Genomic DNA, 56,607 nt, shown 5'->3' with positions numbered 1-56,607 from the left:
TGCGTCCCGTCGTCCCCCAACTCATTCATGCGGGCGGTCGCGTCGCGGGCGTCGGCGAGGATGTTCTCCTGTGCTGGCAGATGCGAGAAGCCGGCCTCGTCCCTCGACGCCGGCCACGCAAGTCGCCCGGAACCAGGTGGTGCCGACGGAGACGTCGGTCCCGCCCCTGCCTTCCTACGGAACAGGGGTGGGGACGAGGCCACGGGAGGGCGGACGGTGGCGCGTAGCCCCGCGTGGGGACCTCGATCCGGATCGTCAGCCCGCGTGCAGCGCGGTGTGCAGCGTGCGGGTGGCCATCGTCAGCGCGGCCTCGGCGGCGTGGGTGCCGCGCAGGGCGTTGAGCATCACGAAGTCGTGGATGATGCCCTGGAAGCGCACGGCGGTGACGGGCACTCCGGCCGTACGCAGCTTGCCCGCGTAGGCCTCGCCCTCGTCGCGCAGGACGTCGGCCTCGCCGGTGATGACCAGGGCCGGGGGCAGGCCGGTGAGCTGCTCGGTGGTGGCGCGCAGCGGGGAGGCGGTGATCTGGGCGCGGTCGGCCTCGTCGGTCGTGTACTGGTCCCAGAACCACTGCATGCCGTCGCGGCGCAGGAAGTAGCCCTCCGCGAACTGGTGGTAGGAGCCGGTGTCGAAGTTCGCGTCGGTGACCGGGTAGAACAGGACCTGCTGGAGCAGCGGGACATCGCCGCGCTCCTTGGCCATCAGGGTCAGCGCGGCGGTCATGTTGCCGCCGACGGAGTCGCCGGCCACCGCGAGGCGGCTGCCGTCCAGGCCCTTGGACGCGCCCTGCTGCACGACCCACTGGGCGACCGTGTAGTTCTGCTCGATGGCGACCGGGTAGCGGGCCTCGGGCGAGAGGTCGTACTCGGGGAAGACCACCGCGGCCTCGGCGCCCACGGCCAGTTCGCGGACCAGGCGGTCGTGGGTGTGGGCGTTGCCGAACACCCAGCCCGCACCGTGGATGTAGAGGATCACCGGGAGGGTGCCGGTGACGCCGGCGGGCTTGACGATCCGGGCCCGGACGCTGCCCGTCGGACCGCCCGGGACGGTGACCCACTCCTCGTCGATGTCCGGCATCTCGATCTCGCCGGACTGCACCTCGTCGACGGCCTTGCGACCCTCCGCCGGGGCGAGGTCGAACAGGTACGGCGGATTGGCGGTGGCCTCCACGAAGGCCTGCGCCTCCGGCTCCAGCAAGGGGGCGACTACTGACGTGTCGTCAGACATTTTCTGCTCCCTGGATGTTGTGACTGACATCGGTATCCAGGCTAGGAATCGGCGGCGTGGAGGCTTGTCCGCCCGTGCACGGCTTCCGGACCGCCAGTGCACCGCGCCGCCCAGGACGCTCGTCGCCACTCGACCGGCGACATGTCGTAGGCCTCGCGGAAGACCCGGCTGAAGTGCGCGGAGCTGGCGAAGCCCCAGCGCGCCGCTACGACGGCGATCGTGCGCCGGGCCGCGTCGGGCCGGGCCAGTTCCTCGCTCGCAGCCTCCAGGCGGCGGGCACGCACCCAGGAGTTGACGGTGGTCCCCTCCCGCTGGAAGAGCCGGTGCAGGTAGCGCAGGGAGACGCCGTTGCGGTCGGCGATGTCCTGCGGGGAGAGTCCCGGCTCGCCCAGGCGGGTCTCCATATGGGCCTTGATCCGGTCCAGAAGTTCTGCCCCGGGCCGCCGCTGCTCCGCCTCCTGAGCCCCCGCCTGGTGCAGCGCCAGGACCGCGACCAGGTCCGCCGTGGCGCGGGCGAGCCGCTCACGCAGGGCCGGCGCGGCGGCGAGGGACTCCTCGGCCAGACCGGACAGCAGCGGCAGCAACAGGCCGGCCGGGGCATCCTCGGCGTCGTCCAGGACCGTCGCGGTGAGGCGGCGCAGCTGCGCTTCCTCCAGCCGGAGCAGCGCCCGCGGCAGCATCAGGATCCGGGCGCGCTGGTCGGAGGTGATGACGAGCTTGAACGGTCGGCTCGCGTCGTGGAACGCCAGGCCACCCGGGTCCAGCCGCGTGGCCCGCCCGTCCTGCAACAACAGGACGGAGCCGTGCAGCTGCTGGCGAAGCAGCACATGCGAGCGGCTGTCGGCGGCCACGGCGGCCGAGGTGCGCACGATCGTCACCGGGGCGCCGGTCTCCTCGGTGGCGATCTGAAGGGCTCCGAACCGCTCGGCGCGCAGTGTCCCCGTCCAGGGGTCGGTGCCGGGCACCGGCGACACCTCGACCTCGACGAGGACGCGGGAGAGCGCCTCCTGCCAGGCGGCCGTCCTGTCCTCGGGGGCCAGCTTCCGGGTCGAGAACACGAGCGCATCGGCGTTTGTGGTCAGTTGGGGTTCGGCCACGGCTGCTCCCCACGTCCGCGCCGGGCGTGCTCGCGTCGGAGCCAGTCCGTCGGGGAGAGGCCGAGGGAGGAGCGGAAGACCCGTCCCAGGTGGGCGGAGCCGTTGAATCCCCAGCGGCGGGCGACTCTCCCCAGGTCGGCGGTTCCCGCGGCCGCCGTGGCGAGGTCGACGCAGCATTCCTGAAGTCGTAGGTCGCGGATCCACTGGCAGACGGTGGTGCCCTCGCCCTCGAACAGCCGGTGCAGGTAGCGGACCGAGATGCCGTGGGCACGGGCCACGACCTGCGGGGTCAGGTCGGGGTCGGACAGGTGCCAGCGGATGAAGTTCTGCACGCGCAGCAGCAACACACGCCCCGCGCCGGGAAGCTCACCGGTCTCCCGTCCCGCGCACTGGGCCGCGGTGGCCGCCATCAGGTCTACGACGTTGGCCGCGAGCCGTTCGCCGACGGGGGCGCTGTAGGAGTCGGACGCGTCGGCGAGCCGGGACAGGAATGGGGAGAGCAGCGCCGGGAGTCCCCCGGTGGGGCGCCACGCACGCGCGGTGATGTCGTGCAGCTCCGCCTCCTCCTGACAGAGCAGGGTCCGAGGAACCGCGAAGATCTTCAGCTGGAACCGCTCGGGGAAGCGGGTGCGGAACGGGCGGATCGTCTCGAAGAACGCGATGTCGCCCGGTCGCAGCTCCGTCATCCGGCCGTCCTGTTCCACCTGCGCGACGCCCCTGGCCTGTACCGCCACGAAGACCTGGCGGCCGTCGCCGGCGGCTATGAATCTCGGGGACCGGTGCACCTCGCCGGGATCACACTCGACCGTGGTGATCCGCAGCTCGGCGAGGCGATCCGTGCGCATGGTGGCGTCATAGGTCCGCCCGTCGGTGCTGATGTCCATGCCGACCAGGGTGGCGAGCACGGCGTCGTGCCAGAACTCCAGGCTCTCGTGCGGCGGAACCGAGCGGGTCGACAGCACCTGGGCCGGCGGCCTCGCGGTGAGCCCGCGTCGCCCGGTTCCCTCGTCGATGGGGCTGATCAATGCTGACATGGGAGCAGTCTGCTCCGAGGTCGGAACGCGACTGAATACGTCAGCCGACTGGTTGGCGTCCCAGTCCCCGGCCGACTCGCGTCGAACGGGCCGGGTTCAGCTCAGCTTCGCCCGCAGGAAATCGCATCCCTGCCGCACCGCGGCACGGGTGGGCGGGCTGTCGCGCAGGGCGTTCAGCGAGACGAAGTCGTGGACGGTTCCGAGGACTCGTACGGCCGTCACCTCGACATCTGCGTCGCGCAGCCGTCGTGCGTACTGCTCCCCTTCGTCCCTGGCCACGTCCGCCTCCGCGGTGACCACCAACGCGGGCGGGAGTCCCGTCAGGTCCGCACGGGTCGCCCGCAGCGGGGACGCGGTGGGCTCGGCCAGCTGCCCCGGGTCCGGCGCATATTGCTGCCAGTACCTGTGGAGGGCTTGTCGGGTGAGCAGGTAGCCAGTGGCGAAACGCTGCTGGGAGTCACTGTCGCAGCGGGAGTCGGTGAGCGGGTAGTAGAGCAGTTGAGCCCGGATCGCCGACCCGCCGCGCGCTCGGGCCAGCATGGTGAGCGCGGTGGCGAGGGTGGCCCCGGCGCAGTCCCCGGCCACGGCCAGCCGGCCGGGGTCCAGGTCCAGTTCCCCGGCGTGTTCGACGGTCCAGGCCAGCAGGTCGTAGCACTCCTCCAGCGCCACGGGATACCGAGCCTCGGGAGCGCGGCTGTACTCGGGAACGATGGCGGTGACTCCCAGGTCCCGGACGAACTCGCTGATCAGGCGGGCATGCGTCTGGGCGTCCCCGAGCATCCAGCGGCCACCGTGGACGTAGAACAGCGTCGGCAGCGGCCCGGTCACACCGACGGGACGGAAGGACCAGAAGCCGACGAGCCCCGAAGGACCGACCGGGGCCACCCGGAAGACGGCGTCCATCTCAAAGTCGTCGACTCGGTCCGCCTGCGACTCGCGCAGCGCCTGACGACCGAGCACCGGGCCCAGTTCGTCCAGGTAGGGCGGTGTGGCCGAGGCTGCCACCAGCCGTTCCACCGCCTGGTCGAGCACAACGACGGGCGGCAGGAACCCGGCTGCGCCGTCGCTGGAGTCCGACTGCATTCCACTCTCACCTCTCGCTCGGCCCCTGAAGGCTCTCTCCGACGCCCCAGCAGCCGGGAGACGAAGAAACACCGGCACCCGCATCGCACCGCTGAAATACTTCGTCAGGCGATGTCGGTCTCCGCCGCGGACAACAGATCGCGCAGTTGGTGGCGCCGACTCACACCGAGTTTGGGATAGACGTTGTACAGATGTGTGCCCACCGTACGCGGTGACAGAAACAGCTGCTCACCGATCTCACGATTCGACAGGCCACTGGCCGCCAGCCGGACGATCTGCCGCTGCTGAGCGGTCAGTTCGACCAGCGCGACATCAGGATCGGCGGCGCAGGCCGCTCCGCTGGCGCGCAGCTCGGCCCGGGCGGCCGCGGCCAGCGGATCCGCGCCGAGCTGTTCGGCCATCTCCAGGGCCGCGGTCAGCTGCTCCCGTGCCTCCAGCGGCCGGCGGCCACGCCGGAGCCAGACCGCGTAGCTGAGCCGGGCCTGGGCTCGCTCCCACGGCCATTGCTCACTCTCGGGGTTGACCACCGCCAGCTGGAAGTGCTGCTCGGGGTCACCCTCGAAGTCCACCAGTGCGGCCGCGTGGTGGAGCAGCAGCGTCATCCGCGTGGTGGGCCGCTCGCCCTGCTGCGAGCGGACCCGGGCCAGAATTCGCGCCGTCTCCTCCTCCCGCCCCGTCCGCTTGGCGGCGACGGCGAGTTCGGCGATGGCACGCGGCGACAGGAACGGGTGCAGCGGCGAACCGTCCGCGTCGAACAGCGCCCGCCACTGGCGGAAGGCCCGGGCCCAGTCACCCTGGGCGGTTGCCGCCAGGGCACGGGCCCGCAGGATGCGCGCCTGGGTCGCGCGGTTTCCCTCAAGGTCAAGGGCACGCCAACGCGCCTCGGCCGCAGACGGATCCGGGACGGTCCCGCCGCGCAGCGCGGACAGGATCAGGGCGAGCGCGTCGAGATCTGCCTGAACGCGGGACTGCCCGAGGACAGCGGAACCCTCGCTGCTTTCCTCGAGCAGCGCCTCCGCCTCCGTCCACCGGCCTGTCGCCAGGAGCGTGTCCGCCATCGGCGCCAGTGACCAGGCCCGCAGACCGAGCGCCTTGCGGGTGCACAGCTGTGCGTCGGCCTTGCGGTACTGCCGCAGGCAGGCGTCGGCTTCGTCCGCCTGGTAGGCGACCCAGGCTACGGCGAGCCGCTGGACCAGCATGCCCGGACTGTCCGGAAGGGCCCCGAGGCGCGGCTGTTCGAGCCCGCGCAGGAGCCGGGCGGCGGAGCCCGGGGGCGTCGCCACCAGGGACACGACGGCGCGCAGGGCCGACCGCACCTCGGGGTCGTCGAGCCGTGCCAGCGACCCGATGGACTCCGAGCCGGCCCGGGTCCTGCCCTCGGTCCGCGCGAGCAGTGCCGCCAATCGGTTGCGGTGCTGCGGCAGTGCGGACTGGTCGGCGACGGCTGCGGCCAGCGAGGCCAGGGCGAGCGTGAGGGAGCCGTCGCCGGGCAGGGTGCGCTCGGAGACGTCCAGCAACAGGTCGAAGGCTTCTTCCTGGAAGGAGGACAGCGAGAGGGCGGTGCTCATGGCGGTGGCGGCCAGAAAGGTCGTCTCGGCGTCCGCATCGATCCTGGTGAACTCCTGGTACAGGTCCCCCACCCAGTCCGGGTCCCCGACGAGGTGGGCGGCGGCCAGTGCCTCGGCCAGCCGTCGGGCGCGGTCGCGCACGCCGGGGCTGAGCCGGGCAGCCTGTTGCAGGGCGGCCGCCGCGGTGAAGGCGTCCTGCGCGTCCCAGGCGGCTCCTTCGAGTGCGGCGGCGATCGACTCATCGGGTCCGAGTGCGGCCGCCGCCCGGTAGCGGGCGCGGGACGCGTGCGGGCCGGCTGCCTCAGCCAGGGCCAGGTAGGCCGTGCGGCGGAGCTGGGCGGGGTGCCGCGCTCCCGCGGAACGGCGTACCAGTGCGTGCCGGAACGAGATCCCTCCGTCGGCCACGGTGACGATGCCGGCCGCCTCCGCCGGGGCCCAGACATCGAGGTCCGGCGTGTCCAGGGCGGTCATGACTGTCCACAGGTCCTCGCCGGGATCCGCGAGCGCCGCGTAGAGCAGCGCGTGCTGCGTAGCGGCAGGCAGGGCGGCGAGCCGGGACTCGAACTCGTCCTGCGCGAAACGAAGGGGGGCAGCTTCCCGCCGGGGACGGCCCGGTCTGCAACCGACCGTCCCCGTCGGCACAGCTCCAGCAACGCCTGCGGGTTTCCTCTTGCCTCCTCCAGCAGTTCCAGCCTACGGCGACCCCGGGGTGCACCAGGCTGTTCGTCCAGGAGCGCGGCGGCAGCCCTCGGCGTCAGTGGCGCCAGGTGCATCAGGCCCAATTCCGTCGGCAGCCCCGTCGGGACGGCCTCGCCGCGCGCTGCGAGGAGCACCGACACACCGCGGCCGGGCAGGTGGCGGATGACCGAGCCGATCACGTCCATTGAGGCCTGGTCGCAGTCCTGGATGTCGTCCACCGTCAGCAGCACCGGTGCTGAGGCGGCAAGGTGCTGAAGCAGCACCAGCACCGCCATCTGAACCGGCCGGGCATCGACCGGGGGCGGCCCGGGCCTCGCGGCGACCATTGTCACCAGAACCCGACGCTGGGGCTCGGGCAGACCGCCGGTCTCGTCCAGAACCAGGGTGAGCAACTGGCGTAGGCAGGCGTAGGGGCGGTCTCGCTCCACGGCCCAGCCGTGCGCCCACAACACCAGCGCGCCGTCGTGGGCGGCCTGCTCCCCGGCGGCGCGCAACAGCCGGCTCCTGCCTATGCCTTCCTCTCCGAGCAGCAGTAGACCCCGGGACGAGGTGCTCTGCCCCGGCCCGGCGCTCTGGAGGATCCGCCCGAGTTCGGCCTCTCGGCCGAACAGCCCGGTACCCGCGGGCTCCCGGTGATGTGAGCCGGCAGTCGCACCAGAGGTTGTCCTGCCTACTGTCTCGATCGTCATTCGTGTACCCCGGACATCGCACTGCACGTCTGTTCGGCCACCGACTCCGATGGAATGATCTTCGGGGCTCCGGGGGCGGTACGCATCTGTCACGTGACCAGTGGCAGTCGCCGGGCGTGGCACCGTGCGGCTGGCAGAATCCCCCCTGCAGGATCAGGCGACCGAGACGAGGACCACCGTGCACCCCCCTGACCGACCCCCGTCCGGCCCGGAGATCATGGGCAGGGATCGGGAGCTGTCCGGTCTGGCCCGGCTCCTCGATGCCGCGGACGGCGCGGGCCCGAAGGTCCTGGTGCTCACCGGCGAGCCGGGCTCGGGCAAGAGCACTCTGGTCGAGTGGGCCGCCGCCCAAGCCGGGTCGCGCCGCCTGCGGACGTTTCGCGTACGGGGCAGCGAGGGCGAGTCCGGCCTGTGCCTCGCGGGGGTGCACCAGCTGCTGCGACCGTTGCTGGGGGCCGTGGACGAGCTGCCGGAGCGGCAGCGCGACGCGCTGTCCGCCGCGTTCGGTCTCGGCGACGCGGACGGCGAAGAGCCAGTGGATCCGCTGCTGCTGCGCCTGGGCGCACTGACCCTGCTCTCCGATGCCGCCGCCCGGCAGCCGCTGCTGCTGCTCGTGGACGACGCCCAGTGGCTGGACCTCGGCTCGCTCGACCTCCTGGCCTTCCTCGCGCGCCGCCTCGACCCCGAGCGGGCCGTGCTGCTGCTCGCCTCGCGGGAGGAGGCGGTTCCGGCCCGTTTCGACCGCGACTTCCCCCATCTGGTGGTCGGCCCCCTGGAACCCATGGCCGCCGTCCGACTGCTGGACGCCCAGCCGTCCCCGCCACAGGGCCGGGCGCGCTCCGAGATCCTCCAGCAGGCCGCGGGCAACCCGCTGGCCCTGATCGAGCTGAGCCGCGCTCTCGCCCGGGACGGCAGCACCACCGCCCACGTTCGGCCCCTTCCGCTCACCAGCCGTCTGGAAAACCTTTTCGCCGCCGACCTGCCCACGCTTCCCCTGGAGGCACGGCGTGCCCTGCTGCTCGTCGCCACGGCGGGCACCGCCCGGCTGTCGGACATCCTGCTCGCCGCTCCCGACCTAGACGCGGCGAAGGCGCTGCTCCCGGCCGAGGAGGCAGGTCTGGTACGGGTCGAGGGCGGGCAGGTGACGCTCCGTCACCCGCTGGTGCGCTCCGCCGTCCTCCAGGCCGCCGCGTTCGCCGAACGACGCGAGGCGCACCTGGCGCTGGCCGCTGCGCTGGCACACGAACCCGACCGCCGGGCCTGGCACCTGGCCGCCGCCGCGCTCGGACCGGACCAGGAGGTGGCCGACGCTCTGGCCGAGACCGCCGAGCGCTCCCGCGCCCGGGGCGGACACGCCGCCGCGGCGGCGGCCCTGGAACGCGCCGCCGAGCTGACCCCCGATCCGGCACAGCACACCGAGCGTCTGCTGGCGGCGGCGGAATCCGCCATGTACGCAGGGCATCCGCAATGGGTCGGTGAGCTCACCGACCGCGTCCCCGGGCTTACCGAGGACCCCGCCCTCCGCGCCAGGGCCGCGCTCCTGGGCGGCTGGGCCCTGGGTGTCACCCTGCGCCACGACGACGCGCTGGCGGTCCTGCTCCCCGTGGCCGAGTCCATGGCCGGCCCGGCGCCGGCGCTGGCCCTCGGCGCCCTGAGCACCGCAGCCACCTCCGCCTACAACTCCGGAGACCCTTTCTACCAGGGCGAGTTCGACCGCCTCTGCACGCTGGTCGACCACGCGGACGACCCCGTCGCACAGGCATGGATTCATGCCGCGCTCCACCCGCACACCCGGCGAACGGACGCGCTCCACCGGCTCGAACGTGCGCTGGCCGGCAAGCCGGACGACTCGGTCGGCGTCCTCGCCGCCCTGGGCGCCGCCGCGTGGGTCCTGGACGAGAGCGAACTCGCGGTCCGCGTGCTCGGTCAGGCCATGGACCAGTTGCGGCGGGCCGCGACCGCCGGCACGAACGCGACCGTCGGACAGGCCCTCGCACTCGGCCTCTTCGAGACCGGCTCCTGGACGGCCGCCCTGACCGCCGCCGAGGACGCCTACCGAGCGGCCGCGGAAGCGGGGGCCGACAACGTCACCGTCGGCTCGCCTCTGCTCCAGGCCACCCTGCACGCCGTGTGCGGCGACCACGAGGCCGCTCGCGCCCAGGCGCAGGAGGCGGTCCGTGGCATCGACCTGCGCCAGTCCCGCAGCCTGCATGTGCGTTACCGACACGCTCTGGGCCTTGCCGCCGTCGTGGCAGGCGACCACGACAACGCCTATGACCTGCTGCGGGGCACTTTCACCCGCGACTTCAAGCCGCTGCCCGTTCACTACCACGCGTCCGTGTACTGCCTGGGCGACCTCGCCGCCGCGGCCGTCCGGGCCGACCGGACGGACGATGCCCGCTCCGTGCTCGAAGCCGCCGAGCAAAGCCTCGGCGCCACGCGGTCCTCCCGCGTCCACGCCGTCGTCCGGCGTGCCGCCGCCCTGCTCGGCGACTCCGAGGACGCTGAGCAGCACTTCCTCGCCGCTCTCGCCGATCCGGCATGCGCCCGCTGGCCCTTCGAACTCGCCCTCACCCGGCTGGACTTCGGCGAGTGGCTGCGCCGCCGCCGACGTGCCACGGAGGCACGCCCGATGCTGAGCGGGGCGCTGGAGATCTTCCAGCGCTTGGGCGCTCAGCCCTGGGCCGAGCGCGCGGCGGCGGAACTCCGGGCCGCCGGTGCCCCGGTGTCCCTACCGGCCGCGGGCCCTGAGGTCGAACTCACGCCGCAGGAGCGGCAGATCGCGGAACTGGCCGCGCAGGGCCTGACCAACCGCGACATCGCCGCCCGGCTCTACGTGTCGCCCCGGACCGTCGGCTACCACCTGCACAAGATCTTCCCCAAGCTCGGCATCAGCAGCCGGCACCAGCTGCGGGACCTCCTTTTCCCCGGCACCGGTCAACCTCCCGAATAGACGTCTGCCACCGCAGGGGTGCCCAGTCGGTCACGGTCGCGTTCCGCAGCTGGCACGTAGGGGAACAAAGGAGTGCACGCACGGACTACTTGGCTGGTCCAGCCCGGATCAGCTTGATCTCACCGGCGTCCCGTGATGACTGTGTCCTTTCTGACCAGCGTCGCCGACCTGAAGTCCGCGGTGTCACGTGCGCGGCCCTCCCACCGGGGGAGGACCGGGCGAACGGCACGCACTCGCACGGAACCGAACCCGGAGGCCTCGCCCCGCGCCGCGCTGCTTCGAGAGGTCGTGTGAATCATGTCGAACGTCGTTCCGCCGCACGGTCACCCTGGAAACCGGATTCCCCGGGCTCCGGCGCGGACAGGACCATCAGGTCCGTCGCCCGTTCCACCGTGCCTCAGCCTCGGGCGGCTGTGCTCCTCACCGCGTCTCTCATGCGCGCTATCGGCTTCCTCTCCTTTTACGACCGGTTCGCGACCGCACCCATGCTGGTGCTGCTCGCCGAAGAGGAGGGGGTGTCACTCGACGGCGCCGTGCAACTGGTGACCTCCTACGTACTGTCGTACGCGCTGGGCCAGCCGGTATGGGGCCTGCTCGCTGATCGCCTGGGTCGGCTGAGTGTCTTGCGGCTCGCTCTGGTCGGCACCCTTCTCGGCAGTGCGGCCAGTGTCGCCGCCCCCGGCTCTGCCGCGCTCCTGGTGATCCGAGCCATGACCGGGTTGTTCGTCGGCTCACTGTTCCCGAGCGTGCTGACCATTGTCGGCGATTCCTACACCGGTGCGGCCAGGGCCCGTGAGATATCCAGCCTCCAGACCTTCACCGCCCTGGGCACGACGGCGGCGACACTGGCAGCGGGTGGCCTGGCCGCCTGGTTGCACTGGCGTGTCGTCTTTGCCTTGACCGCTGCCGGTGCGGCACTTTCCCTGGTGCTGCTGCGCCGTGTTCGGTTCCCGACCGCGAAGCGCGGCGCACTGACGGCGCTATGTGGAAGCCGTAGGAGTTGGCGTGGTCGGTCACGACATACAGGGCCCGGGGTCCCAGTCCGGCGGCGCGGACCTGGTGGACGCGCCACCGTTGGTCCGCCAGGTCGCCTCCGTCCGGCGCCTTGGCGACGAGGTGGACCGGCGGGCCCAGCAGGCACGCCGCGCCAGTCACGCCGGCGCCGGCGGGTGTGACAGCCGGCGGCACGTCCCGGGCGCGGCGGCGCTGCACCCCCAGGGGGAAGAGCGCCTCCTGGCTGCCGGTGGTGACAACAACCGCCTCCGGATCGACCTCGATGCCTTCGTCGGCGTCAAGTTGACGGGCGATCAGCCGTTGGATGACGTAGGACAGCGGCAAGTCGCCCATCGACAAGTGCAGTCCGGCCACAGCAGGGCCTGCGGAGGGGGCACCGGGAGCGGCGGGCACCGATGCTCGCCTCCCGCATCGGCGATGGTGCCGGTGTGCTGCGGCGGCCCCGTCAGGACTGCCCGCAAGGGCGAGGAACGGGCGTGAACCGTCTTGGAGTCGGGGTTCACGGCGTGGGCGGTGGCCGTGCCCGGCCTGTCCGGCCGGCACGGAAGGAAGGCACCGCGGCTGATCTCTGCGGCGTGCAGGTCGACGTCCGCGACCGCGCCGTTCGTTCCTCCTGCGGCGGTCTCATGGTGCAGTGGCCCCGCCGGGCGCGCCGGAGTTGTGGAAGGCGACGCCGTCCTGGACGGTCATCCGGAAGGTCTTCTCGGTGCAGGTCGGATCGCTCACGGTGCCAGACCCTCAGAACAGGCCGTTCCCGTGCGGCAATTCTGCCGGGACGGGCGCGATGACGTCCCAGTGCTCGACGATCTTTCCGTCGGCGACGCGGAACAGGTCCCAATAGGCAACCGGCACGCCGAACTCGCCCTCGGACTGCAGCAGCACGAGGTCTCCCTCGGCGACGACCTTGTGGATGGTCTTGTAGACCAGGTTCTTGCCCTGCTCGGCCCACTTGGCGGCCGCGGCCCCGAAGCCGTCGAGTCCGTCGGCGGCCTCCGGGTTGTGCTGGAGGTAAGTCTCGGTGGAGATGAAGTCGGTCAGCACCGAGTAGTCGGCGCCCTTGAGAACCTTCTCCGCGAACTCTGCCACCAGCCTCCGGTTGGCCTCCGTCCGGTCCGGGTCGGAGGACGCAGCGGGGCCGTCGGTCTGTGACCGGCCGGAGGCGGTGTCCGAGACGACCGGGGTCAGCGCGTCCCAGTGCTCCGCCAGCCTGCCGTCCTCATCGACCCGGAACAGGTCGAAGGCCACCAGCGGCTCCGGTCCGAATCCGTGATACGTGCCGTGCAGAGCCACCAAATCACCGTCGGCGATCATCCGGGCGCCCTCGTAACGGAAGCTCGCCGACAGACCCTCCACCAGCTGGCGCAGCGCCTCCGGCCCGTCCGCGGCGAGGCTGCTGTGCTGACGGTAGTCAGCGGCCACCCAGCGATCCACTGCGCCGGGGTCCTTGTCACCGAACATTTCGCCAGCGGCCTTGAGGACGATTTCCTTGCTACTCACAGCACGACTCCGATCTGCGTGTTCCGGTGACGCCTTACTCACCGGCCTGCAGCCCACTCTCGCGGCACACCAGCCTGGGCACACGGTAGAGTCAGGCATGGTGATGGTCGAAAGGGGACAGACTCCGGTGGTCGAGCGGGGTTATCGCAACCCCGTGCGCCCAGATCTGAGACTGGAGGTCCTCACCTTCGCCGATCTGGTCCACCGTCTTCCGGGCACGGAGTTCAAGCGAGTGCACCGGCTGGACTTCCATCACCTCACTCTGGTCCACCGCGGCGAAGGCCTCGGCATGGTCGATTTCATCGACCGCCCTTGCCGACCGGGGACTCTGCTGCACATCCGCCCCGGGCAGGTGCAGCGGTTGCCCACGGCGCTCGACGGTGACCCCGCCGACCTGGACGCCACAGTGGTGCTGTTCACGCCGGACGTCCCGCCCCGGCTCCCCGCGACCGCGCGGGTGACCGACGACCCGTTCGGCCCCGCCTCCTGGCAGCTCGTCCCCGACGACTACGGCCGCTTCCACCGCGCACTGGCCGAACTCGCCACCGAGTACGCCGGACTCGCGGACCAGGAACCCGAGATCACCAGAGAGCTCCTGCGCCAGCTGCTGGCCGGGGTACTGCTGCGCATCGCCCGCCTCCCCGCCCCCGACGGCCACGCGCCGGCCTTCGCCGCTCTGCAGCCGTACCGCCTCTTCCAGCGGGAACTCGAACGCTCCTTCGCCGCCCTGCGCCAGGCCCACGACTACGCCGACCGGCTCGGCTACTCCCTCAAGACCCTCAACCGCTCCTGCCAACGCGCCACCGGTCACACTGCCAAGCACCTCATCGACGCGCGCGTCACCCTGGAAGCCAAACGCCTGCTGACCCATACCGACATCCCTGTTGCCGCCATCAGCCACCGCCTCGGCTTCACAGAGCCCACCAACTTCAGCAAGTTCTTCACCCGCGCGACCGGCCAGACCCCCGGCGCCTTCCGCGACGCGAAGAGCTGAGGACGGGGAAGACGAGCCAAGGCCCCGCCGCGGCTCCCCCTACCGCGCGGCCCATCCACCTCATCTCGCCGTAGTCGTACGCGATGCGCCAGCGCGGTTTCGCGGTGCGCACGAGGGTGGCCAGCGGAGTGTCGGAGGGGAGGCTGGGCAGCCGGAACTGCACGGGTTCGGCCTCGGTGGCGGCCCATTCGGCCGGCAGCCGGCGCACGGGAAGTTCGGGACTGCCGACGGCTCTGCGGATCTCCCGGCCTGCGGGCCTGATCTGCAGGATCACGAACCGCGAGTACATGCGTCTGAAGCCCCTGCGGCCGCTGCCGGGCCGGGCCCCTTCCCACCACTTCAACGGCTTCGCGGCCCGTTTGCCGGTCTCAATGACCGGCTTCTTCACCGTCCTGGCCGACTCGGGGCAGACGGGCTGAGGCCGGGGACCGCGACCGCCGTGAGGCGGGGTATGCGGGCCGTGCCGCTTCCGACAGGGCGGTGGTCGTGGTGGAGATGCCGACCACGTAGGTGAGCCGGCGTTCTTCCAGGCCCAGGCGAAGCGGGATCCCAGCTCTCCGGCAGGAACAAACGCCAGTCGAGGGCCGCCGAGGCGCCGTCGGACGTCAAGTGCAGCGACCGCCGGAAGGCCGCCGGGTTGCGTCCATGGAGATGGTGTACGGGTTCACCCTGATCCGGGGTTTGCCCTTTCTTCAGGGACTTTCAGCGCTGTCCGAGGGACTTATCGCCACCCAATGCGGCAAGCCCCTGAAGGATCGGAAAGAGCCTCCGTCGGAGCCTCCGTCGCAGATCAGAGGCCCTTTCCAAGGCAAAGCCGCAGGGAGCGGCAGACGAGTCGGGCCCTACGCCGGGTAGTTGCGGCCGCGGGTGACCGATGAGCCTTGCTGATTCCTGTGACCGGCGCCCTTCGTGGTGACAGTCAGGTCCGGTCGACGGACCTCGATTGAGGACGGCCGACGGGAGTAGATTCTGGCCCTCAATACAGGCGCGGATGAGGAGCAAGGCCAGTGACCAGTGACAATCGCATAGGACCGCCCAGTTTTGGAAGCGAACGCGACATGCTGCGGGCTTTTCTCGACTACCACCGCGCGACCCTCGCCATGAAGTGCGAAGGGCTTACCGACGAGGAGCTGCGGCAGCAGTCGATGCCGCCGTCCACGCTTTCGCTGCTCGGTCTGGTGCGGCACATGGCGGAGGTGGAGCGTGCTTGGTTCCGTCGAGTGTTCGAGGACAACGACGCTCCCATGGTCTGGTCCGACAAGATCGACTTTCAGGCGGCCTACGACGCGAGCGCGTCGACCAGGGACGAGGCGTTCGTGGCCTGGGAGGCCGAGGTGGAGAACTCGCGCCGTATCGAGCGGGAGGCCGCGTCCCTGGACCGGGCCGGGTATCAGCCGAGATGGGGCGAGGAGGTATCGCTGCGGATGGTGATGGTGCATGTGCTCCTGGAGTACGGCCGCCACAACGGGCACGCGGACCTTCTGCGTGAGGGTGTCGACGGGACAGTGGGCGCCTGAGTCCGCAGGAGCCACCGGTCTCCCAGTGCTGGTCCGTTCCAGGGAATCGTCGGCACGCTGGAAGGAGTGCTGCTCCGAGTTGGTCCGTGGAGGGGTGCTGATCAAGCGTGGTCCGGGAGGAACCACTCGGCTGCCCTGTTCCGGCGGCAGGACTTCGGCGTCGGGTGGGACTGCCGAGCAGTGCGTTCCTGGTACCGATCCCACCAGTACAACGCGTATCGGAGCAGGTCGATGGTGCCTCCGAGAGTGCCGTCATGGAGTTCTTCGAGCGGATCGGTTCGTTCGACCACCTGGTGCTCGCGTTCAGCCCGGGTGCCCTGGGTCTGGGCCCGTTGGCGGGCGTGTGCCTCGCTGATATCAAGGGGGCGTTTGACGGCAAGCTCTTCCCGTACCTGTTCGCCCTTCAGAAGGCGTCCTGAAGGTGTCGGCGGCGAGTGCGATCTCCTGCTCCGTGCCGTGTTCCGTGACGTCACCGAGGTGCGTCATGAAGGCGATGTTCGCCTCCACCCGCTCGGCGGCGAGGTAGCGGAACGTGGCGCGCGGGGGGTGCCGGGTCGGAGCTGTCGGCGTCGAAGAGGTACTGCGTGTCGGGCAGGACGGCCAGCGCGAAGCGGGGGCTCTCGGTGTCGAAGTGGGACCGGCCGCCGCTGTGGGCTGCCGTGTCGGCGTGTGCCGCGGTCGCCTCGAGTACGGTCGCCACCACGCCGGCCGCGGGTACCGTGACAGCGGCCCGCAGCAGTGCGCGTCTGTCCAGCCGGATGTGGTGCCCTGCTGTGCTCATGTGCCCTCCAGATGAGGAACGTTGGGTTCGCAAGGCACGGTCCTGAGCGGCCGTGGCCATGTGGTGGCAGGTAGCTGAACGCCGCATTCTGTTCGCCGCACGTTTGGCTTCCCTCGCTGCGGTGCGAGGCGGGGTGCGCCGTCGGAAGAACGGCTCGCGTGCGTTGTCCCGGCCGGCTCGACCTCTGCCCCCTCCTCCCTCTCCCCCGGTGCCCTGCCCTCCCTCGGGCCTCTGCGTGGCCGCTGCGGTCGGAGACGCCCGGAGCCGTTCGACGAGGCCGACGAACACGCGTAACGCTGCCGTCTGGGGGGAATCGGCTCCGCCAGCCCCGGGTCCGGTCCGGTCCTGCCACACGCCGGGGCGCGGCCCGGGGGGCGGGAGCAGCCGTAGGCAGGAGGGTCGTGGCCGTACAGCGTGAAGCGGCCGCCCCTGGCACGGGCCGCCCCTCGCACGGGCCGCCCTTCCAGAGCCGGCAGTTGTGCCCGGCCGTCCGCCCGGCTCGCGCGGGCCCTCCAGCCGAACCCCGCTCACGCGGGCCGGGCAGGCCCCGCCACCTTTCCTGGGGCCTGCCCGCGAGCGGCAGGCCCTCAGCGTCCCGTCGTCGGCCGTCGGCCGTCAGCCGGTCAGCCGGTCAGCCGGTCAGCCGGTCAGCCGGTCAGCGGGTCAGGACTCGTCGGCGGCACTGTCGTCCGGCTGCCCGGGAGGTCTCCTGGCGCGGCGCCGCGGTCCCCCGGCGATCAAAAAGCAGCCCCGCCTCCGGGAGACCGGAGGCGGGGCTGTGCGGAGCGCCGGGCAGGCCTTGCACCTGCATCTCCCCGCAGGAAGCGGGGCGTCTTTCCTTGGACCACCAACGCGAGGCCGACTGCCGGAAGTTCGGCGGCTTGCTCAAGATCAATGGTAGCGCAGTCCCAGTGTCCCGGATCACGCGGCGGCGCAGGAACCGGACCGGCTGCCGTGCGGGACAGCGTCCGGGTCCCCAGGCGTTCAGGTCAGCGGAATGACGACTTCGTCCTCGACCGGCGGGTCGAGTTCCTGCGCGCGGTTCCCGGTGGCCGCGAAGCAGCGCAGCCGGACCGCCTCCGGGGTGACGTCCAGGCGCAGGAAGCACTTGAAGAACGGCGGGCTGTAGGTCGCCGAGCTCGGTGAGAAGAGCTGGGTGTAGATCTTCCGCACGGGCAGGCGGAAGCGCGAGGTGCGTTCGGGGCGGCCGCCCGCGCCCAGCAGGGTCGCGATCAGGCGGGTGCGCCGGGTGACGCGGGCGGGCGGGCCCTGGGTACGGGTCGGCGGGATGCCGAGGCGCTCGGCGACGACGGCTGTCGCCTCGGCCTCGCTGAGGGTGAACAGGCGGCGCAGGCGGAGCCGGTGTCCGTAGAGCCTGCTGTAGAAGGCGAGGGAGTCGCCGCGCAGCGGGTAGCAGCGGAACTCCTGCTCGGTGACGTTCGCGACGGAGACGCGGGGGATGGTGTGGGTGGCGTGCATGAAGGCTCCGCCGCCGCCCGACACCACGTACTGGATGGTGCGGCCGTCGACCTGCACCGGGTAGCGCTGGTAGTTGTGGATGTCGCCGCCTATGGCCGCGAGGTAGCGGTGGTCCGGGTCGCGGACGAGGTCGTCGACGGTGCCGCCGCCTTCGATGGGGCAAGGGTGGTGTTCGCCGTCCACGTACAGGGGCGAGCCGGTGACGAGGATCTTGGGGAGAGGTCCCTTGGACACCTCGCGCAGCCACGCGCCCTGCTCGGCGTCGATGGTTCCCAGCAGTCCCGTGTCGATGCCTATGATCCGCACCGGACCGGCGTCGATGGCCCAGTACGGGCCCGGCTGGACGGCCTGTTGGGCTGGCGAGGAGCGCAACTTGCGCGCCTCGGTGAGGTGTTGTCCGTCGGCCGGGTGCGGCCGGTGCCACAGCAGCGACCGCAGCCAAGCCCGTGAGAGGGGGCGCGGCGCGGGCTGTGGGGCGAGTGGCGGGGCGTCGTCGCAGAAGACGCGCATGAAGCCGCCGAGGTCTTCGTACCAGTCGTGGTTGCCGGGTATCGCGTATATGGGTGCCTGGTAGTCCTGGTACGGGCGGAAGAACTTCGTGCCGTAGTCGTCCGTCCGGCCGACGGGGTAGATCACGTCGCTGGCGATGACGGCGAATTTCGTTCCCTGACTGACCTTCAGGAAGCCGGGGACGACGGCGTATTGGGGATCGTCGCCCTCGCCGGTGTCTCCGATGACCATGAAGGAGAAGTGGTCCGGGTCGTCGCGCCGGATCACCTTGGCGGCGGGAGCTCCGGCGGCCGTCCGCTGTGCCACCCAGCGGCTGCGGGTGCGGCCCGTGGGGTCCCCGAACCAGGAAGCCAGCACGCCGTTGCGTGCGGCCCACAGGGTCTTCGGGTTGAGCCATGAGAGCTTGTCGACCTGGTGCGGCATCAGGTGCTTGTATTCGCCGTGTTCCAGGGTGCCCCAGCCGGCGCCTTCGGCGGTATCGCGTGAAGAGTCAGACACCGGTGAACCGTAGCAACGATCCAGGAGTGGACGGGGGGAAGGGGTATGCCGCGACGCTGTCGTCTCTTCGCGCTCCGGGGGGGCGTGGACGTCGAGTTCGTACATGTGCAGCGGGCCGTGGTCGTGCTCGGCGGCCTCGCTCCTGGCCGACTTCCCGTCGCGGCCGAACAGCGACGTCTTGTCGTCGTCCGACGTCCGCCCGACCCGGGACAGTCCGCAGACTTCACCGGTCCCGGAGCGAATCGGGCCGTACCCGCCCTCCCCCGGATCACCAGGATCACCAGGATCACCAGGATCACCAGGATCACCAGGATCACCAGGATCACCAGGATCAGGCTGCCCTCACGCTGCATCACCTTGCGGGCAGCCTCCTCGTGGCCGGTGCGCGCCGCACAACCCGGCTGCTCGACGCCGACCACGGCTCGGGGGGGCGGGGCGGCGGTCGGAGGGCCGCTCGGGTCCATGGCGCCGGGCCGCGGCCAGACTGAGCAGTTTTGGAGAAGCATCGGCGACCCGGCTGCCCCTACCGTCGAAGACATGAACTCCATCGACTCCGTCACCCTTGAAGTGGCCGACACCACGGCCGCCGCCCGCTTCTACTCCACCGCCTTCGGACTGGACTCCTCGCGCATGCGCCTGCGCGCCTGCGAAGTCCCCACGACCGGCTTCCGCGGTTTCACCCTGTCGCTCGTGGTGTCCCAGCCGGGCAACGTCGACGCCCTCGTCGGCACGGCCCTCGACGCCGGCGCCACCGTCCTCAAGCCCACCTCGAAGTCGCTGTGGGGCTACGGCGGCGTCGTTCAGGCCCCGGACGGCACGATCTGGAAGATCGCGACGTCGACGAAGAAGGACACGGGCCCGGTCACCCGGGACTTCGACGAGCTCGTGCTCCTGCTGGGCGTCGAGGACGTGAAAGCCAGCAAGCAGTTCTACGTCGAGCAGGGCCTCACCGTGGGCAAGAGCTTCGGTGGCAAGTACGTCGAGTTCGCCACCGGGTCGGGCCCCGTCAAACTGGCCCTGTACAAGCGCCGCGCTCTCGCCAAGGACGCGGGTGTCCCCGCCGACGGCAGCGGATCGCACCGGCTCGTGCTCTCCGGCGCCGCCAGCCCGTTCAGCGACCCGGACGGGTTCGTCTGGGAAGCCACCGCCCCCCTGACTGCCACCACCTGAACCGAGCCACCTCCGACTACGGGACAGCACTTTTGGGCTGGCATCTGCGGGGCCATTCTTTCGCCGCCACCGGTCCCACCCAGGGCGCGGTCGTCCTCCCTCCTTCGCCTGGCATGGTCGGGGCTGCGCACATGCGATCTCGGTGACGAGGAACGGCTGCTGCGGATGTACCGGATCGTCTTGCTCAAGGGCAGATGCGAGGGCTACACCTGCCACCTCGACGCCACCCAACTGATCGCGCATTGGCCGATCCTGCGCAAAATGCTCGGCCGCGGTGTGCGCACCCTCTGGGAGGACCGCGTCGCACAGTATGTCGTCCGCGAGTGATCGCGGCTTGGAGACGCGGCAGTTCGGGCACCGCGCCCGGCTTGCGCTGTCCCCTGCCCTGGCGGTCAAGGCTGACGATCAGGCACACGCGGCCCGCACGGTGTGCAATCTCCCGCACGCCTGGTGGCAGATGGTGCCGAAGGAGAAGCGGACCCTGGCGAACGCGAACGCGGACCCCGCGATCCGCCGGGCCCGCAGGGACGTCGACTTCCTCGCCGTCCCTCTCGCGCAGGCCGCGCAGGCGGTGTTGAGGACGTATTGCCAGGCGTGGAAAAACCGCTGGGCCGGCCGGACGGACGCCCCGAACTTCAAGGCCCGCTTCCGCAGCACCCTGACCGTTGAGCGTGAGCGTCGACGAAACCGCGGCGGCCGACCGGTCCGCTGACGGCAGGTGAACTCGGTGGCGAGTGCGAGGGCCCGGCGGGCCGACTCGGTGGTCAGTCGGCTGGGCGGCTGCCACATGTCCGTCGGCTCTCGCGGGACCGCCAGTGTCGGTTCTCGCGGGACTCACAGTGATGCGTCCGGCTCGGCCGGCTCACCGTCCAAGAACCGGTAGACGCCCAGGCTGTAGCTCATTGCGGTGGCCCCGGTCTGCACACGAGCCCGATTGCCCTGACGTCGTTGCCGAAGGGCTCGATGCCCCCCGCCGCCCAAGAGGGGCCTCCTTCGCTGTCGTGTGCGGGGATCATCGCATCGGCGACTGACAGCGGGCGCCAGAACTCCCGAACCAGCCGAACCGCTCCGAGACCGAGTTGTTCCGGGAGGACAACCCGCCCGGGTCCGCCGGAGCCGCCCGGCGCCTGCTGTCGTCAACGCACGATCTCCTGGCTGTCCGGCTACCGCGGACTCAGCCCTCGATACGAGCGGCATTCCCTGGGGCCCAGGGGACGTCCTCAGCCCGACCGAACCACTTCACCATCGTCGGTGGCTCACCACCAGGCCGCTCCTCCACCCGGCCTCTCCTGCTCGACGCCGACCTTGTCAAGGCCGCCGCCGGTGTGCCCTTCATCTACGGCTCCCTGTACCCGCCAACCGACACCGGGGACCCCCTGAGGCTCCGCAGGCAGGGGCGGAGCCTCTCGGTGGCCTGGTTGAGGGGGCTACTGGACGAGTTCCCAGTCCTGCGAGCCGTCCGTGAGCGCGTTCTGCAAGGTGAGCGGTGCGCTGTTGGGCGGGCCGGTCAGGTACAGGTTCGTGTCCCTGACCGACTGGAACCTGTAGAACCCGTCGGTGGTCTTGACGAGGTTCCAGCTGCCGGTGGCGCTGTTGTCGACCCACTGGCCGATCCGCTGCCCGGCCGTCGCGTTGCCGGTCCAGACGGCCGCCGCGCGGCCGCCGGACTTGTTCAGCAGGGTCACGCCGCCGTTCGGCTCGGTCACCACGTGCCAGTACTGGGTGTCCGGGTTCGCCGCGGAGCCGGGGGCCTCCAGGGCGACGTCGGGGACGTCCGCGTTGCCGATGTTCGCGTCGTTGGTCTTGTTCCCGGTGCCGATCACCTGGCCGGTCCTGCGGTTCACCAACTGGTGGTAGGCGCCGCCCGATCGGCCGAGGTCGACCTCGGCGTAGGCCAGCGTCGAGGTGCCCTGGTTGTTGAGGACCGCGATACGGCCCGTGTCGTCGACGTACTGCAGGCTACGGCTGTAACCGGCCTTCGAGGTGGTCTGGTACTCCTTCCACGTACCGTCGCTGCGTCCGCTCTCGTTGACCCACACATTGCCGCTGCCGGCCGCGTTGTAGACCAGGCGTCCCCCGGGAAGCCTGATGACGACCGGGCTGCCCCCCGTCGCGAGCGGCCGGGAGCCGGTGTCGACCGGCAGTGAGGTGACGGCTTCGCCGGTCGGGGAACCGCGGTGGAACTGCAGCGGGTTGTCGGCGACCACGTACCTGGTGTTGGCTCCGCCGCCCCAGTACTCGAAGGTGAGGAGCCACTTGCCGTCCGCGGTGCGGACGACGTTCGCCATGCCCGGCCGCCCGCCGCCGATCTGCGTCCTGCCGCCTCCCACGCTCTGGGTCAGGCCCGCGATGTCGACGACGGGGGCGCTCCACTGCGCACTGCGGCCGTCCCAGGTCTTGTGGGCGAGGATCTGGCCGTGCGAGTCGGTGGCGGTGGTGTTGGCGGGGTCGAGGGTCGGGACGCCGGTGATCGCGTTGAAGCCGGTGTAGTCGTTCTCGTCCGAGTAGTAGCAGACGAGTTGGCCCTGATAGACCATCAGGTACGGCTCCCAGACGGGGTCCACCTGCTGGTGTGTGTTGGCGGCGGCGATGTTCTGGCCGATCGCGCCCGCGCTGCCGCCCTGCCAGCCGCCGGTCGCGATGACGTTGACGACCTTCCAGGACGCGCCCTCGTCGGTGCTGGAGTACAGCGCGATGGCGAGGTCGTCGCGGTCGCCGTCGTTGGAGGGTGTCCAGTTGGGGTCGGCCGCCTTGTGCTCACGGTAGTACTGGTCGTCGCCCGACACGACACTCGCCAGGAGCAGCGTGCCCTGCTTCAGGTTCCCGACGTCCTGCGGGAGCGTGTAGAGGTACGGGTTCGTCCAGTTGCTGGTGTACTTCGCGTACTGGGGGTCGCTGGAGAGGTACGCGGGAGCCTTGACCTCCGACAGCGGCTGCCAGGTCGTTCCGTGGTCGTCGCTCTTGTAGACCGGGAGGGTCTGCCTGTCGGCACTGCCCGTCGCCGCTACGACGGTGGACTTCTCGAACGACGCGACCAGGCGTCCGCTCGGCAGTTGCGCCGACTTCGGGTAGACGGCGCAGTTGCCGCGCCCCTTCAGGCACGGTTCGCTGCCGAGCTGGTAGAGGATCCCGCCCGTCGGGTTGTAGGCCTGCGCACCGGTGGTCATGGGTATGGCCAGTATCGCGGCTGCCGCGATGACCGTGCCCAGTGCCTTTGCCGCTCTTCTTCCCTGCACAGCTTGCACGGCTACTCCTTCGGGGAGACGAGTACGCGTACGTCCCACGGGCCGAGGTCCAGCACGGTGCCCGCGGGCAGGGGTGTGCCGGTCAGGGCGTCGGCGAGGTTCACCGGAGCGGGGACGCTCGTGGGCTGCCAGCTCCAGTTGTGGACGATGTGGACGCGGCGGCCGTCGGGCGCTGTGCCGGTCGTCGCGGTGACGGACGCCGGCAGGTCACGCCACGCGCTGCGGGAGGCCGGTGCCATCCAGGCGGCCAGCGCGCGGGCGAGGTCGCGGCCGGGCACGGTGCCGACGCAGGTGACGCGGCCTTCGCCGTGGCGGCGGGTGGTGATGGCGGGAAAGCGGCCGAAGTGCGGGTGCTCGTAGGTGGCGAGGACGTCGGCGTCGGTGACGGTGAGGCCGTCGGCCCAGTGCGTCGCCGTCGCGGTCTCGGGCAGTGGGAGGGGGCTGTCGGGTGCGGCGCGGACCGGGAGGGCGTGGGTGAGGTTGCTGAATTCGTCGTACGTCACTCCCGCGGCGCCGGTGAGGCGGGCGGGGGCCGCCTCGTGCCGGGCCCGGGCCTCGTGGTCGGCGTAGCCCGTGCGGGGGCCCAGGACCAGGTGGCCGCCGGCGTGGGCGTAGGCGGCGAGCCAGTCGAGGGTGGTGTCGTCGGCGAGGTACAGGGCGGGGACGACGAGGACGGGGTGGCGGTGGGCGGCCTCGTGGGGGGCCATGCCTTCCCGCCGGCCGCGCGGGTCGTGCAGCTGGCGGGCGTGGACGATGCGGACCTGCCGTCCGGCGTCGAAGGCACCGCGGTAGAAGGGGTCGAGGATGCGGTGGTAGGCGGTCGGGTCCGGTGCGCCGTCGGGGGTCGCGAGGGGCGGGTGCTTCTGCATCAGCCACTTGCTGGGGGTGGAGTAGACGATCGTGACGTCGGCATCGGGTTCGAGCCCCGCGACGAGCGGCCCTACGGCCTCGAACTCCTCGCCCAGCCGGGCCAGTTCGGCGTACGTGCGGCCCGGTCGGCCGCTGTGCGGCAGAACGCCGCCCCAGTAGGTCTCCGCGCCGAAGCGCAGGGTCTGCCACTGCCAGTACTCGATCATCCGGGCCCCGCGGCCGACGAGGGCCCAGGCGGCCTGGCGCCACTGGCCGTCGTAGGCGGGGCGGTTGTCCCACGCGTAGCCGATGGAGGAGGCGTTGGTCTCGGTGACCAGGAACGGTTCCTGGCGGGAGGAGAACATCCAGTCGGCGGTCTGGTACAGCGACCAGACGCCGGTGCTCTGCCACTTCTGCTCGTGGTCGTCCGGTGTCGCATCGGGCAGGAGCAGGCCGTCCTGCATGGCGTAGTAGGGGTTGCCGGTGGCGATGTCGAGGCGGTCGGTGAGCTCGTCGTCCTCCACGGCGGGGCGGGTGTAGGAGATGCAGGTGGTGACGAACTGCCCGGGGCGGGCGTACTCGCGGACGAGGTCGGCCTGCCAGCCGATGAACTCGGTGCACTGGCGGGCCTGGAACTCCCGCCAGGCGACGTCGTATTGGGGCTGCACGTTGCCGTCGGGCGTCCACAGGTCGGCCCAGGTGGACAGGCGGTGGGACCAGTAGACCAGGCCCCATTCGCGGTTGAGGGTCTCGACGTCGCCGTACTTGGCGCGCAGGTGGTCGGTGAAGCGCTGGAAGACGCCGTGGTTGTGGAAGAGCTCCAGGCCCGGTTCGTTGTCGACCTGGAAGCCGATGACGGCCGGGTGGCCGGCGTACCGGGCGACGATCTCGCGGATGATCCGCTCGGCGTGGAAGCGGAAGGCGGGGTGGGTGAAGTCCACTTCCTGGCGGGCGCCCCAGCCGATGCGTTCGCCGGTGCGCCGCTCGCCGGTGATCTCCGGGTACTGGCGGGCCAGCCACGGCGGTACGGCGTACGTGGGGGTGCCGAGGATGACGGAGATGCCGCGTTCGTGGGCGCCGTCCAGCACCGGCTGGAGCCAGTCGAGTGCGAAGCGGCCGTTCTCGGGTTCCCAGGTCGACCAGACCGACTCGCCGACCCGGATGACGGTGAAGTGCGCGTCGGCCATCAGGTCGAGGTCGGTCTTGAGCTGTTCGTCGGGCCGTACGTCCGGGCCGTAGGCGGGGTGGTACTCGTGGTAGTAGGCAGCGCCGAACAGCACGCGGGCGGGCAGGTCCGCCATGGACAAACCTCCAGGGAGCAGGGGGTGTTGGGGGTGCTACTGCTTGACGCCGCCGGTGGCCAGGCCGCTCTGCCAGTACCGCTGGAGCATCAGGAAGGCCAGGACGAGCGGGACGATCGAGATGAGGGAGCCGGTCACGACGAGGGCGAGCATGTCGCTGCTGGCTCCGGCGCCCCCGTTCTGCGCCTGGTCGGCCCAGCGGGACAGCCCGACGGTGATGGGGTACAGGTCCGGGTCGTTGAGCATGATCAGCGGCAGGAAGTAGTTGTTCCAGGTGGCGACGAGCGTGAAGAGGATGACGGTCACCAGGCCGGGAGCCAGCAGCCGCAGCCCGATGGTGAGGAAGATGCGGAGCTCTCCGGCGCCGTCCATGCGAGCGGCCTCGACGAGGCTGTCGGGGACGGCGTCCTCGGCGTAGATCCGCATGAGGTAGAGGCCGAAGGGGCTGATGAGGGAGGGCAGGATGACCGCCCAGGGGGTGTTGACCAGGCCTGCCTTGGCGAAGAGGAGGTAGGTGGGGATCGCCAGTGCGGTGGTCGGGATCATGATGGCGCCGAGGACCAGGTTGAAGGCCGCGCCGTGGCCGCGGAAGCGGTACTTGGCGAACCCGTATCCGGCCGCCGCCGCGAGCAGCGCGGCGCCGAGTGCGCTGGCCCCGGCGTACAGGGCCGTGTTGAGCAGCCAGCGCCCGAAGACGCCGTCGTCCTGGGTGAAGGTGGCCTTGATGTTCGACAGCAGCCGCGGGGCGTGCGAGAACCACAGGCCGAAGCTGTTGAACAGGTCCTGGGTGCTCTTGGTGGAGGCGATGAGCAGCCAGAACAGCGGGAGCAGGAAGTAGGCCAGGACGGCCAGCATGGCGATGGTGAGCGGGGTGCTGCGGCGGTGCACCGATGAACGGCGCGGCGAGCGGGTCTCGGCGGGCAGCCGTTTCGCCGTCGACGTGGTGGCGGCGGGGGGCGTCACGGTGGTCATGCGGTCCTCCTGCGGTTCGCGGTGAGCAGGAAGGCGTACGACACGATCACGATGACCAGGCCGAGGATGAAGGACACTGTGGCCGCGTAGTTGGTCTGCTGGCTGATGAAGGCGACCGAGTAGGCGTAGAGGTTGGCGGTGTACGAGCTGGTGATGACGTCCGGTGCGACCTTCATCAGCAGGTTCGGTTCGTTGAAGAGCTGGAAGCTGCCGATCACCGAGAACAGCAGGGTGAGGGTCAGCGCCGGGCGCAGCGCGGGGAGTTTGATGGACCAGGCGATGCGCCAGGCGCCTGCGCCGTCCATGGCGGCCGCCTCGTACAGCTCGGCGGGGATGGTGCGCAGGGCGGCGTACAGGATGATCATGTTGTAGCCGACGAACTCCCAGGTCACGATGTTCGCGAGGCTGCCGAGCATCCAGCTGTCGCTGAGGAAGTGCGGGGCCGGCAGGTGGAGGTCGTGGCTGATCTGGGCGAAGGGGCCGAAGTCGGGGCCGTAGAGGTAGCCCCACATGAGGGTGGCGATCACGCTGGGGACGGCGTACGGGACGAAGATGCCGAGGCGGATCACGCGGGCGAGACGCAGCAGGCCGCTGTCCAGGGCCAGTGCGAAGCACAGGGCCAGCAGCAGCATCACGGGGACCTGGATGACGAAGAACAGGGCGACGCGGCCGATGCCCTTGAGGAGGAGGGGGTCTTTGAGGGCGGTGATGTAGTTGTCGAGGCCGACGAAGGTCGAGCCGCCGATGAGTTTCTCCTGGAAGAGGCTCAGGTAGGCGGCGTAGCCGAGCGGGGCGAGGAAGAGGAGCAGGAACAGCGCCATGAACGGGGCGATGAACAGGGCTCCTGCGGTGCCGTGGCGTCGGCGGGGCGTGGGCTTCGTGCGGTTCGTGCGGGCGGGCGCCACGGGGGTGGCCGCTGTGGTGGCCATCGTCAGCCTCCCTCGACCGTGAAGCCCTGGCCCTTGGCGAAGGTCGTGATGCGCGACTGCCACGAGCCGAGGGCGCGGACGGTGTCGGTCTTGTCCGCGAGGGACTTGCCGACGGTCTCGGTCCAGTCCGTGGCGACCCGGTCGAGGAACGGCGGCCACTGGAAGGCGGGGTTGACCTGGGTGCTGATGTCCGCGAAGACCTGGTTGACCTTCTGGCCGCCGTAGAAGGCGGGCGTGTCCCCGAGGAAACTCGCCTCCGCGAGCAGGGTCTTGGTCGCCGGGAAGAAGAACTGTTCGGTGGTGAACCTCCTGGCGCTTGCGGGGTCGCTGTTGAGGAACTGGGCGAACACCGCCGCCTGGATGGGGTTCTTGGTGGAGCGGATGACCGCGGTGGTCGAGCCGCCCCAGTTGCCCGCGCTGGGCTTGGCGGCGTCCCACTGCGGCAGCGGGGCCGCGCGCCACTTGCCCGCGGTGGCCTTGGCGGAGCCGGACAGGAAGGCCGGGCCCCAGGCGCCGGTGAGCCAGGTGGCGTACTTGCCCTTGTTGAGGGCGGCGTACCAGGAGTCGGTGAAGTCCGGTTCGACGCCGATCACGCCTTCCTTGGCGAGGGCGCCCCAGTACTGGCCGAGTTTCTTCGAGACCGTGTCGTCGACGCTGATGGTGATGTCACTCTTGCCGGAGGTCACGTACGGCTTGGCGCCCGCCTGCCAGAGCAGGCCGTGCCAGGCGGCGACCTGGTTGGCGGCGAGGTTGGTGAGGTAGACGTCGGGGTCGGCCTTGTGGAGTGTGCGGGCTGCGGCGGCGAACTCGTCCCAGGTGGTGGGGACTTGGATGCCGTGCCGGTCGAAGATGTCCTTGCGGTAGAGCATGCCCATCGGGCCGGTGTCCTGGGGGATCGCCCAGATCTCGCCGCCGCTGCCGGAGACCTGCCCCCAGGTCCAGTCGACGAAGGTGGACTTGAGCGCGGAGGCGCCGTACGGGCGCAGGTCCAGCAGGCTGCCGGTGATGGTGAACGTCGGGATGGCCTGGTACTCGATCTGCACCATGTCCGGGGCGCCGCTGCCGGCCTTCAGCGCGGTGCGCAGCTTGGTGTACTCCGGTGTGCCCTGACCGGCGTTGACGACCTTGATCTTGACGGCCGGGTACTTCTTCTCGAAGAGCGCGACCTCCTTGTCGATGTTCGGGACCCAGGTCCAAAACGTCAGCTGGGTCGGGGTCTTCATGGCCTTGTCGATGTCGGCCCGACCGACCGGCTTGGCGGAGGAACCGGCGGGGGGGCCGCCGTCGCCGCCGCAGGCGGACAGGGTGGCGGCCAGCGACAGCGCGCCCGTGGCGGCGAGGAAGCCCCGGCGGCTCAGGGGTGACGGGCTGGAGGAGGGGCTGGGGAAGGGGCTGGGGAAGGGTCCGGACATGGTGAACTCCCGCGGAAGGGTGTTGAGGACCGGCACACCGGGCGACGGCGTGCTGAAGCTGGATGCGGTGGTGTCAGGCGCGGTGTGGCGTGACGGGCGGGGCCGGGAGGGCGGGCCTGTCAGAGGTTGCGCCGGGGAGGGCGCGAGAGGAAACGGCGGCCGGTGCGGGGCCTGATCGAGGCCCGGGGAGCGGCGGTGGGTGCTGCTGAGGAACTGGACTGGGCTGGGCTGGCTTGGGCTGAGCTGAGTTGGGCGGGGGCTGGGCTGAGCTGAGTTGGGCTTGGGCTGAGTTGGGCGGGATGGGGCTGGGGCAACGCCGGAAGCGTGGGAAGCGGTGGATGGCTCTGGTGGGGCGGACCTCCGTCGGTGAGGGGGACTGCGGTGCCCCGGGGGCTAGCGGGGCGGCGGGGGTGCTGACGAGGCGCGGACGACGAGTTCGACCGGTGGGTCGGTCATCGGCAGCGGGTCGGCCTGCGGGTTCTCGATGGCGTGCACGAGGAGCTTCAGGCCGTCCTGCGCCATGGCGTCGAACGGCTGACGCACCGTGGTCAGCGGCGGGGTCACGTAGGCGGCGACCGGGATGTCGTCGAAGCCGACCACACTGACGTCCTCCGGCACGCGCCGCCCGGCTTCCGTCAGCGCGCGGATCAGGCCGATGGCCATGTCGTCGTTGGCGGCGAACACCGCGGTCACACCGGGGTCGGCGAGAAGTTCACGGCCCGCCGCGTAGCCGGAGGCGGCCGACCAGTCACCCTCGGCGACCGGCGGCTCGGCCCGGCCGTGCGCGGCGAGCGCCTCGCGCCATCCGTCGAGACGGTCCCGGGCGGAGTACCAGCGCTGTGGACCCGCCAGGTGGTGGACGGTGGCGTGGCCCAGCTCCAGCAGGTGCTCGGTGGCCGCCCGCGCCATCTGGCTGGAGACGATGCCGGCCGTCACCACATGGGGGGCGGCGAAGGGCGGGGGTGCGCCGAGGACGAGGACCGGCACGTCGACCCGTGCGGAGAGATCCGCGCCGTCCGCCTCGTCGATCGGCTCGGAGATGACGATGCCGTCGACGCCCTGGTCCAGGAGCGAGTCCACGGCCCCGGCGATGCCCGCCCTCTCGCCTTCCATCGTGTTGACCACACGGAGTGCGTAGCCGGTGTCCCGCACGGCACGCTCGACACCCATGAGCAGCGAGGCCGGACCGTACAGGGCGGTGCCGAGCGTCACCACACCGATGGACCGGGTGCGTCCGGAGGCCAGGGCGCGGGCCGCGTTGTTCGAGCGGTAACCGAGTTCCTCGGCCGCCGCCAGGACGCGGCGGCGCACGTCAGCCGAGACGTACGGCTCGTCGTTCATGACCCGGGACACCGTCTTCTGCGACACACCCGCCAGGCGCGCCACGTCCACACTGCGCGGCGCGGCTCCCGCGCCGCGTCCTGCCACTGGTGTCATGGTGTCTCCCGATCTTCGGCAGTCGGATCCTAGTCCAGATCCGCTGTATGACTGCGCTGTCATGACTGCGCTGTCATATCTACGCAACGGGGCGGGGCGCGTCAAGACTTCGCGCAACATCTCTGCCGTCCGGAGGGGGCGGGGCGCGGCGTCGCCGGGGCGGCGAAAGCGTTGGAGGGTCTCAGCGCGCCTCCTGCCGCCAGGACGGTCGAGGCGGCAAGCATCACAAGGCGCTGAGTACGGGAAGTGCGGGTCATGGGAATTCTCCCCCGTGAGAAATAATCGGGGTTTCCGAACAGTTCTGACAATTCGCGGCCGTTCGATGAGGGCCAGCTCCTGTTGAACGGGCCCGCATCTCCATTGGGCACGGGCGGACGAAAGGAGTCATGCCCCTGGAATGCGTGGCGGGAGAACTCGGGAGTTGACGGACGACGGCAGCTCCACTGGGGACGCGCGGCACATCAGCGGCACATCAAGGGGCCCGGAGCCGGAGCGGAACGGGTGCGGGCTAGCCTGGCAGTTCCGGGCTGGATCATCACCGGCACCTGACCGCCCGATGCCGGCGGAGTACCCCGCCGCTGTCCACCCGGGCCGGAAGAGAACGGAGCAGCCGACGTGAGCGACACCCAAGCCAGCACCCAGGAAGGAGCCGTGGCACCGGCGGCCGATCTGCTCGAGCGCATACGCCGGCACCGGCGCCAGACGCTGGAGCTGCTCACCGTCTGCGCCCTCGGTCTTGTCCCGTGGACGGTCCTGCTGGCGATGACGCTGCCGTCCGTGTATGAGGTCCGCCAGTGGCGTGTGACATGGGTCGGATTCGACGCCCTGCTCATGGTCGCGATGGCGGCCACGGCACTGCTCGGGTGGCTGCGGCACCGCGCTGTGATCGTGTCGGCGACCGCGACGGCGGTGCTGCTGATCTGCGACGCGTGGTTCGACGTGTCACTCGCTTTCGGCACCGCGGGGGTGTGGCTGTCAGCGGTGCTCGCGGCGTGTGTCGAACTGCCGCTGGCCTTCTACCTCATCCGCCGGGTGACGGGGATGCTCTGGCTGGCGCAGTGGCCCACCGCCAGGACCGCCGCCGACGGCAGCAGGCAACCGGCCCGCCCGGACGCCTGAACTCGCCCCGCCTCCCCGCGGAGGAGACGACCGGCGACGATTCCTGACTGCCCACACCGGGCCGCACCCCAGACGCTGCCGGCGGGGCGGGCCCCCGGGAGCGCAGCGCCTCCCGCCCGCCGGACGCCCAGGCACGCCACTGGTCGACCGACTTCTCGCTCACCCGTCCGCGTGACGCACGGGACTTTTACGTCCTCCTCGAAGAGGTCAGCGGCCCGCATGCACACCTCTTCGCGGCGCTTGCGCTGCTCGGCGGTCAGGCCGCCCTCGTCCGGATACCGCATACTTCCGGGCCACCAGCCAAGACGGACCCTGCCACCAGGTCCGACAAAAGATCCAGTCGCCATGACGCCAAGGTCACTAGCAGCGCTGCGAGAATGAGCGAGGAGACTTCATGCCAGAGATCAGCAGGTTCGCCCCGGGTCTACGAGCACGGCTGGCGGGAGCGGTCCGGCAACACCCCGCCCTCTCGATCGCCCTCGCACTCAAACTGACCACAGCCGTGGCGCTGGGTGCTGTGTGGCAAACCAAGATCCGTCACTCCGGAGACCTCAACGACTACCGCGACCTTCTCGTGGACGACCCCGGCGGACCAGGTGGAGCCACGGTCAAGGTGACCTCATTGGGCACCACCATGATGCTCGTCGACGACGGCACCACCCAGATCCTCATCGACGCTTTCATCACCCCGGCCGGCCTTCTCGATGCCGCGCTCGGTCGACCGGTCTCCACCGACCCCGACGCCGTGGACACCGCACTCGACAAGGTGGGCGCGGACCGCGTACGCGCCATCTTCATCTCTCACTCCCACCACGACCACGCGCTGGACGTCGCCTACATCGCCAACCGCACGGAAGCCACCGTCTACGGCTCACCGTCCACGTTGAACATCGCCAGGGGTGGCAACGTCCCCGAGGACCGCTTGGCACTTCTGGACCCGGAGAAATCCGTCACGGTGGGCAGCTTCACGGTGCGCACCATCGCCTCCAAACACTCCCCCAACCCGATGGGCGGTGAGGGTGCGACCATTGACAAGCCGCTCCTGCAGCCCGCCCCCATCAGCGCATACAAGGAGGGGGGCACCTATGACTTCCTCGTGGCGGCACCAGAGACGAGCATGCTGTTCAAAGGTTCAGCCAACTGGATCCCCGGCGCGCTCGCCGGAGTCCACGCTGACGCCCTGTTCCTCGGCATCGGCGGTCTCGGACGCGCCGAACGACGTTTCAGCAAGGACTTCCTCGACGCGACCATCGGCACCGTTCAGCCTGCCATTGTCATCCCCACCCACTGGAACGACTTCTTCTGTCCGGTTCACGAGGGCCTTCCGCTGCAACGCAAACTGGTCGACAACACTCCCGCCGCGTTCGACACCGTACTTGCCCGCACCAAAGCTGACGGCGTCGACATAGGTCTACTGGAAGCGTTCGCCAGCATCATGATCCACTGATCGGATCCTCATGGCGAGGGTCTCAGTGAGGTCAGTGCAGTGGGTTGTACTGCGCCGACGGCGGCCGAGCCGAGCAGTAGTTCGGTCAGGTTATGCGGCTGTGCCGGTTCACTGGTCGGAGCCGCTGCTGCGATCCGGTCCAGCCGGAAACCCCGGCCGGCCCGGCGTGTGCGGCACCAGGCGATGAGGTACCAGCGGCCGTCGGCGGTGAGCAATCCGGCCGGTTCCACGACGCGGTCGCTTTCGTGTCCGGCCGCGTCGGTGTAGGACAGCCGCAGCACCAGGTTGTTGGCGAGGGCCTGCTCCACCGCGGTACGGACCTCGCAGTCGCTGCGCGTCGGCAGGGTAACGATCCGTGCGGCGAGTTCCCGCGCCGCCGCCGAGGCGGGGCCGGTCATCGAGGCCGCAATCTTCTGGGCCGCCGTGCGGGCCGCGCCGACGTAGGGGGTGGAGGCGTCGGCCGCGGCGAGCGCGGTAATCAGTGCCGAGGCTTCGTCGGCGGTGAGGCGGACCGGGGGCAGGGTCATCTCCGGGTCGATCGACCAGCCGCCGCCCCGCCCGGGTATGGAGCGCACCGGGACACCGGTCTCCAACAGGGTTTGCAGGTCACGCTGCACCGTGCGTGTGCTGATCTCGAACCGCGTGGCGAGCACCGCGACCGTCAGCGGCCGCGGCGCCACCGCGCGCAAGTCCTCCACCAGCGCGTACAGCCGGGCAGTTCGGTTCATGCCGCCGACGCTACCGTCACGCAGTGGCCAGGAAGTCCCGCTCGCGCCGCAGTTCCCGCTCGGTGATGGTCAGGGGGAACAGAGTGAAGCCGTGCATCGCGCCGGCGACGACGCCGAGCTGCACAGGCGCGCCCGCCGCCTGCCACCGTTGGGCCAGGAACAGCGAGTCGTCCAGCAGCGGATCCTCGGTGCCGACGACGATCCGGGCAGGCGGCAACCCGGTCAAGTTCGCGAACAGGGGCGACACCTCGGGAGCGCGGCGCTGCTCCTGCCCCATCCCTGGCGTGAACAGCTCATAGCTGCCCCGGATCGCGTCGGTGTTGCTCAGCAGTTGTCGGGAGCCAAACGACCGCTGGCTTGGTGTCATCGACAGGTCGTAGGGGCCGAAGAGCAGGTGGGCCGCCCGGAACGCGCCCGTGATGCCGTGCCGGTCGCGAAGGCGCAGCAGCGTCACGACGCTGAGGTGGGCACCGGCCGATTCACCGCCGATCAGCAGCCGTTCGGTACCGAACTCGGCCACGGCGTGTTTCACCAGCCATCGGGCAGCCGCTTCGCAGTCGTCGGGCCCGGCGGGGAAGGGGTGTTCCGGCGCGAGGCGGTACTCCACGCTCACCACGGCCAGCCGTGCCTGCTCGGCGAGCCGCCAGAGGCGCTCGTCCTGTCCGTCCGCGGACCCGAACGCCCAGCCACCACCGTGGAGGTGCAGGTACACGCCGTCGGCGTGGTCCGGCACGAAGACCCGTACCTTCACTCCGCCCTCAACAACGCGGTCCCGGCCGTAGGGCAGTCTCACCGGTGGCGTGTCACCGCCGAGCCGGTTGCGCCGAAGGAGCGCCAGCATGGCTGGGTTCGGCGCCTCCCCTCGAGCTGGGCGGCTCGCGGCGGCAGCCTCAAAGTGCTCGTTGAACGCCAGGGTCTCGGGGAGACAGTCCTCATCTGTGATCGTCATGCCGTCGACAGTGGCAGCTGCCCGCGACAACGCCCTGTCACCCTTTCCTTGTGAACTACGTCACCGCCTTGCCGTGCTCCTGGTGTGATCGGGCGCGAACACCGGGTCGTACGTTCGGGCGGCGAGTGGTCGTCCGCCCCAGCGGACGCATTTCTCGCTGCGGACGCGGGCGCTCTCGCACCGCTGGGCGGCCGGGACGTCGGGGTGCCGAGCGTTCCGGTTGCGCCGGCGCAGGTAGCGGTGCAACTCCCGCGTCTGGGGAACAGCGGCGGGCATCCCTCAGGCACGTCGAGGTGGTCGGCGCGGCGTCCTCGGTCTTGTCCCGTGGACGGTCCTGCCGGCGATGACGCTGCCGTCCGTGTACGAGGTCCGCCGGTGGCGTGTGACGTGGGTTCGACGCCTCGCGGGGGTGCGGCTGTCGGCGGTGCTCGCGGCGTGTGTCGAACTGCCGCCGGCCTTCTACCCCATCCGCCGGGTGACGGGGATGCTCTCGCTGGCGCAGTGGCCCACCGCCAAGACCGCCGCCGGCAGCAGCAGGCGACCGGCCCGCCCGGACGCCTGAACTCGCCCCGCCCTCCCGCGGAGGAGACGACATGATCAGGCACGACATGATCAGGCAGGCCCTGCCAGGTGTCCCGTCAGGGCCTGAGCTCCACGCGGTGACCGGTTAGCGGTAGCAGTCCAGCACCGGGTCGGTCTCGCTGTAGATCGCGGTGTCCTTCATGAATCCCAGCTGGCCGTTGTCGGCGACGGTCATCAGCCAGCGGGTCGGGTGCGGTCCGCCGACCCAGGCCTGGCCGTCCTCCTTGCAGTAGAACCAGCTCGGGTTGGAGTACATGTAGCCGACGATCTTGCCGGGGTCGGGGTAGGAGTGGTTGTTGCCGATGATGCCGTAGACGGGCGCGCCCGACACGTTGTTGCAGTACCACTTGATGCCGTCGTCGTTGGTCCAGCAGCCCGCGGCGGCATCGGCGGACGGAGCCGCCACCGCGCCGAACCCGACGGCCAGCGCCGCTGTCGCCAACATCGCGCCGATCTTCCTGTGAGCACGCATGTATTCCCCCGCGTTGTCGTGTCACCCAGCGGTGACCGGATCAAGGTGCGTCGAGGCACGGTGTGCTGCGGCCACTATGCCGAGCGCGGGCGGCCCAGGTCGATCACTTCGATCCTGATGGAAGCGTGATCCCCGTGCCGGGCGCGGCCTTGGCCGTCTTCAGGGGAAACACTCCCTGGTTGCGCGTGTGGGAGCGTGCGGTGCCGGAGGCTGGGGCGATGACAGAACCTGTTCATGGACCGGACGGACCGGACGGACCGGGAGGAGGGGCGACGCCGCCTTCATCCTCTGCTTCTGGCTTCCCATCGCGGGCGAGATCGCCGAAGCGAGGCGCCGGCGCCGACGTGGGCACCGGACGTGACCGCCGGCGGCAGCAATGCAGTGGCGGGTACGAACCGTTCGGCCGCACCCGTCTACCGGCGCTGTCGCCACCGGTTCGGGTCCTCTTCCAGGGCCGCCCGGTCCCAGTCGCCGTGTTCCGCGGCGGCCTCGTAGGTCGTGTGCAGGAAACCGGCCAGTGCCCGGTCAGGGTCGGCCGCAGTGCGCACCGCCTCGTACGGCAGAAGGAACTGACCGAAGTCAGGGTTGTAGGACGCGTCGGCCGGGGTGACCGGGTGGTCGGCGAAGCCATCCGGTTCGGGATAGGCGTACGAGTAGAAGGCTCCCTCTTCACCACCGCCGGGCCAGAATCCACAGCTGCTCAACTCGCGGGAGTAGCCCTCCACCATCACCCAGTCACCGCAGTTCGGGGCCCCGCCGGGATGCGGCGGCGCCGCCCGTCCCGAGAACCTCGTGCAGGCCAGGTCCATGGCGCCCCAGAAGAAGTGCACCGGGCTCACCTTGCCGACGAAGTACGAGCGGAACTCCCCCAGCACCCGGTTGGCCTGCAGCAACTGGCGCCAGAAGAGCTGCGCGGCCCTCGGGTCGTAGGAAGTGTGCCGGTCGTCTTCGTCGAACGGGATCGCCGGGTCCACCTCGTTGGGAGACGCCTGGATCTTTGTCTCGATTCCCAGCTCGCTCAGGGCCCGCATCGTCTCGCGGTAGAAGTCGGCCACCGGCCTCGGCTCCAGGGCCACGCCGCGGTGGGCGCCGTCGCTGCCGCGGATACGCAGCTGATGGTCGAGGAAGTCGAACTCGATGTCGAAGACCCCTGAGCGGTAGGGGATCGCCGACGTGGTGAGGCCGCGCGGGCTGACATAGAAGGTGACCTGCCACCAGTGATTGACCAGGGGCGCGTGGGCCAGCCGGATCTTGCCGACGATCTGGGTCCACATGTGCAGTGTGTCCCGGGTCTCGGTCCAGTCGGCGACGCGCAGCCGCGGCCACGCCGTCCGCGACGCCCCATCGGAGATCACGGCCACAGCACACTCCTCCCAGGACAACCGGCCGACACCGACCACGCTGCCCTCAGCCGGGGAATCAGGCAACCCGGCAGGTAGGTCGGCAGGTCCCCGGCGCGCCTCACCGGCCATCGGGCCGCGACGCTTGCATGCTCCACGAGCAGCCGTGCGCCCGCACCGCAAGGGGTGATCCAGCGGTTCGGTCCCACCCGCGGCGAGGCCCTCCGGGGCCGATCGACCGGAAGGAGCTTTCCTCATGAATGTCGACCAGTCGGTACTGGTTCTCGGGGCGACCGGGGGCCAGGGCGGCGCCGTCGTCAGCGCGTTGCTGTCCCGCGGCGCCGTCGTCCGTGGCCTGGTCCGCAACCCTCGATCCGCTGCGGCCCGGGGCCTGGCCGCGCGCGGCGTCGAGGTGGTGGGCGGGGATCTCATGGACCGCGAGTCCCTGGCCTCAGCCATGCGAGGCGTAGCCGGTGTGTTCGCGATGACCACGCCCTTCGAGTCAGGACCGGCCGCCGAGATCGCACAGGGTCGGACCATTCTCGCCGCCGCCCGTCATGCTCGTGTGCCCCACCTGGTCTTCAGTTCCGTGGCAGGTGCCGACCAGGACACGGGCGTGCCGCACTTCGAGACCAAGGCCGTCATCGAGCGGGAGCTGGCCGCGGGCGAGGTGCCCTACACGATCCTGGGGCCCACCTACTTCTTCGACAACGCCCTCGGCGGAGAGGACCGGATCCGCCAGGGGGTGCTCGATCTTCCCCTGCCACCGGACCGTCCGCTGCAGCAACTGGCACGCCCCGATCTGGGCGAGTTCACCGCCGCGGTCTTCGCCGCGCCCGACGCGTTCGCCGGGCAGCGCATCGAGCTGGCCGGCGACGCCCCCACGCCCGAGGACATGGCGGCCGCGTTGAGCACGGCAGTCGGTGGGACCGTTCGCCACCACGAGGTGCAGCTCGATGAGATCGGCAACGCCGACATGCGGGCGATGTGGGCGTTCCTGCGTGGCCCCGGCTACCGCGTCGACCTGCCGGCGCTGCGCGCCGCCCATCCCGGTGTGCGCTGGACGTCGTTCGCCGGCTGGGCCGAAAACGCCTTCTCGAGGACACCATGACGCGTTCCTCGGAAGGGCCGGCATCCGCTACCAAGTGGCGACAGCGCGGTACTGCTTCCACGGTCTGCCCGAGGCGTGCGGCCGGGTGTGCCCGGGAAGTCCGCCGTGTTGGAGGTGCGCGGTTCCGGGCGCGCACAGCGGGCCTCCCGGCCACACCGCTCTCCTGCCCCGCTCCCCCACCGCCCGCGCGTCGGCGCCGGCATCTTCACCCAAGAGTCACATGCGTGCGGGGCGGCCCCGGACGCCTGCGTCCGGGGCCGCCCCGCATCAGGGGGTGGGACTGCCGTGCGCTACCAGCGGTACCAACGGCCACGGCTGCCGCCGGTTCCGGCGGAACGCATGACGAAACCGAGCAGCCACACGGCCAGCACGATCACCGCCACGATCCACAGAGCCTTCAGCGCGAAACCCGCACCGAAGAGAACCAGGGCCAGCAGAAGAACGAGAAGCAGGGGAACCATAGTTATCAACCTCCGAAGCAGCGAGTTCCCCGGCAACACCCCGCCATGCACCCGAAGTTTATGGGTTTCTTATCCTTCGACGCGGGAATGCGCCACCGCCCCGAATCCATCACCCGGCCGACAGGCGGCCCAGTGGACCTGCGGGTCAGGCCGCGATACCGATAGCGGTGACGTATTCGTACTGGCCCCACGGGGAACCGAGGTCCACGACGGCCTCGTTTCCCGGCGCCTGCGCCGGCTTCGCCGCCTTTCGCCACGGTGATGGTGAGCGTCTGGCCCGTGCTCAGTCCGGAGAGGGTGCGGCTCGCGAGGGCGCCGCCCCCTCCTCCGCCTCGACGCGGTGACGGTGACCGAGGTGCCCACCCGGTCCGGGACGGTGAACGCGGACGTACGTGATGGTTGCAGGCCAGGGTCAATGAACCACGGCCGGAGTGGAAGCAGCTGATGCGCGCCCCGGGGAAGGCGTTGGCCCGGGCCGCTCACTTACGACGGCCGTGAGAGCCGGTCAGACGTTCGTGCGTGACAGGTGGTCCGGGAGGTCGGTGAGCCGTTCGATGCGGAGCACCGTCTCGTCTGCCGTCGGCGATGGTCCACCGGTGACGAAGTCGATGCCGCGGTCCAGCCAGATGCCGGTGAGCCCGGCGCGGGCGGCTGCGTGCACATCGCTTTCCAGCATGTCGCCCACGTTGACCGCCTGCGCGGGGTCCGTCCGCATCCACCGGCAGGCGGCGGCGTAGGCGACGGGCTTGGCCACACCGAGCTCGGCCGGGGTCAGGACGGCTTCGAAGTATTCCAGGAGGCCGAAGCGGGCGAGCTTGGCGCGCTGCTGCTCGGGGTCCCCGTTGGTGAGAACAGCCAGACGCGGCCCTCGGGAAAGCCGTTTCAGGGTCTCCAGGCAGGGCTGGACATCGGGATAACACCGCCAGGACTCCTCGAACACGGTGAGGTAGCGCTCGGCGATCCAGGCGTCCAGAAGGCCGGGACTTTCCGGAACCGGCTCACCGAGCATCGGCAGGAAGGAACGGAGCCTGCGTCGGTGGTGCTCAGCGAAGGAGCACTGACCGGCCAGGTATTCCCGCATGTGGCGCGCCTCCAGCGTCCACCACAACGGCACCAGCTCCTCCGGTGGAGCCGCCGCGTTCGGCGCAGACTGGACGATCTGGCCGATCGTTTCCAAGACCGCGCTTCGATGATCGACCAGGGTGCCGTCCAGATCGAAGAAGATCACATCCGCCATAGGGTGATCATCTCGTGGTGCCTGTCCCTGACGCCAGAAGACCGGATCGGCTTCCAGCGCGCGGCCGAAGGCCGTGATCGCCTCGGCGGCGCGCCCGAGCCCGCAGAGCAGGAAGCCGCGCTCAGCGATGACGACGAGGGCTTCGTCATCCGGACGGCCACCACCCGGCCGGTCACGCTTGGTCAGCCCTTCACCCGTTGGTCGGTCCAGAAGCTCTCCGAGCACCTGCGGCGCAACGTCGCCCGAGTACGCGCTCACCGAGCGGCCCGAGCGCACCTTCGCCTTCGACGCGTTCGGCCCGCTCGGCATCCGCCCCACCGCCGACCTGTGCGGGGCGAAGCAGGGCAAGCCCAACCGCTTGCCGGCGAGCTATCACCGCGAGGCGCACTTCGGGCCGCTGCGGCAGTTCACCCTCGCCCACTCGAACCACCCCCACCACACAGTCCAGACCCGCGCGCTGCATCACTACTTGCACTGGCGCAACCAGAACGCACGCCATCCCGGCGTCCTGGCGGCACAGCGTCGCGAACGCGCCCGCATCCGCAGCAAGAAGGGCATTCGCTGGGGCGGACGCCCCCTCGCCCGCAGCCTGACCAAGTGAGGGATCCGGCCGTGCCCGGATGTGGAGATCAGACAGCGGCCAGGCTCTTCGCCATGACCCGCTCCCTGCCGACGCCATCGGGCAGAAGATCGCCGGGCTCACCCGTGTCCGTGAAACCGTGCCGCTCATAGAGCGCGGTCGCCTTGCGGTTGTCCGGCATGACGGACAACCGCAAGGTCGTGGCGCCGCGCTCCGCCCCCCACCGCTCGACCGCCTGGATCAGGTAGTCGCCCACGCCCTTGCCCCGAGCCGTTGGGTTGACCCACATCGAGATCAACTCCACGTTCTCTGCTCCCTCGCCCGGCACTCCGCTGGCCATGCCCACTGGAAGGCCGTCGAGGAGCGCGACGAGATCGTGCGCGCCAGGAATCGACAGACGGGCACGCCAGCGTTCCTCTCGGTCGCCGGAGCCCTGCCACTGGGCCAGCGTCGATCCGAACGCGTAGGGCGCCTCAGCAAGCGCGGCCAGTCGCAACTCCCGCCAAAGGGGCCAGTCGTCTGATTCCAAAGTGCGTAGTTCAAGCATGATCCAGACCCTGCCCGCCCGCCGGGGCGGACAGCAAGTTGATTACAACCATGCGAACGAGGTCGCTCAGCCCTGCGACCAGCCGAAGCCGGGGAGCAGCGGTGACTCACGCACCCGCAGACCACGAGACCTCGGTGAACCTATCCGGTCACGGCACTAGCTACGCTAGGGGATTCGGCCATTTGCGCTGCCGGCTCCACCGCACACGCGTGGCCCAGGCGTGCCGTGAGGGAGCGGTTCCCTTGCAGGAGGGGTGCGATCCCGGAAGAAGAGCACCCCCGAAAGCATCACAGGAAGGGCGGAGCGCATGGGCACCGACCGAACCGTGCGGAGCCGACCTCACGCAGGAGCCCCACCCGAGCACTCCGGTGGGGCTTCGTCGTCTCACGCGCGCTCTCACACAGCTCTCACCAAATGTGCCGACTCCCCCGTGCTGGGATGCCCTGAGCTGGCATTACGCGGCCGTCCTGGACGCCCACGGACAGTCGTCACGACCTGTGCCATGGGGGACCGTCATAGCTCACGACGGATGGACACCACCGCACGCGGCCACGGCGAGCGGGTTATCGCTCTACGCCAGCAGCGTGCGGCTTTCGGCGTACAGGGCTGTGTCGGCCGATGGCCATGTCACACCAGAGCGCGAGCGGATGCAGTAGGGGGCACCCCCCATTTTTTCCGGCTCCGACCGCTGCGTGGCGCCGCGGGCAGCCACCCGGTCCGAGGGACCGCATCGGTCGAGATCCGGACCATTTCCGGGCCGGCGGTCCTGCCAAAGTCTCGACGGGCGCTTTTTGCGCTGGTCAGCAATGCGCTACCTCTGTGCCACCAGCAGACCGAGAAATCCGTGTACTGGGCGTGGATCCGGTATTTGGGTTCTGCCGTGGAGACCCGGGGGGACGCAGCCGCGCTCGTCCGAGGTACAGATGTGACGACATCTCCGGCTGCCGTCCGGCTGAACCGCGGGAGCCGGACCGAGCGACAACCTACGGTGGCGCACCCCGCGCCAAGGGAGGCAGTACATGATCGACGTCGTCTTTGGAGTTGACGTTGGCACCTCCAGCACCAAGGGCGTGGTGGTCGACCCTGTCGGCCGCATCCTGGGTGAGGCCGTACGCAGTCACGTGGTCGACCGTCCCCGGCCGGGGCACGTCGAGATGGACGCACATGTGTGGTGGGACGAGTTCGTCTCGCTCGCGGCCGAGTTGCTCGATCGCGACGACGTCACCGTCCGCGCCGTCGGAGTCAGCGGCATGGGCCCGTGCACCCTTCTGGTCGATGACGCGGGAGAGCCGGTGCGTCCGGCGGTGCTGTACGGGGTGGACACCCGCGCCGAGGAACAGATCGCCCGGCTGAACCGCGAGTTGGGGTCGGACACCGTCTTTCGCAGGTGCGGTTCGGCGCTGTCGTCCCAGGCCGTCGGGCCGAAACTCGCCTGGATCAGCGAGCGGGAGCCCGGGGTGTGGGCACGCGCCCGCCGCCTCCTCATGCCTGCCTCGTGGCTCGCCCACCGGCTGACCGGCGCCTACGTGCTGGACCTGCATTCGGCCAGCCAGTGCACCCCGCTGTTCGACATCCACGAGCAGCGCTGGATTCCCGAGTGGGCCGAGCACATCGCACCCGGCATCGAACTCCCCCCGCTGCGCTGGCCGGGCGAGGAGGCCGGTCGGGTGAGCACGCCCGTCGCGGGCGTCCCGGCCGGGACGCCGGTCATCGTGGGGACGATCGACGCCTGGAGCGAGGCCATCAGCGTCGGCGGCCACGGCGTCGGCGACCTCATGTTGATGTACGGCACCACCATGTTCCTGGTGAACACCGTCGACCGGCTCGTGACCAGCCCGTCGATGTGGTCCACGGTTGGCGCCCTGCCCGGCACCCGTAGCCTGGCCGGCGGTATGGCCACCTCCGGCGCCGTCACCGACTGGCTCGGGCACCTCTTCGGCGACGTCGACCTCGGCGTGCTGTTCGACGAGGCGGCCGCCTCGCCCCCGGGTGCGAACGGCCTGGTGATGCTGCCGTACTTCGCCGGGGAAAGGACACCCGTCATGGACCCCGACGCCCGGGGCGTGATCGCGGGCCTGACGCTGGGTCACACCCGGGCCGACCTGATGCGGGCGGCGCTGGAGGCCACCGCCTACGGTGTCCGGCACAACGTCGAGACGATGCTCGCGGCCGGTGCCGACATCCGGCGGATCGTTGCGGTCGGCGGCGGCACCCGGGGCGGACTGTGGCCTCAGATCGTCAGCGATGTCACCGGTCTCGAACAGATCGTCGCCCGCACGACCATCGGTGCCAGCTATGGTGCCGCCTTCCTCGCCGCCGGGCTGATCGGCCGACCGGACATCGCGGCCTGGAATCCGGCGGAATCGGTGGTCCGGCCCGAGCCCGCCACCGCGAGTGTCCACGACCGCCGGTTCACCCAGTACCGGGTCCTGTACGAGAGCACCACCGCGGTCACCCACGCCCTGGCTCACGACCAGAACACCGGCCGTGAAGTAGATACCCCGTGACGTCGTCCTACGCCCTGCCCGCCCCGTTCCGTTCCGTGTCCGGTCCTGAAGCCGGACGACGAGTACCACACGCCGAACCACCGCTGAGCACCGTACTCCTCTACCCGCTCCACCTCTGTGAACCGACCTCGCTCAACACTCTGCGGTTCTCGCTCCACGGCCTCCAGCCCGCTCCAAGATGGTCAGTCGCACCAATTGCGGCAGGTCATGAAGCGACCGGTCGCCAAGTCCCTTCGCTTCGGCTCACCTCGTCGGGACCGGCCTCCGCAATCGCTGACACAGGCTGCGATCAAGATCCGGGCCATGCTCGGGCCAGGGCCGACACACCGCTCCCTCAACCGCATTCGTGCTGCTCAGAGGCGCGCAGACGATATATCACCAGCAGCCGAAGCACCTCCTGGTGTCCTCCTCGGCGATGCGGCTGGGCTTCTTCCCGTCGCAGAAAAGGGGTGCCTGACCAGGTCAGATGTCCGGCAGGCGCCCTTCTTGGTCAGTGCCGGGCACGGCTGCGCCGCGGTGTCGGGAGCATGCGGCCTCCGGCACGACGGCCGTGTGCTCGGCGCGGACCGGCGCGTTCACCGAGGTGCGGCGGCCGGTCCGCGCTTGCGCGCGAGGTCTAGAACTCCTCGACGAAGTAGGGCTCGACGGTCATCCAGCCGTTGCCCGAGGCGCCGTTCAGTCGGCCCGAGGAATTCTGGGCGAGGGTGTACCAGGACTCCACGTAGTCGGGATCGTCGGTGAACCAGCTGTCGGGGATCGCGCTCAGGACCGCGTTCACCAACGGGATGTAGGTGCCCTGGTCCGTCACGGTGAGCAGCGCCGTGGTGATCGCCTGTGCCAGCGCACGGTAGTTGGTGCCGTCGTCGTCCTCCATCATGACGACGTCGGCCAGGTTGTACTTGTAGTTCGACCAGTTGACCAGGATCTGGTTCGGGTAGTAGACGGTGCCGTCGTAGTCCAGGTAGGGCATGTCCACCGAGTCGACGCGTGCCGTGCCGTCCTGGCCGAAGCCGGTCACCAGCGAGAACATCTCGGCGGCGCCCTTGAACCAGGGCTCCTGGTCGTCGTTCACCTCGACGGCCGTGACCTTGGTCGCCCACCAGCCCGCCGCGCTCGCGGCGTCGGCGCTGTTCGCCGGCTTCGACGGGAGGGAGGTCAGCCCCTTGTCGGCGAAGGCCTTCTGCAGCACCTTCAGGCCGGCCCGGTGAGCCTTGGTGACGTCGATGTCCAGGACGTACAGCGGGCGGTCGGGGACGCGCGCGGTGTCGACGGCGTGGGTGTGGCCCTGACTGTCGTACGCCGTGATGGTCTTGGCGTCGTCGTCGGCCGCGGCGACGGCGATCCAGGGGGTGGCTTCGGCGTTCAGGTGCGACCGCATGGACGGCGCGCCCAGCCGAACGCGCAACAGCGACCCGGTCGACGCGGGCAGGCCCTTCAGGCCCGCGATGCGACGGTCCGCGGCAGAGACGGAAGCGAACAGGTTCTTGCCCTCCGGAGCGGCGGTCCTGCCCGCCAGTGCCTGGAGGTCCACGTCCTCGGTGCCGAGCGCGGCCGCACGGACCTGCTCGCGCCACTGCGGGTTGCGCAGCGAGGCGGACAGCGCCCGCGCGATCTCCTGCTCGGTCGACCGCATCGGAGACTTCCGGAACGACGTGGCCTGGTCTCCCGCGTCCCGCACCGGCGCGGCGATCGCCGGCTGGACGGTGCCGCCGATGGCCGCGGACAGCATCACGCCGATGAGGACGCCGCGTCTCTTGCTTGATCTGCTCACCATGCTCCTTGTGTTGTTGGTCGCCGCCGCGCCCACGGTGAACGGGCGGCCGTCCTGGGGGTGATGGGCCCGGATTGCCTCGGGCACCTGGGGGGTCGCAGCCGCGCACCTGGTCCCACCCCGCCGGGCGTTCACCAGGACGTCAACGTTGACCTATGCATGACAATGGACGAAACGTGAGATGAACGGGCATCCGTGCATGATCGGGGCCATCCCGAGGTCGGGCCGCTTCGCCGCACACACCTCGCCTCGACGGGAGCCGGCGGGCCCGGAGTCTCCGCCGGGAAGCGCGGCTACCGGGGACCGTCGGCGGTCGGACGCCCGTGAGAACTGCTCAGCGAACCGAGCATGATCTTCTCGGTGACGGCCAGATACGTCTCCGCCGCGCGCCGCGCCTCCTCGCCGTCCCGGTCGACCACGGCCCGTACCACCGGCGCGAGCCGGTCCGCCGCCCGCGCCGCGTCCTCGAACGGCGCCCGCAGCGAAGCCCGTACCGGAAGGTAGGCGTTGAACAGCGTGTTCGTGAGGAGCACATAGACCCGGTTCCCCGTGGCCCGCGCCAGTTCGCGATGCACTTCCACGTCGGCGAGCTGGACGGCGTCGGCGTCCGGGCCGTCCGCGACCTGGCGCAGCAGGTGTTCCAGCCGCCGGGCCTGTCGTTCCGTGCGCCGGTCGGCCGCGCGGCCGGCGATCAGGGTGCCGATCTGCCGCCGCACCTCGAAGACCTCCCGCAGCCACGTGGGGTCCTGTGCGGCCAGCATCGGAAGCAGGTCGGCGCCGCCGACCCGCAGGTAATCCAGGATGCGCGTGCCGATGCCGTGCCGGGTGCTCAGCAGTCCCGCCTGCTCCAACCGGGTCAGCGCGTGCTTCAAGGTCGTACGGGTGACCCCGTACCCGGCGGCCAGCTCCCTCTCGGGGGGCAGCAGGGATCCGGGTTCGTGCGTACCGCTCAGAATGTCGCCACGCAGCCGTGCTTCAAGCAGGTCGACCACGGTTCGGCGCGGAATGCTTTCGACGGCCACGGAGGATCTCCCAGGCTTCGGTCAATGGTTCAGCGGCTCACTGGTCTAGTGGCCCACTGGTTCAGCGACTTCTTGGTCTAGTGGCTCAGCCACTGCTCCAGTGAAGCAGCCCCCCGACCGCCACGTCAATTACCTGATGGCGCACAGCAGTTGAGCACGGTCCGCGTGGAGAGAACCTACGCGCGGACGAGCAGTGTGGGCCTGAGCACGGGACGGGTTTCCTGGGGTGGTCACGGGTAGGAAGACGAGTAGTCCGAGGTGGCCACCAGGGTCCCGGTCATCGTCTGGAACAGGGCGCCGTGCGGACCGATGCCGTAGCGGGCCACGTGCCTTGACGCAGGTGACCTGACGGCGGCTTGCGCACAGGCTTCGGATCGCGCGAAGGATCCGGAAAAGTACGGCGACAGCGAGGAACGGTAGCCGGATGAACACGCCTCCCCTACGGAGGACGCGCCGGACGTCGCGGACCAGGGCATGGATCTCCTGGGTGGACAGGGCCATGCACAGCAGCATGTGGGCGTAGATGGCGTCCACGGAGGCGTCGGGAAGCGGCAGCGGCTCGCGCACGTCGTGAACAGCGGTGGTTACGCGCGTGGCCAGGCCCTGGGACTGGGCGGCGCCGGAAGGCTCCTGGCCGTACATGCCGGGGTGGGCGCCGTAGGTGCGCTGCCAGTGTTCCTGCTGGGTGTCGGCGAGGTCGCCGTTGTGGTGCTGCATGGCGTCTCCCGTCGGGGGCGCTGGGTGGTGTTCGTCTGGCGTCATGGCGGATCTTTCCATGCGGGGTGGCGTGGCTCAGCTGCTGCCCGGGAACTTGCCCGACAGCTCGAACGCGCTCTCGCCCTTCTCAGGGAGGAAGGCAGCGATGTACACGAGCGCCTTGACGTTGTAGGCGCCGTAGGCGGTGTCGCTGATGACCGAACCCCCGTAGGATTGGCCGGCAAGCACAACCGGACCGTCAATGCTGGCCAGGAAGTCCTTGATGTAAGCGGTGTCGCTGCTCAGCCCGCGCAGCGGATCGGCCGCGGCGATCACCGGATAGCCGTCCCGCTTCAGCTTCTTGACGACGTCGTTCCAGCTGGTGGAGTCGGCGAACGCGCCGTGGACGAGGACGACGGTCGGCTTGCGGTGCCGCGAGGAAGTGGCTTTTCCGGCGCTCGCCGGGACGACCGATGCAGCGAAGAGTGCGGCGGCGACGGTGGCGGTAGCCAGGAGGGAGAGAGGAGTGCGGGCACGTCGGTAAAGCGAACGGTTGTTCATGAGAGGCCCTTTCGAGGCAGAGAATTCGACCGTGTCCGGACCCACGGACATGGCCGCGGTTGCGACAGGACGCTGCCGCGCGTCATGGAGAGGCAGGCCGGAGTCGGCGAGCGGGTAGGAGCTCCGGGGCGTACCTGGAGGTGCTGCGGCCGAGGATTGGCTCGGCTCGATGAATCGGCCGGGCTCCCCGTGCACGGTTTGACAGGGTGCCACAGCGACCGTGCGGATCGGCTCGCCCACATTGCTCATCGTGACCGTGGGGCCGGTGAACACTGAGGACAGGGATGGTCACTGTCCTGCGCCGATGGGTTCACGGCGCACGAGCGCCGAGGGTGGGCAGCAGCTTCGTCGCTGCTGGTCCTTCAGATGCTGCGGTTGAGCTGCGGAGAACTGTCAGTTGCCGCGCAGGGCGGTGCGCAAGGTGTGAATGGCCGTCTCCACCGCGGCTGTTGTGGCCTGCGTGGACCGTAGCGGGTTGAGCATCATGAAGTCGTGCAGGGTGCCGTTGATACGGATGCTCGTAGTGGGAACGTCAGCCTGGGTCAGCCTGCGTGCGTACGCCTCGCCCTCGTCCCGCAGCACGTCGCTGTCGTCGACGATGACGAGCGCCGGCGGCAGCCCCTGCAGCTCCTGCAAGCTCGCCCGGAGCGGCGAGGCGGTGATCTCCGCCCGCTGGGCGGGGTCGGTGGTGTAGCAGTCCCAGAACCAGGCCATGGCCTTCGCTGTGAGGTAAGGGCCGTCTGCGAATTCCCGGTAGCTTTCGGTGTCCTGGGCCGCGTCCGTGACGGGGTAGTACAGCGACTGGTGCACGAAGGTCACGTCACCGCGCTGCTTGGCCATGAGGGTGAGTGCCGCGGTCATGTTGCCGCCGACGGAGTCACCGGCCACAGCCAGACGGGCAGCGTCCAGGCCTTCCTCTGCGCCCTTCGCGGTGATCCAGTGGGCAGTCGCGTATGCCTGCTCGATGGCGACCGGGTACCTGGCCTCCGGCGAACGGTCGTACTCGACGAACACGACGGCGGCATGCGTCCCGACAGCCAGCTCGCGCACCAGACGGTCATGAGTGCCGGCGTTGCCGGTGACCCAGCCGCCGCCGTGCACGTAGAGGACGACCGGCAGCATGCCTTGAGTACCGACGGGCTTGACAATGCGTACCTGCACATCGCCCACCTCGGCGGGCACCGTGATCCACTTCTCCTCCACGTCCAGCTTGTCCACCGGCGCCGCCTGTAGCTCGTCCAGGACCTTCCGGGCACCCTCTGGGCCGAGCTCGTACAAAAGTGGCGGGTTGGCCGTCGCGTCCGCGAGCTCCTGCGCACCAGGCTCAAGAACGGACTTGGTCATCACTGCACTCCTTGGGTCGGCAGGCTCTTCCTGCTTCCACCCCTATGACAGGGCACCTGCTGCCGGTGTGACACACGCCCCAGGCCGATCAGGCTCGTTCTGGCCGCCCCATCGTCGTCGCCATCCGACGGCGGCGAGGGCTGTCACACTTCGCGACTCCACCCTGTCTTAACTGACGTAAGAAGATCCAACCGACCACAAATGATGAGGAAACCCATGAGCGCCGAACATTCGCACCACATCGAGAACCCCAACGCGACCACACCGCCGCCCAAGATCGACGTGATCGGCTCCGTACCCGGCGCACGGCAGATACCCGAGGGCGCCGAGGCGATGACACTCCTGGTCACCCTCCCGCCGGGCTGCGAGGGCGCCCCGCCACACCGCCACTCCGGCCCTGCCTACGGCTATGTCCTCAAGGGTGAGATGATCTTCGAGCTGGAGGGCGAGCCGGCGCGCGTCCTCAAGGCCGGCGAGACCTTCTGGGAGCCGGGCGGCGACGTCATCCACTACCAGGACGGCAACAACCTCGCCGACGCCGAATCCGCATTCGTCGTGACGATGTTCTGCGCACCCGGCCAGCCGATGCTCATCCCGGTCAGCGCGGAGGAGCTCGAGCAGCGGCGGGACCGTCGCGCACCTCGCCCCTGACCGCACGGGGGGAGGTCGGCTCCGTGCCCGCCTCCCCCGGCATTCCGGCACCCGAGGACAGCCGTGGGGCATTTCCCCTTGTGCGTGGACACCCTGATCATTGGATCGTGATGATCCATAGGACGGGAGTTCCCGTTGGGGACGTCGAAGTACTCTCCTGAGTTCCGGGCCGATGCCGTCGCGCTGTACCACTCGAGCCCGAGTGGGACGTACGCGCCAGTGGCCAGGGACCTGGGCGTCAATCACGAGACGCTCCGCACGTGGGTGCGGGATGCCGAGCAGGCCGTCCGGCCCGGGGCGGTGGAGGCCACCGCGATGGAGAAGGAGAACCGGCAGCTGCGGGCGCGAGTGAAGGAACTCGAGCTCGAGCGGGAGATCCTGCGGAGGGCCGCGAAGTATTCTGCGGCGGAGACCAGTTGGTAAGCAGCCGCTTCCAGTTCGTCGAGGATCACCGTGGCGCCTTCGGCGTCAAGCGGCCGTGCCGGATACTCACGGTCTCGCGTGCCGGCTTCTACCGGTGGCTGGCCGGCGCATCCGCGCGGGCCGGCCGGGCGAGGGCGGATGCCGAACTCGCCGAGCACATCAATCGGATTCATCAGGAATCGGACGGCACCTATGGGGTTCCGCGCGTCACCGCCGAGCTGAAGGAGGCCGGGAGGCCGGTCAATCACAAGCGGGTCGAGCGCGTCATGCGCATGTTCCACATCGTCGGGCTGCACCTGCGCAAGAAGGTCCGCACTATCATCCCCGAGCCGTGGGCGACATTGGTGCCGGACCTGCTCCAGCGGGACTTTGCTGCCCAGGAGCCGAACACCAAGTACGTGGGAGACATCACCTACCTCCCCATCGGAGACGGACAATTCCTTTGCCTGGCCACGGTGTTGGACCTGTGCTCGAAACGCCTGACGGGCCGGCCGACCGCCGACCACATGAGGATCTCGCTGGTCACCGACGCGCTCAGGGCCGCAGCGAAGGCCCGCGGCCGGAACGGTCCGCGCGGGGCAATATTTCACAGCGACAACGGGGCGCAATATGTGTCGAAGAAGTTCGCCCAGGTCTGTGACGAGCTCGGCGTGACCAGATCGCGCGGCACGGTCGGCACAAGCGCGGACAACGCCGCCGCGGAAAGTCTGAACGCGACCATGAAGCGCGAGACGCTCCACGGACGCAAGCGGTGGAACGGGGCCGGTGAGGCACGCCTCGCAGTCCGCCGATGGGCGGAAGATCGACTACTCCCGCGCTCCAGCGCTGAGCCGTGCGCTACTGTTCGCCGGCATTCCCGACGGATCAACGACGACATTCTCGCCGGGACATAGGGCCGTATCGGATGGCGACCGTCGTTCGGTCGGGTTCACCGTGCCGGAGTACCACGTTGATGAGCTCGCTCCCCGGATCGGACACCAGAGCCACAGATCTCGCGAGGCGTCATGCACCTCCCGGTCGGCGGATGCGGTGCGTAGCCACCGGTTTCAGAGACGGCTCACCAGAGACGCCTGGCTGGCGGTGTCACAGATGTGGTGGCCTCCCGGTCCTTGTTGGGGATACCGATCCGATTCGGTGCCGTGGGGAGAAAGGTGGATCATGAGGGTTACTTGTCGCCGGAGACCAGTCCCATTGGGACAATTTGCCTTCAACTGGGGCGACTTGGCAAGCGGTCGCGGCCATAAGAGGCGCCGAACCATGACGGGCGGCAAGGGACCGCGTCCGCTGTCATCGAGCGAGCCACCCGGGGGCCCGGCGCCGGCGGCCTTGCGCACCCTGCCCCGTCCCGTCGCCGTGGTGGTGGGCGCCGGTGGCGTGCTCGGAGCGGCGCATGTTGGTGTCGGGTACGCGCTGGAGCAGCGCGGATTCGTCCCGGACATGATCATCGGAACGTCGGTGGGCGCCCTCATCGGGGCAATCGGAGCCGCCCACCCCGACGGGGCCGCACCATGGCTGGACCACGTCTGGACCCAGTTGCGTCGCCGTGAGGTGTATCCGCTCGGCTACCTGTCCTCACGGGCCAGCCTCTTCACCGATCGCGGCCTGCGTCGGCTGATCGCCCGGGCTGGACTGCCGTCGCGGATCGAGCAGTTGGCGGTCCCGTTCACCGCGGTGGCCATGGACCTGGGCTCCGGCGCTCCGGCGCTGCTCAACCACGGAGACCTCGAGTCCGCGCTGCTGGCCAGCGCAGCCATTCCCGGGATCCTGCCCCCGGTGGATCGTGAGGGTCGGACGCTCGTCGACGGCGGGGTGATCGCCTATGTCCCGGTACTGGCGGCCCTCCAGGCCGGGGCGGCCAGCATGGTGGTGCTGTCGACCGGGCCGGAGAGCTCGCCGTTGAGCCCAACTATCCCGCGCCGACGCGCCAGCGCAATCGCCGCCAGGGCCGGACTGCTGCTGATGCGCCATCAGATCGAGCGTGACCTGCACGAGGTGTCCCAGCACATCCCGACCGTCGTGCTGCCGACCGGCATCGAGGCCTGGCCCGCCCCGTGGGACTTCGGACATTCCCAGCGGCTGATCAGCACCGCGTCCCGCACGGCGGGGCGCTTTCTCGACGGGCTGCGCATCAGTGGGCCGGGCCTGTATCGGGGCGACGATCCTCCGGCGACACCGGCCGTCTTGCACAAGGCGCGGAACACCTCCGTATCGGAGGTCGGCCGGTGAGTACCATCGCGTTCCTCAATATCGCCATGCACGGGCACATCAATCCGACGCTGCCGGTCATAGCCGAGCTTGTTCGTCGTGGCCACTCCGTCACGTATCACACCTCGCCCGCGTTCTCGCAGGAGATCGAGGCCACCGGCGCGACGGTGTGCCTCTACCCCGGGGGCGACCGACCGCTCCCCGATCCGCCGATGCCACTCACGATGCTGGACGGGCTTGCGCGCACCGCCGTGGGTCTGCTGCCCGCTGTGCTTTCCGATCTGCGTCGCGTCCGGCCCGACCTGATCGTCCATGGCGCCGCCTGCCCCTGGGGCGCAGTCGCCGCCCGCGAGCTCGAGGTGCCGACGGCAGCGGCGTTCACCACCTTTGCGTTCAACCGGCAGGTGCCCAGCCCCAGCCGCGTCTCGTGGGAACTGCTGGCCGCGGCGGCGACCCGGCCCCGCAATGTCCAGAGCTACGTGCGGTCGCGGTGGGGGTTGTACCGCCGCTACAACACCCGTGGGTTGCCACTGCTCGACTTGGCCAACGTACGCCAGCCCCTCAACCTGGTCTTCACCTCGCGCGCGTTCCAACTCGGCGTCGACGCCTTCGACCAGTCATACCAGTTCGTAGGCCCAAGCCTTGGCGCCCGTCCACTCGACCCGTCGTTCCCGATCGATCGCCTGCAAGCCCCGGTGCTGTACGCCTCGTTGGGCACGGTGTTCAACGCTCACCCAAAGCTACTGCGCAGCTTCGCCACCGCGCTCGCCCCGCTGGGCGGTACCGTGGTCGTCGCCACCGGGCAGACCGATCCCGCCGCCCTGGGTCCGTTGCCGGCCAACGTGCTCGCCCGCCGCTTCGTGCCGCAACCGGAGGTGCTGGCCCGCGCCGCGCTGTTCGTCACTCATGGCGGGATGAACAGCGTCAACGAGGCCATGCACGCCGGGGTGCCGATGCTGGTGGTCCCACAGGGCGCAGATCAACCGCTGGTGGCCCGGCGGGTTGTCGAGCTCGGCGCAGGCCTGTCGATCCGTACCCAGGACGCCGCCCCGGGACCCGTGAACGTCCTGGCCCGACGCCTGCTCGACGAACCAGGCTTTCGGGACGCGGCCGCCACCATGCAGCTCGCCCAGCGCGAGGCCGGCGGCTATGTGCGCGCCGCCGACGAACTCGAGCGCTACCTGCACCGGGTCGGCCGGGTCGGCCGACCGACACCGCCGGATTCCCCACAGGAGCGCTGACCGATGTCGTCCGTTGTTGTCGTCCTGCTGCTGCTCGCCGGGCTGTCCGAATCCGCCGGGCGGATCCTGCCCCTGGTAGCCACCCGGTACAGCGCGTCCCGGCCCATTGTGGCCATCGGGCTACTGCTGACCGGTGCCATGGTCGAGTCCGCTGTGATCGCACTGTGGCCACGGACCACATCGGCCCTTGCCGAGCTGGTGGTGTCCGCTCCATCATCACACGCCGCGCTGACCTGGACACCTGGCCTCGTTGCCCCCCTGGTTCTCGCCGCTGTCCTCGCATTCCCGCTGCTCGGGCCCCTGTTGCACCTGCTGCTCATCGTGGGGGTCGGAGTCGGCCTCGTCGCCCCGCTGTCCGAGATGACGGATCTGGGCTGGTGGGCTGCGGCGGGCTGCGTGGCCGTAGCAGGAGTCGGGCTGGCCGCCGCCGTCGAAGTTGTTCGGAACCTGCTCGTGAAGATTAGTGCCAGCGGGGCGCAGGAGTTGCTGACGTGACCTGGTTCCCGCTCATTGTCCTGGTCCTTGGTCCGCTCCTCCTCGTCGAAGCTCTGCTGGCCCGCTATGAGGTGCTGGCCTACAGCGCCGGCTGGCGGGCCCCTACCACCGAGCTCCCAGAGGGCGTGCCCTACGCCCGAGGTGCGGACGCTGACGGTCCCCCGGATGCCTATGTGGTCTACCTGGACGGCATCGGTAAACGCCGCGTCCGCGACACCCGGGACGGCGGCCAGCTGGTCAAGGCCGTGATCGCCGGGGCTCCGGAGTTGCGGGTACTGGGTCAGGTGCAGCCCTACTCGCCGCTGGCCGACCCGCTTGCTGATCGGCCGGTGTGGGCGTGGCTGCGTCGCCGCATCGGGCTGCTGTTGTTCCTGCACAATGTCATGCAGATCTTCGTAGCCGCCGACCACCGGTACCGCCCCTTGTACAACCGGGCTGTCGGCTCCCAGATCGCCACTCAGCTCCGGCTCGCCGGCTATCAGGCCGACAGCGGTATCCCCGTGGTGCTGCTCAGCTACAGCGGCGGCGCCCAGGTCGCCACCGGCGCGGTTGACGAACTGCACACCCAGCTACGTTCCCCGCTCCTGCTGATCACGCTCGGTGGGTTCCACAACGGCGCCAACGACCTCACCCATGCCGAGCACGTGCATCGGCTCACCAGCGCGAGCGACGGAATTGAGCGGTTCGGGACCTGGATCTTCCCTCAGCGCTGGCGGCTGTGCCGTGGTAGCGGATGGAACCGGGCCCGCCACGCCGGGAAGATCACCGTGCATCGGCTCGACCCGGCCACCCACCTCGGGCCGCGCAGCTACATCAGCCCGACGCCTCAGCCGCCCGACGGCCGTAGCTACCTCGACCGCACCACCGACACCGTGATCGCGCTCATCCGCGCCCGCCACAGCGCGACCGCGGCGACAGACGATCCGTCGCCATGAGTCCTCGACCAGAGCGCGCAGCGCAGGGTCCGGAACCCTTGGCACGAAGTCGGCCTTGCCGGGCGCCTCCGCCGCGGCGTCGCCGGCTGTTGCGTCGACGAGGGTGATCTCCTCGCCCAATCCGCCCGGTACCACGACCTTCAGTGGCCGTCGGCGCGTGGCCGCGGCTCCCGCCCGCCCGTGGGCAGGGTGGGACGCCGGCGAAGCTGCGGGACGCGCTCGACGAGGTCCTGCTCGGCGTGGCAGACGGCATCGCCCGGGCCCAGCGCAAGGCCTACTGTCCCTACCAGCGGCTGCACAACTTCGCATGTGTCTGTCCGCCGCTGCAGACCGCTGCTCATCTACCTCTCGGCGGACCGCAAGGGAGTCGACCTCGATCTCGGGTCACCCGGGACGTTGACCGGGCTCGGCCACCACGGGACGGGCGACGTTGAGGTGCATCTTCGCGCGGAACGGTGGCCTATTTGTGGTGCGCAGGATCTTCGGTTTCGCTGACCAGGGGTCCACTGCTCTACAGGCCACGGCGCCACAGCGTTCTCCCCGCCCTGTTTGGTCGGCCGGCGGGCAACCCGCGTTGCGTGGGGCGGCGAGCCCGCCGACGGAGTGGCCAACGGGGCATGGGGTCGGCGGGGTATTCGGCGGCAGGCTTCATCACGTCGGTGAGGAATCCGCGACCCAGTGGCGAGTAGGGAACGAATCCGACTCGTTCCCTGCCGACATCCCCAGCTTTTGTGGAGGGAGCGGACTGTCCCGAGTTGAGTGGAGTCGAGTCGCTTGGCTGCACTCTACTGGCGGGGTGCGGAGTTCGTACTCCACGGGACTGAGCATGCCCAGTGCGGAGTGCCCGGACTCGGCGACATGCAGCACCCGGCAGGCCAGCTGCACCGGCAGGTGCTCACGAGCCATCACGCGGATGGCTTCGCACCGCCTTTTGGGGACGTCACCTCACCCAGCAGCTCGGCAGCGCGACGGTGGATGGCCAACTCGGCCTCCAGCTCGGCGATGCGCTTGCGGGCCGCAGCGAGTTCGGACAGGTCGCTGCTGTTCGTGCCGGGCAACTGCTCTGTATCGATGAGGTGCTGGCGATGCCTGACATAGATCGTCTGGTCGCTGATGCCCAGGAGCCGGGCAACCTCGGTGACCTTCCTTCCGGATGCGACGAGATCGAGGACCTTACGGCGGAATTCGGGCGGATAACTGCGGGGCATCACGGCCTCCGAAGGCTGCTGGATCGTCAATTGTCCAGCAACCCGACTCCATCAGACCCAGGGCAGACCAGAGTGAACCTTGGGATGCCCGGTCAACGAGCAGGACGAGGAGCGTTCCGTGTGGTGCTACCCGATCGGTGCGTAGCCGCGCACGCCAAGGCCGCTCTTCCACCAGGACACGTGTCGTGCTGATCGATGACGGGTTCGACGACGCGTTGGGGTACCACGAGGTGCTCCCAGCCTTGGGCGCGCTCGCTGTGGGCGGGCGGCCCAGGACAGAAAGCGGCGGGTCAGGTATTGGTTTCCGCCTGGAGGGCGGCAGCACGGTCGACTTCGAGTCCGGCGACCAGGCCGCGCAGGATGGGGCCGTACTCGGGGTGGGCGAGAGCGTGGGCCATCTGGGCGACGAGGTAGTCGGCCGGGTTGCCGGTGTCGTACCAGCGGCCCTTGATGACCTGCCCGTACACCGCGCGGGTGGCGGCGTAGGCGTTGATGGCGTCGGTCAGGTAGACCTCGCCGGTCTTGTGCTCGTACCAGTGGCGGGTCTGCGCGCGCAGTTCGTCGATGATGCCGGGGGTGACGACATAGCCGCCGATGGCCGCGTATGACGACGGGGCGGCAGCGGGCTCGGGCTTTTCGACCAGGCCGGTGATGCGCAGTTGGCCGTCTCCGGGGGTGGCGTGTCCGGCATAGCGCATCAACACATGGACGGGCAGGCCGAGTTCGGCGAACCTGGCCAGCTGGGTGTGACGGAAGCGGTGGGTGTGGCTCAGGCTGACCGGTTTGCCCTTGCTGTCGGTGATCTTCACGGTCTTGCTGAACTCGCGGAGCATCCAGTTTTAGGTGCCCGACGGGTAGGCGTTCCTGGGGCAGGAACGGCTGGGGGCTTCCCCGTGATCGTGGACACCGGTTGTCATGCGGCGGCGGTCAGCGTGGTTGATCGCTGTTCGTAGGTGATCGGGCTGATCTGGCCGATCACGGCCGCCACGGCTGCCAGTCCTGCCACCGTCGTGCGACGGG

46 protein-coding genes and 7 pseudogenes (1 of these 53 cut by a window edge) are annotated in these 56,607 nt (G+C 70.0%); 20 read left to right on the top strand and 33 right to left on the bottom strand.

Translation table 11 applies throughout. The features are described from left to right. From AAFF41_RS42830 to AAFF41_RS42800, 7 genes are all read right to left on the bottom strand, one after another. Nucleotides 1-29, bottom strand: the 5' end (the start) of a protein-coding gene (locus AAFF41_RS42830; RefSeq protein WP_343325759.1) for a hypothetical protein. Its footprint begins 94 nt before the window's first position; the window shows 29 of its 123 coding nt (coding positions 1-29); the start codon lies at nt 27-29; the stop codon falls past the left edge of the window. A gap of 226 nt (nt 30-255) precedes the next feature. Further along, the gene (locus AAFF41_RS42825) at nt 256-1,227 is read right to left on the bottom strand and encodes an alpha/beta hydrolase (RefSeq protein WP_343325758.1); all 972 of its coding nucleotides are present in this window, start codon (nt 1,225-1,227) and stop codon (nt 256-258) included. 41 nt (nt 1,228-1,268) lie between these two features. After that, on the bottom strand, nt 1,269-2,324 hold the full coding sequence (locus tag AAFF41_RS42820; protein ID WP_343325757.1) for a helix-turn-helix domain-containing protein: 1,056 nt from the start codon (nt 2,322-2,324) through the stop codon (nt 1,269-1,271). After that, nucleotides 2,306-3,358 carry an AraC-like ligand-binding domain-containing protein gene (locus AAFF41_RS42815; RefSeq protein ID WP_343325756.1) on the bottom strand — a complete coding sequence of 351 codons (1,053 nt, stop codon included), beginning with the start codon at nt 3,356-3,358 and terminating at the stop codon, nt 2,306-2,308. The genes AAFF41_RS42820 and AAFF41_RS42815 overlap by 19 nt, the downstream gene beginning before the upstream one ends. 96 nt (nt 3,359-3,454) lie before the next feature. After that, on the bottom strand, nt 3,455-4,441 hold the full coding sequence (locus AAFF41_RS42810; protein ID WP_319753024.1) for an alpha/beta hydrolase: 987 nt from the start codon (nt 4,439-4,441) through the stop codon (nt 3,455-3,457). Between the two features lie 104 nt (nt 4,442-4,545). Then, nucleotides 4,546-6,480: a LuxR C-terminal-related transcriptional regulator gene (locus AAFF41_RS42805; protein WP_343325755.1), complete on the bottom strand. Its 1,935-nt coding sequence runs from the start codon at nt 6,478-6,480 to the stop codon at nt 4,546-4,548. Beyond that, a complete protein-coding gene (locus AAFF41_RS42800; RefSeq protein ID WP_343325754.1) occupies nt 6,477-7,397 on the bottom strand; it encodes an AAA family ATPase in 921 nt (306 codons plus the stop codon). Before AAFF41_RS42800 ends, AAFF41_RS42805 begins: the two co-directional genes overlap by 4 nt. Before the next feature lie 217 nt (nt 7,398-7,614). Here AAFF41_RS42800 and AAFF41_RS42795 point away from each other — a divergent pair, with 217 nt between their 5' ends. After that, the gene (locus AAFF41_RS42795) at nt 7,615-10,350 is read left to right on the top strand and encodes a helix-turn-helix transcriptional regulator (RefSeq protein WP_343325753.1); all 2,736 of its coding nucleotides are present in this window, start codon (nt 7,615-7,617) and stop codon (nt 10,348-10,350) included. A 434-nt stretch (nt 10,351-10,784) separates the two neighbouring features. After that, nucleotides 10,785-11,525, top strand: coding sequence for an MFS transporter (locus AAFF41_RS42790; RefSeq protein WP_319753026.1), 741 nt, complete (start codon nt 10,785-10,787; stop codon nt 11,523-11,525). Between the two features lie 577 nt (nt 11,526-12,102). Here AAFF41_RS42790 and AAFF41_RS42785 read toward each other — a convergent pair. Next, the gene (locus tag AAFF41_RS42785; RefSeq protein WP_319753068.1) at nt 12,103-12,822 is read right to left on the bottom strand and encodes a nuclear transport factor 2 family protein; all 720 of its coding nucleotides are present in this window, start codon (nt 12,820-12,822) and stop codon (nt 12,103-12,105) included. 193 nt (nt 12,823-13,015) lie between these two features. Here AAFF41_RS42785 and AAFF41_RS42780 point away from each other — a divergent pair, with 193 nt between their 5' ends. Further along, nucleotides 13,016-13,855 carry an AraC family transcriptional regulator gene (locus AAFF41_RS42780; RefSeq protein WP_319753027.1) on the top strand — a complete coding sequence of 280 codons (840 nt, stop codon included), beginning with the start codon at nt 13,016-13,018 and terminating at the stop codon, nt 13,853-13,855. 58 nt (nt 13,856-13,913) lie between these two features. Here the strand turns inward: AAFF41_RS42780 and AAFF41_RS51900 are convergent. After that, a pseudogene (locus tag AAFF41_RS51900) lies at nt 13,914-14,473 on the bottom strand (transposase); the annotation flags it as partial. 389 nt (nt 14,474-14,862) lie between these two features. Here AAFF41_RS51900 and AAFF41_RS42765 point away from each other — a divergent pair. Both AAFF41_RS42765 and AAFF41_RS42760 read left to right on the top strand, forming a co-directional pair. Then, on the top strand, nt 14,863-15,372 hold the full coding sequence (locus AAFF41_RS42765) for a DinB family protein (protein WP_319753031.1): 510 nt from the start codon (nt 14,863-14,865) through the stop codon (nt 15,370-15,372). Between the two features lie 254 nt (nt 15,373-15,626). After that, nucleotides 15,627-15,791: a hypothetical protein gene (locus AAFF41_RS42760; protein ID WP_343325752.1), complete on the top strand. Its 165-nt coding sequence runs from the start codon at nt 15,627-15,629 to the stop codon at nt 15,789-15,791. A 50-nt stretch (nt 15,792-15,841) separates the two neighbouring features. On the opposite strand, the gene AAFF41_RS42755 is transcribed toward AAFF41_RS42760, so the two are convergent. Together AAFF41_RS42755 and AAFF41_RS42750 are read right to left on the bottom strand one after the other, a co-directional pair. Then, nucleotides 15,842-16,153 (bottom strand): hypothetical protein, encoded by a 312-nt coding sequence (locus tag AAFF41_RS42755; RefSeq protein WP_343325751.1) that lies wholly within the window; start codon nt 16,151-16,153, stop codon nt 15,842-15,844. A gap of 984 nt (nt 16,154-17,137) precedes the next feature. Beyond that, nucleotides 17,138-18,640 (bottom strand): metallophosphoesterase family protein, encoded by a 1,503-nt coding sequence (locus AAFF41_RS42750; RefSeq protein ID WP_343325750.1) that lies wholly within the window; start codon nt 18,638-18,640, stop codon nt 17,138-17,140. A gap of 537 nt (nt 18,641-19,177) precedes the next feature. Between AAFF41_RS42750 and AAFF41_RS42745 the strand changes: the two genes are divergently transcribed. The 3 genes from AAFF41_RS42745 (at nt 19,178) to AAFF41_RS42735 (ending at nt 20,522) form a co-directional block, all read left to right on the top strand. Next, the gene (locus tag AAFF41_RS42745; protein ID WP_319753034.1) at nt 19,178-19,810 is read left to right on the top strand and encodes a VOC family protein; all 633 of its coding nucleotides are present in this window, start codon (nt 19,178-19,180) and stop codon (nt 19,808-19,810) included. Between the two features lie 165 nt (nt 19,811-19,975). Beyond that, nucleotides 19,976-20,137 carry a hypothetical protein gene (locus AAFF41_RS42740; protein ID WP_343325749.1) on the top strand — a complete coding sequence of 54 codons (162 nt, stop codon included), beginning with the start codon at nt 19,976-19,978 and terminating at the stop codon, nt 20,135-20,137. Between the two features lie 7 nt (nt 20,138-20,144). Continuing rightward, the gene (locus tag AAFF41_RS42735) at nt 20,145-20,522 is read left to right on the top strand and encodes a hypothetical protein (protein ID WP_343325748.1); all 378 of its coding nucleotides are present in this window, start codon (nt 20,145-20,147) and stop codon (nt 20,520-20,522) included. Between the two features lie 715 nt (nt 20,523-21,237). Here the strand turns inward: AAFF41_RS42735 and AAFF41_RS42730 are convergent. The 6 genes from AAFF41_RS42730 to AAFF41_RS42705 all read right to left on the bottom strand — a co-directional run bounded on the left by AAFF41_RS42730 (nt 21,238) and on the right by AAFF41_RS42705 (nt 29,955). Further along, entirely contained in the window at nt 21,238-22,977 is a 1,740-nt protein-coding gene (locus AAFF41_RS42730; RefSeq protein ID WP_425526266.1) for an RICIN domain-containing protein, read from the bottom strand. A gap of 80 nt (nt 22,978-23,057) precedes the next feature. Next, nucleotides 23,058-25,205: a beta-galactosidase gene (locus AAFF41_RS42725; RefSeq protein ID WP_319753037.1), complete on the bottom strand. Its 2,148-nt coding sequence runs from the start codon at nt 25,203-25,205 to the stop codon at nt 23,058-23,060. Between the two features lie 36 nt (nt 25,206-25,241). Further along, nucleotides 25,242-26,177 (bottom strand): carbohydrate ABC transporter permease, encoded by a 936-nt coding sequence (locus AAFF41_RS42720; RefSeq protein ID WP_343325747.1) that lies wholly within the window; start codon nt 26,175-26,177, stop codon nt 25,242-25,244. After that, the gene (locus AAFF41_RS42715) at nt 26,174-27,106 is read right to left on the bottom strand and encodes a carbohydrate ABC transporter permease (RefSeq protein WP_343325746.1); all 933 of its coding nucleotides are present in this window, start codon (nt 27,104-27,106) and stop codon (nt 26,174-26,176) included. The genes AAFF41_RS42720 and AAFF41_RS42715 overlap by 4 nt, the downstream gene beginning before the upstream one ends. 2 nt (nt 27,107-27,108) lie before the next feature. After that, nucleotides 27,109-28,518, bottom strand: coding sequence for an ABC transporter substrate-binding protein (locus AAFF41_RS42710; RefSeq protein WP_343325745.1), 1,410 nt, complete (start codon nt 28,516-28,518; stop codon nt 27,109-27,111). Between the two features lie 393 nt (nt 28,519-28,911). Continuing rightward, the gene (locus tag AAFF41_RS42705; RefSeq protein ID WP_319753041.1) at nt 28,912-29,955 is read right to left on the bottom strand and encodes a LacI family DNA-binding transcriptional regulator; all 1,044 of its coding nucleotides are present in this window, start codon (nt 29,953-29,955) and stop codon (nt 28,912-28,914) included. 615 nt (nt 29,956-30,570) lie between these two features. On the opposite strand from AAFF41_RS42705, the gene AAFF41_RS42700 reads away from it, so the two are divergent. Further along, entirely contained in the window at nt 30,571-31,074 is a 504-nt protein-coding gene (locus AAFF41_RS42700; RefSeq protein WP_343325744.1) for a hypothetical protein, read from the top strand. Between the two features lie 88 nt (nt 31,075-31,162). Here the strand turns inward: AAFF41_RS42700 and AAFF41_RS51895 are convergent. Then, nucleotides 31,163-31,358 (bottom strand): annotated as a pseudogene (locus tag AAFF41_RS51895) (IS630 family transposase); the annotation flags it as partial. A 218-nt stretch (nt 31,359-31,576) separates the two neighbouring features. Here AAFF41_RS51895 and AAFF41_RS42695 point away from each other — a divergent pair. Then, a complete protein-coding gene (locus AAFF41_RS42695) occupies nt 31,577-32,521 on the top strand; it encodes an MBL fold metallo-hydrolase (protein WP_343325743.1) in 945 nt (314 codons plus the stop codon). Between the two features lie 8 nt (nt 32,522-32,529). Here the strand turns inward: AAFF41_RS42695 and AAFF41_RS42690 are convergent, their stop codons facing one another. The 3 genes and pseudogenes from AAFF41_RS42690 to AAFF41_RS42680 all read right to left on the bottom strand — a co-directional run. Then, nucleotides 32,530-33,249 carry a helix-turn-helix transcriptional regulator gene (locus AAFF41_RS42690; protein WP_343325742.1) on the bottom strand — a complete coding sequence of 240 codons (720 nt, stop codon included), beginning with the start codon at nt 33,247-33,249 and terminating at the stop codon, nt 32,530-32,532. A 16-nt stretch (nt 33,250-33,265) separates the two neighbouring features. Beyond that, on the bottom strand, nt 33,266-34,198 hold the full coding sequence (locus tag AAFF41_RS42685; protein ID WP_319753045.1) for an alpha/beta hydrolase: 933 nt from the start codon (nt 34,196-34,198) through the stop codon (nt 33,266-33,268). 60 nt (nt 34,199-34,258) lie between these two features. After that, nucleotides 34,259-34,471: pseudogene (locus tag AAFF41_RS42680) on the bottom strand (hypothetical protein); the annotation flags it as partial. A 70-nt stretch (nt 34,472-34,541) separates the two neighbouring features. On the opposite strand from AAFF41_RS42680, the gene AAFF41_RS42675 reads away from it, so the two are divergent. Next, nucleotides 34,542-34,760 carry a hypothetical protein gene (locus tag AAFF41_RS42675; protein WP_319753046.1) on the top strand — a complete coding sequence of 73 codons (219 nt, stop codon included), beginning with the start codon at nt 34,542-34,544 and terminating at the stop codon, nt 34,758-34,760. A gap of 105 nt (nt 34,761-34,865) precedes the next feature. Here the strand turns inward: AAFF41_RS42675 and AAFF41_RS42670 are convergent, their stop codons facing one another. Both AAFF41_RS42670 and AAFF41_RS42665 read right to left on the bottom strand, forming a co-directional pair. After that, on the bottom strand, nt 34,866-35,225 hold the full coding sequence (locus tag AAFF41_RS42670; RefSeq protein ID WP_319753047.1) for a hypothetical protein: 360 nt from the start codon (nt 35,223-35,225) through the stop codon (nt 34,866-34,868). Between the two features lie 440 nt (nt 35,226-35,665). After that, complete coding sequence (locus tag AAFF41_RS42665) at nt 35,666-36,613, bottom strand: DUF5996 family protein (protein ID WP_415926018.1); 948 nt, start codon at nt 36,611-36,613, stop codon at nt 35,666-35,668. Between the two features lie 235 nt (nt 36,614-36,848). On the opposite strand from AAFF41_RS42665, the gene AAFF41_RS42660 reads away from it, so the two are divergent. Continuing rightward, on the top strand, nt 36,849-37,703 hold the full coding sequence (locus AAFF41_RS42660) for an NmrA/HSCARG family protein (protein ID WP_319753048.1): 855 nt from the start codon (nt 36,849-36,851) through the stop codon (nt 37,701-37,703). 290 nt (nt 37,704-37,993) lie between these two features. Here AAFF41_RS42660 and AAFF41_RS42655 read toward each other — a convergent pair whose 3' ends face one another. Together AAFF41_RS42655 and AAFF41_RS42650 are read right to left on the bottom strand one after the other, a co-directional pair. Continuing rightward, nucleotides 37,994-38,164, bottom strand: coding sequence for a hypothetical protein (locus AAFF41_RS42655; protein ID WP_054229772.1), 171 nt, complete (start codon nt 38,162-38,164; stop codon nt 37,994-37,996). 505 nt (nt 38,165-38,669) lie between these two features. Next, complete coding sequence (locus AAFF41_RS42650; RefSeq protein WP_343325741.1) at nt 38,670-39,401, bottom strand: HAD family hydrolase; 732 nt, start codon at nt 39,399-39,401, stop codon at nt 38,670-38,672. Here AAFF41_RS42650 and AAFF41_RS42645 point away from each other — a divergent pair. Continuing rightward, nucleotides 39,315-40,002 (top strand): annotated as a pseudogene (locus AAFF41_RS42645) (hypothetical protein). The gene AAFF41_RS42650 and the pseudogene AAFF41_RS42645 sit on opposite strands and share 87 nt — an antisense overlap. Before the next feature lie 28 nt (nt 40,003-40,030). Here the strand turns inward: AAFF41_RS42645 and AAFF41_RS42640 are convergent. After that, complete coding sequence (locus AAFF41_RS42640; RefSeq protein ID WP_217574613.1) at nt 40,031-40,528, bottom strand: GNAT family N-acetyltransferase; 498 nt, start codon at nt 40,526-40,528, stop codon at nt 40,031-40,033. A 1,019-nt stretch (nt 40,529-41,547) separates the two neighbouring features. On the opposite strand from AAFF41_RS42640, the gene AAFF41_RS42635 reads away from it, so the two are divergent. Further along, nucleotides 41,548-43,035, top strand: coding sequence for an FGGY-family carbohydrate kinase (locus AAFF41_RS42635; RefSeq protein WP_319753050.1), 1,488 nt, complete (start codon nt 41,548-41,550; stop codon nt 43,033-43,035). Between the two features lie 616 nt (nt 43,036-43,651). Here AAFF41_RS42635 and AAFF41_RS42630 read toward each other — a convergent pair. The 5 genes and pseudogenes from AAFF41_RS42630 to AAFF41_RS42610 all read right to left on the bottom strand — a co-directional run bounded on the left by AAFF41_RS42630 (nt 43,652) and on the right by AAFF41_RS42610 (nt 48,429). Beyond that, a complete protein-coding gene (locus AAFF41_RS42630) occupies nt 43,652-44,893 on the bottom strand; it encodes a DUF3103 family protein (protein ID WP_319753051.1) in 1,242 nt (413 codons plus the stop codon). Nucleotides 44,894-45,099: 206 nt separating this feature from the next. Then, a complete protein-coding gene (locus AAFF41_RS42625) occupies nt 45,100-45,828 on the bottom strand; it encodes a FadR/GntR family transcriptional regulator (RefSeq protein ID WP_319753052.1) in 729 nt (242 codons plus the stop codon). Between the two features lie 129 nt (nt 45,829-45,957). After that, a complete protein-coding gene (locus tag AAFF41_RS42620) occupies nt 45,958-46,545 on the bottom strand; it encodes a methyltransferase domain-containing protein (protein ID WP_343325740.1) in 588 nt (195 codons plus the stop codon). 78 nt (nt 46,546-46,623) lie between these two features. Then, nucleotides 46,624-47,085, bottom strand: a pseudogene (locus AAFF41_RS42615) (alpha/beta fold hydrolase); the annotation flags it as partial. Nucleotides 47,086-47,478: 393 nt separating this feature from the next. Then, a complete protein-coding gene (locus tag AAFF41_RS42610; RefSeq protein WP_319753054.1) occupies nt 47,479-48,429 on the bottom strand; it encodes an alpha/beta hydrolase in 951 nt (316 codons plus the stop codon). Nucleotides 48,430-48,645: 216 nt separating this feature from the next. Here AAFF41_RS42610 and AAFF41_RS42605 point away from each other — a divergent pair, with 216 nt between their 5' ends. The 6 genes and pseudogenes from AAFF41_RS42605 to AAFF41_RS42580 all read left to right on the top strand — a co-directional run bounded on the left by AAFF41_RS42605 (nt 48,646) and on the right by AAFF41_RS42580 (nt 54,379). After that, entirely contained in the window at nt 48,646-49,080 is a 435-nt protein-coding gene (locus tag AAFF41_RS42605) for a cupin domain-containing protein (protein ID WP_099943992.1), read from the top strand. Between the two features lie 135 nt (nt 49,081-49,215). Then, a pseudogene (locus tag AAFF41_RS42600) lies at nt 49,216-50,297 on the top strand (IS3 family transposase); the annotation flags it as partial. 463 nt (nt 50,298-50,760) lie between these two features. After that, nucleotides 50,761-51,729, top strand: a complete 969-nt coding sequence (locus tag AAFF41_RS42595) for a patatin-like phospholipase family protein (RefSeq protein ID WP_343325739.1) — start codon at nt 50,761-50,763, stop codon at nt 51,727-51,729. After that, entirely contained in the window at nt 51,726-52,949 is a 1,224-nt protein-coding gene (locus tag AAFF41_RS42590) for a macrolide family glycosyltransferase (protein WP_319753056.1), read from the top strand. The genes AAFF41_RS42595 and AAFF41_RS42590 overlap by 4 nt, the downstream gene beginning before the upstream one ends. A gap of 3 nt (nt 52,950-52,952) precedes the next feature. After that, nucleotides 52,953-53,444, top strand: coding sequence for a hypothetical protein (locus AAFF41_RS42585; protein WP_343325738.1), 492 nt, complete (start codon nt 52,953-52,955; stop codon nt 53,442-53,444). Then, nucleotides 53,441-54,379, top strand: a complete 939-nt coding sequence (locus tag AAFF41_RS42580) for a hypothetical protein (protein ID WP_343325737.1) — start codon at nt 53,441-53,443, stop codon at nt 54,377-54,379. The genes AAFF41_RS42585 and AAFF41_RS42580 overlap by 4 nt, the downstream gene beginning before the upstream one ends. A 905-nt stretch (nt 54,380-55,284) precedes the next feature. Here AAFF41_RS42580 and AAFF41_RS42575 read toward each other — a convergent pair. Together AAFF41_RS42575 and AAFF41_RS42570 are read right to left on the bottom strand one after the other, a co-directional pair. Next, nucleotides 55,285-55,617, bottom strand: coding sequence for a transposase (locus tag AAFF41_RS42575; RefSeq protein ID WP_319753059.1), 333 nt, complete (start codon nt 55,615-55,617; stop codon nt 55,285-55,287). A 260-nt stretch (nt 55,618-55,877) separates the two neighbouring features. After that, a pseudogene (locus tag AAFF41_RS42570) lies at nt 55,878-56,258 on the bottom strand (sugar phosphate nucleotidyltransferase); the annotation flags it as partial. Between the last annotated feature and the right edge of the window lie 349 nt (nt 56,259-56,607).

It is taken from the genome of Streptomyces mirabilis (assembly GCF_039503195.1).
Taxonomy (GTDB): Bacteria; Actinomycetota; Actinomycetes; order Streptomycetales; family Streptomycetaceae; genus Streptomyces; species Streptomyces mirabilis_D.
This window is presented reverse-complemented; position numbering and strand designations above follow the sequence as displayed.

What these genes read in the sequence shown, in the direction of transcription:
- AAFF41_RS42825 (WP_343325758.1), bottom strand. Translation starts at nt 1,227, where the DNA reads ATGTCTGACGACACGTCAGTAGTCGCCCCCTTGCTGGAGCCGGAGGCG.
- AAFF41_RS42815 (WP_343325756.1), bottom strand. Translation starts at nt 3,358, where the DNA reads ATGTCAGCATTGATCAGCCCCATCGACGAGGGAACCGGGCGACGCGGG.
- AAFF41_RS42810 (WP_319753024.1), bottom strand. Translation starts at nt 4,441, where the DNA reads ATGCAGTCGGACTCCAGCGACGGCGCAGCCGGGTTCCTGCCGCCCGTC.
- AAFF41_RS42805 (WP_343325755.1), bottom strand. Translation starts at nt 6,480, where the DNA reads ATGACCGCCCTGGACACGCCGGACCTCGATGTCTGGGCCCCGGCGGAG.
- AAFF41_RS42800 (WP_343325754.1), bottom strand. Translation starts at nt 7,397, where the DNA reads ATGACGATCGAGACAGTAGGCAGGACAACCTCTGGTGCGACTGCCGGC.
- AAFF41_RS42795 (WP_343325753.1), top strand. Translation starts at nt 7,615, where the DNA reads ATGGGCAGGGATCGGGAGCTGTCCGGTCTGGCCCGGCTCCTCGATGCC.
- AAFF41_RS42790 (WP_319753026.1), top strand. Translation starts at nt 10,785, where the DNA reads ATGCGCGCTATCGGCTTCCTCTCCTTTTACGACCGGTTCGCGACCGCA.
- AAFF41_RS42785 (WP_319753068.1), bottom strand. Translation starts at nt 12,822, where the DNA reads ATGTTCGGTGACAAGGACCCCGGCGCAGTGGATCGCTGGGTGGCCGCT.
- AAFF41_RS42760 (WP_343325752.1), top strand. Translation starts at nt 15,627, where the DNA reads ATGGAGTTCTTCGAGCGGATCGGTTCGTTCGACCACCTGGTGCTCGCG.
- AAFF41_RS42755 (WP_343325751.1), bottom strand. Translation starts at nt 16,153, where the DNA reads ATGAGCACAGCAGGGCACCACATCCGGCTGGACAGACGCGCACTGCTG.
- AAFF41_RS42745 (WP_319753034.1), top strand. Translation starts at nt 19,178, where the DNA reads ATGAACTCCATCGACTCCGTCACCCTTGAAGTGGCCGACACCACGGCC.
- AAFF41_RS42740 (WP_343325749.1), top strand. Translation starts at nt 19,976, where the DNA reads ATGTACCGGATCGTCTTGCTCAAGGGCAGATGCGAGGGCTACACCTGC.
- AAFF41_RS42730 (WP_425526266.1), bottom strand. Translation starts at nt 22,977, where the DNA reads ATGACCACCGGTGCGCAGGCCTACAACCCGACGGGCGGGATCCTCTAC.
- AAFF41_RS42725 (WP_319753037.1), bottom strand. Translation starts at nt 25,205, where the DNA reads ATGGCGGACCTGCCCGCCCGCGTGCTGTTCGGCGCTGCCTACTACCAC.
- AAFF41_RS42720 (WP_343325747.1), bottom strand. Translation starts at nt 26,177, where the DNA reads ATGACCACCGTGACGCCCCCCGCCGCCACCACGTCGACGGCGAAACGG.
- AAFF41_RS42715 (WP_343325746.1), bottom strand. Translation starts at nt 27,106, where the DNA reads ATGGCCACCACAGCGGCCACCCCCGTGGCGCCCGCCCGCACGAACCGC.
- AAFF41_RS42710 (WP_343325745.1), bottom strand. Translation starts at nt 28,518, where the DNA reads ATGTCCGGACCCTTCCCCAGCCCCTTCCCCAGCCCCTCCTCCAGCCCG.
- AAFF41_RS42705 (WP_319753041.1), bottom strand. Translation starts at nt 29,955, where the DNA reads ATGACACCAGTGGCAGGACGCGGCGCGGGAGCCGCGCCGCGCAGTGTG.
- AAFF41_RS42690 (WP_343325742.1), bottom strand. Translation starts at nt 33,249, where the DNA reads ATGAACCGAACTGCCCGGCTGTACGCGCTGGTGGAGGACTTGCGCGCG.
- AAFF41_RS42685 (WP_319753045.1), bottom strand. Translation starts at nt 34,198, where the DNA reads ATGACGATCACAGATGAGGACTGTCTCCCCGAGACCCTGGCGTTCAAC.
- AAFF41_RS42675 (WP_319753046.1), top strand. Translation starts at nt 34,542, where the DNA reads ATGACGCTGCCGTCCGTGTACGAGGTCCGCCGGTGGCGTGTGACGTGG.
- AAFF41_RS42670 (WP_319753047.1), bottom strand. Translation starts at nt 35,225, where the DNA reads ATGTTGGCGACAGCGGCGCTGGCCGTCGGGTTCGGCGCGGTGGCGGCT.
- AAFF41_RS42660 (WP_319753048.1), top strand. Translation starts at nt 36,849, where the DNA reads ATGAATGTCGACCAGTCGGTACTGGTTCTCGGGGCGACCGGGGGCCAG.
- AAFF41_RS42655 (WP_054229772.1), bottom strand. Translation starts at nt 38,164, where the DNA reads ATGGTTCCCCTGCTTCTCGTTCTTCTGCTGGCCCTGGTTCTCTTCGGT.
- AAFF41_RS42650 (WP_343325741.1), bottom strand. Translation starts at nt 39,401, where the DNA reads ATGGCGGATGTGATCTTCTTCGATCTGGACGGCACCCTGGTCGATCAT.
- AAFF41_RS42640 (WP_217574613.1), bottom strand. Translation starts at nt 40,528, where the DNA reads ATGCTTGAACTACGCACTTTGGAATCAGACGACTGGCCCCTTTGGCGG.
- AAFF41_RS42635 (WP_319753050.1), top strand. Translation starts at nt 41,548, where the DNA reads ATGATCGACGTCGTCTTTGGAGTTGACGTTGGCACCTCCAGCACCAAG.
- AAFF41_RS42620 (WP_343325740.1), bottom strand. Translation starts at nt 46,545, where the DNA reads ATGCAGCACCACAACGGCGACCTCGCCGACACCCAGCAGGAACACTGG.
- AAFF41_RS42610 (WP_319753054.1), bottom strand. Translation starts at nt 48,429, where the DNA reads ATGACCAAGTCCGTTCTTGAGCCTGGTGCGCAGGAGCTCGCGGACGCG.
- AAFF41_RS42605 (WP_099943992.1), top strand. Translation starts at nt 48,646, where the DNA reads ATGAGCGCCGAACATTCGCACCACATCGAGAACCCCAACGCGACCACA.
- AAFF41_RS42595 (WP_343325739.1), top strand. Translation starts at nt 50,761, where the DNA reads ATGACGGGCGGCAAGGGACCGCGTCCGCTGTCATCGAGCGAGCCACCC.
- AAFF41_RS42585 (WP_343325738.1), top strand. Translation starts at nt 52,953, where the DNA reads ATGTCGTCCGTTGTTGTCGTCCTGCTGCTGCTCGCCGGGCTGTCCGAA.